34 protein-coding genes and 1 pseudogene are annotated in these 40,424 nt (G+C 63.7%); 23 read left to right on the top strand and 12 right to left on the bottom strand.

The features are described from left to right. Positions 1 to 175: 175 nt before the first annotated feature. On the bottom strand, positions 176 to 922 hold the full coding sequence (locus MFF34_RS27460; protein ID WP_238217714.1) for an enoyl-CoA hydratase: 747 nt from the start codon (positions 920 to 922) through the stop codon (positions 176 to 178). A 130-nt stretch (positions 923 to 1,052) separates the two neighbouring features. Between MFF34_RS27460 and MFF34_RS27465 the strand changes: the two genes are divergently transcribed. From MFF34_RS27465 to MFF34_RS27535, 15 genes are all read left to right on the top strand, one after another. After that, positions 1,053 to 1,697: a TetR family transcriptional regulator C-terminal domain-containing protein gene (locus MFF34_RS27465; RefSeq protein ID WP_027593676.1), complete on the top strand. Its 645-nt coding sequence runs from the start codon at positions 1,053 to 1,055 to the stop codon at positions 1,695 to 1,697. A gap of 74 nt (positions 1,698 to 1,771) precedes the next feature. After that, positions 1,772 to 2,488 (top strand): response regulator, encoded by a 717-nt coding sequence (locus tag MFF34_RS27470; protein WP_186704223.1) that lies wholly within the window; start codon positions 1,772 to 1,774, stop codon positions 2,486 to 2,488. 5 nt (positions 2,489 to 2,493) lie between these two features. Next, positions 2,494 to 3,267, top strand: coding sequence for an ABC transporter substrate-binding protein (locus MFF34_RS27475; RefSeq protein WP_238217763.1), 774 nt, complete (start codon positions 2,494 to 2,496; stop codon positions 3,265 to 3,267). Next, positions 3,264 to 5,516, top strand: coding sequence for an ATP-binding protein (locus tag MFF34_RS27480; RefSeq protein ID WP_238217717.1), 2,253 nt, complete (start codon positions 3,264 to 3,266; stop codon positions 5,514 to 5,516). Before MFF34_RS27475 ends, MFF34_RS27480 begins: the two co-directional genes overlap by 4 nt. A 196-nt stretch (positions 5,517 to 5,712) precedes the next feature. Further along, the gene (locus MFF34_RS27485) at positions 5,713 to 7,122 is read left to right on the top strand and encodes an amino acid permease (protein WP_027593672.1); all 1,410 of its coding nucleotides are present in this window, start codon (positions 5,713 to 5,715) and stop codon (positions 7,120 to 7,122) included. A gap of 229 nt (positions 7,123 to 7,351) precedes the next feature. Continuing rightward, positions 7,352 to 8,146 (top strand): enoyl-CoA hydratase/isomerase family protein, encoded by a 795-nt coding sequence (locus MFF34_RS27490; RefSeq protein WP_238217719.1) that lies wholly within the window; start codon positions 7,352 to 7,354, stop codon positions 8,144 to 8,146. A 27-nt stretch (positions 8,147 to 8,173) separates the two neighbouring features. Next, positions 8,174 to 9,334: an acyl-CoA dehydrogenase family protein gene (locus tag MFF34_RS27495; RefSeq protein WP_238217721.1), complete on the top strand. Its 1,161-nt coding sequence runs from the start codon at positions 8,174 to 8,176 to the stop codon at positions 9,332 to 9,334. 18 nt (positions 9,335 to 9,352) lie between these two features. Further along, positions 9,353 to 11,470, top strand: a complete 2,118-nt coding sequence (locus MFF34_RS27500) for an acetate--CoA ligase family protein (protein ID WP_238217723.1) — start codon at positions 9,353 to 9,355, stop codon at positions 11,468 to 11,470. Continuing rightward, entirely contained in the window at positions 11,463 to 13,070 is a 1,608-nt protein-coding gene (locus MFF34_RS27505; protein ID WP_238217725.1) for a 5-guanidino-2-oxopentanoate decarboxylase, read from the top strand. The genes MFF34_RS27500 and MFF34_RS27505 overlap by 8 nt, the downstream gene beginning before the upstream one ends. A gap of 34 nt (positions 13,071 to 13,104) precedes the next feature. Continuing rightward, on the top strand, positions 13,105 to 14,334 hold the full coding sequence (gene alr, locus MFF34_RS27510) for an alanine racemase (RefSeq protein ID WP_238217727.1): 1,230 nt from the start codon (positions 13,105 to 13,107) through the stop codon (positions 14,332 to 14,334). Positions 14,335 to 14,356: 22 nt separating this feature from the next. Continuing rightward, on the top strand, positions 14,357 to 15,544 hold the full coding sequence (locus tag MFF34_RS27515) for a pyridoxal phosphate-dependent aminotransferase (RefSeq protein ID WP_238217729.1): 1,188 nt from the start codon (positions 14,357 to 14,359) through the stop codon (positions 15,542 to 15,544). Further along, entirely contained in the window at positions 15,541 to 16,242 is a 702-nt protein-coding gene (locus tag MFF34_RS27520; RefSeq protein WP_238217731.1) for an NAD(P)H-dependent oxidoreductase, read from the top strand. The genes MFF34_RS27515 and MFF34_RS27520 overlap by 4 nt, the downstream gene beginning before the upstream one ends. A 324-nt stretch (positions 16,243 to 16,566) precedes the next feature. Beyond that, positions 16,567 to 17,670, top strand: a complete 1,104-nt coding sequence (locus tag MFF34_RS27525) for a polyamine ABC transporter substrate-binding protein (protein WP_238217733.1) — start codon at positions 16,567 to 16,569, stop codon at positions 17,668 to 17,670. A gap of 34 nt (positions 17,671 to 17,704) precedes the next feature. Then, positions 17,705 to 19,117 carry an aminotransferase gene (locus MFF34_RS27530; RefSeq protein WP_238217735.1) on the top strand — a complete coding sequence of 471 codons (1,413 nt, stop codon included), beginning with the start codon at positions 17,705 to 17,707 and terminating at the stop codon, positions 19,115 to 19,117. Further along, positions 19,114 to 20,016, top strand: coding sequence for a helix-turn-helix transcriptional regulator (locus MFF34_RS27535; RefSeq protein ID WP_238217737.1), 903 nt, complete (start codon positions 19,114 to 19,116; stop codon positions 20,014 to 20,016). Before MFF34_RS27530 ends, MFF34_RS27535 begins: the two co-directional genes overlap by 4 nt. Positions 20,017 to 20,031: 15 nt before the next feature. On the opposite strand, the gene MFF34_RS27540 is transcribed toward MFF34_RS27535, so the two are convergent. Continuing rightward, complete coding sequence (locus tag MFF34_RS27540; protein WP_238217739.1) at positions 20,032 to 21,123, bottom strand: tartrate dehydrogenase; 1,092 nt, start codon at positions 21,121 to 21,123, stop codon at positions 20,032 to 20,034. Positions 21,124 to 21,220: 97 nt separating this feature from the next. Here MFF34_RS27540 and MFF34_RS27545 point away from each other — a divergent pair, with 97 nt between their 5' ends. Then, positions 21,221 to 22,132 (top strand): LysR substrate-binding domain-containing protein, encoded by a 912-nt coding sequence (locus MFF34_RS27545; protein ID WP_238217741.1) that lies wholly within the window; start codon positions 21,221 to 21,223, stop codon positions 22,130 to 22,132. A 96-nt stretch (positions 22,133 to 22,228) separates the two neighbouring features. Here the strand turns inward: MFF34_RS27545 and MFF34_RS27550 are convergent, their stop codons facing one another. Further along, the gene (locus tag MFF34_RS27550; RefSeq protein WP_238217743.1) at positions 22,229 to 22,711 is read right to left on the bottom strand and encodes an Lrp/AsnC family transcriptional regulator; all 483 of its coding nucleotides are present in this window, start codon (positions 22,709 to 22,711) and stop codon (positions 22,229 to 22,231) included. Between the two features lie 123 nt (positions 22,712 to 22,834). Between MFF34_RS27550 and MFF34_RS27555 the strand changes: the two genes are divergently transcribed. Together MFF34_RS27555 and MFF34_RS27560 are read left to right on the top strand one after the other, a co-directional pair. Further along, the gene (locus tag MFF34_RS27555; RefSeq protein WP_027593658.1) at positions 22,835 to 23,869 is read left to right on the top strand and encodes a histone deacetylase family protein; all 1,035 of its coding nucleotides are present in this window, start codon (positions 22,835 to 22,837) and stop codon (positions 23,867 to 23,869) included. Between the two features lie 70 nt (positions 23,870 to 23,939). After that, a complete protein-coding gene (locus MFF34_RS27560) occupies positions 23,940 to 25,337 on the top strand; it encodes an amino acid permease (RefSeq protein WP_238217745.1) in 1,398 nt (465 codons plus the stop codon). On the opposite strand, the gene MFF34_RS27565 is transcribed toward MFF34_RS27560, so the two are convergent. Further along, positions 25,334 to 26,665, bottom strand: a complete 1,332-nt coding sequence (locus tag MFF34_RS27565; protein ID WP_238217747.1) for a D-serine ammonia-lyase — start codon at positions 26,663 to 26,665, stop codon at positions 25,334 to 25,336. The two genes, MFF34_RS27560 and MFF34_RS27565, sit on opposite strands and share 4 nt — an antisense overlap. Positions 26,666 to 26,877: 212 nt before the next feature. Between MFF34_RS27565 and eutH the strand changes: the two genes are divergently transcribed. Further along, a complete protein-coding gene (eutH, locus tag MFF34_RS27570) occupies positions 26,878 to 28,110 on the top strand; it encodes an ethanolamine utilization protein EutH (protein ID WP_238217749.1) in 1,233 nt (410 codons plus the stop codon). Between the two features lie 114 nt (positions 28,111 to 28,224). Then, the gene (locus MFF34_RS27575; protein WP_238217751.1) at positions 28,225 to 29,025 is read left to right on the top strand and encodes a helix-turn-helix transcriptional regulator; all 801 of its coding nucleotides are present in this window, start codon (positions 28,225 to 28,227) and stop codon (positions 29,023 to 29,025) included. 60 nt (positions 29,026 to 29,085) lie between these two features. Here the strand turns inward: MFF34_RS27575 and MFF34_RS27580 are convergent, their stop codons facing one another. The 3 genes from MFF34_RS27580 to MFF34_RS27590 all read right to left on the bottom strand — a co-directional run bounded on the left by MFF34_RS27580 (position 29,086) and on the right by MFF34_RS27590 (position 32,171). Further along, positions 29,086 to 30,357 (bottom strand): D-arabinono-1,4-lactone oxidase, encoded by a 1,272-nt coding sequence (locus MFF34_RS27580; RefSeq protein WP_238217753.1) that lies wholly within the window; start codon positions 30,355 to 30,357, stop codon positions 29,086 to 29,088. A 28-nt stretch (positions 30,358 to 30,385) separates the two neighbouring features. Beyond that, complete coding sequence (locus tag MFF34_RS27585) at positions 30,386 to 31,153, bottom strand: SDR family NAD(P)-dependent oxidoreductase (RefSeq protein ID WP_186683188.1); 768 nt, start codon at positions 31,151 to 31,153, stop codon at positions 30,386 to 30,388. Positions 31,154 to 31,298: 145 nt separating this feature from the next. Continuing rightward, a complete protein-coding gene (locus MFF34_RS27590) occupies positions 31,299 to 32,171 on the bottom strand; it encodes a LysR family transcriptional regulator (protein ID WP_238217755.1) in 873 nt (290 codons plus the stop codon). 135 nt (positions 32,172 to 32,306) lie between these two features. On the opposite strand from MFF34_RS27590, the gene MFF34_RS27595 reads away from it, so the two are divergent. The 3 genes from MFF34_RS27595 to catA are packed head-to-tail and all read left to right on the top strand — an operon-like array spanning position 32,307 to position 34,730. After that, the gene (locus tag MFF34_RS27595) at positions 32,307 to 33,428 is read left to right on the top strand and encodes a muconate cycloisomerase family protein (protein WP_027593654.1); all 1,122 of its coding nucleotides are present in this window, start codon (positions 32,307 to 32,309) and stop codon (positions 33,426 to 33,428) included. Positions 33,429 to 33,460: 32 nt separating this feature from the next. Beyond that, on the top strand, positions 33,461 to 33,751 hold the full coding sequence (gene catC / locus MFF34_RS27600) for a muconolactone Delta-isomerase (protein ID WP_099453740.1): 291 nt from the start codon (positions 33,461 to 33,463) through the stop codon (positions 33,749 to 33,751). 43 nt (positions 33,752 to 33,794) lie between these two features. Continuing rightward, a complete protein-coding gene (catA, locus tag MFF34_RS27605) occupies positions 33,795 to 34,730 on the top strand; it encodes a catechol 1,2-dioxygenase (RefSeq protein ID WP_099453741.1) in 936 nt (311 codons plus the stop codon). A gap of 386 nt (positions 34,731 to 35,116) precedes the next feature. On the opposite strand, the gene MFF34_RS27610 is transcribed toward catA, so the two are convergent. From MFF34_RS27610 to MFF34_RS27630, 5 genes and pseudogenes are all read right to left on the bottom strand, one after another. Then, positions 35,117 to 36,475: an MFS transporter gene (locus MFF34_RS27610; protein ID WP_238217757.1), complete on the bottom strand. Its 1,359-nt coding sequence runs from the start codon at positions 36,473 to 36,475 to the stop codon at positions 35,117 to 35,119. Positions 36,476 to 36,569: 94 nt separating this feature from the next. Next, positions 36,570 to 37,877 (bottom strand): MFS transporter, encoded by a 1,308-nt coding sequence (locus MFF34_RS27615; protein WP_027593650.1) that lies wholly within the window; start codon positions 37,875 to 37,877, stop codon positions 36,570 to 36,572. Between the two features lie 22 nt (positions 37,878 to 37,899). Further along, positions 37,900 to 39,144: an OprD family outer membrane porin gene (locus MFF34_RS27620; protein WP_238217759.1), complete on the bottom strand. Its 1,245-nt coding sequence runs from the start codon at positions 39,142 to 39,144 to the stop codon at positions 37,900 to 37,902. Positions 39,145 to 39,258: 114 nt separating this feature from the next. Then, a complete protein-coding gene (locus MFF34_RS27625) occupies positions 39,259 to 40,218 on the bottom strand; it encodes a PDR/VanB family oxidoreductase (protein WP_238217761.1) in 960 nt (319 codons plus the stop codon). 10 nt (positions 40,219 to 40,228) lie between these two features. Next, positions 40,229 to 40,424 (bottom strand): annotated as a pseudogene (locus MFF34_RS27630) (hypothetical protein); the annotation flags it as partial.

Genomic DNA, 40,424 nt, shown 5'->3' on the forward strand with positions numbered 1-40,424 from the left:
ACATTTGTTTCGGGCCAGTCATGTCTGTGAAGGCGGCGCGCGACCGCCTTGTGTGTTCGACACGATAGCGCGCCATGCACCTGTAGAAGCAGCCTTGTGCTGCGAAGCGCCGCGCGGGCGGCGCTCGATCTCGACAGCGCCGCAAACCTCAACCCGATCACCTCAAACCATCATCTCAATCCTTGATCAACCCCCGTAACGCCGCCTTGGCCTCAGGCGTACGCAGGCATTCGATAAACAACTGGCTCTCCCGCTCCACAGTGGCCTCCAGCTCCGCGCGCCCTCCATCCTTGAGCAGGCGCTTGCTAATACGCAGCGCCTCTTGCGGGTAACTTTGCAGCCGCCGCGCCAGTTGCCGGGCGGCCGCCATGCACTGTTGGCCATCTTCATGCAGCTCACTGGCCAAGCCCCAGGCTACCGCCTGCTCACCCTCAAGCAACGCGTTGCCCATCAGCAAGCGGGCGGCGCGGGCGTGCCCGAGCATGCGCGGCAGCAGCAGGCTGGAGCCGAACTCCGGGCATACCCCCAACGGCGCAAACGGCATGCGCAGCTTGGCCGTGCGGCTGACCAGCACCTGGTCGCAATGCAGCAGCAGGGTGGCGCCGATGCCGATCGCCGCGCCACTGACGGCAGCGATCAGGGGTTTATCCAGGCCCATCACAATGCGCATCAGGCGGAACACCGGGCTGTCCCTGTCGCTGGGCGGGTTGTCGAGGAAATCGCGCAGGTCATTGCCGGCGCTGAAGCAGTGGGGGCCGCCCGTGATCAGCACCGCATCAACGTGCGGGTCTTCGCCCGCCGCCAGCAGCAGGTCGCCAAACTGGCGGTACATGGCGATGTTCAGGGCATTGAGCTTGTCGGGGCGGTTGAAGGTCAGGGTCAGCAGGCCCTGGTCCAGGTCGCGTGTGATCAGGTCGTTCATGGCAGCCGCTTTTGTTGTTGTGGTCAGGCCCGGCAACAGGGTGCACACCGGGCATTGGCCAGTAGGGTTTATCATGGCGCTCGGCTTGCTGTACAGTCGTTCAGCCCAGTCTACTGCCCGAGAATCGCCGATGAGCCAGGAAGCCCGCTACCACCGCATGCTGCCGGAATTGCGCAAAGCCAACCTGGTCGAGGCGACCTTGGTGTGCCTTAAGCGACATGGTTTTCAGGGGGCTTCGATCCGCAAGATTTCCGCCGAGGCGGGGGTTTCGGTGGGGTTGATCAGCCACCATTACGCGGGCAAGGACGAACTGGTGGCCGAAGCTTACATGGCGGTCACCGGGCGGGTCATGGGCCTGCTGCGCGAAGCCATGGCCCAGGCCGCGCCCACGGCCCGCGAACGGCTGTCGGCGTTCTTCCGTGCCTCGTTTTGCGCCGAACTGCTCGACCCGCAACTGCTCGATGCCTGGCTGGCGTTCTGGGGCGCGGTGAAGACCGCCGATGCGATCAACCAGGTGCACGACCATTCCTACGGTGAGTACCGCAACGAGTTGAGCCGGCTGCTCGCCACGCTGGCGGTGGAAGAGGGCTGGCAGGGCTTTGACGCCGACCTGGCGGCGATCAGCCTGAGCGCGTTGCTCGATGGCTTGTGGCTGGAGTCGGGCCTCAACCCGGGCACCTTTACGCCGGCCCAGGGCGTGCAGATCTGCGAGGCCTGGGTGGATGGTTTGCAGGCCGGTGGTCGGCAACGCTTCAGCCTGCCCAAGGGCTGTTGATCGCCTGTTCAGTAACGAGTAGGCTGCTGTCGCGAGTGTGTAGAACAAACCAATAAAAAAAGAGACTTCACGCAATGACGCCTCGGGTATTGATCGTCGATGACGATCCGCTTATTCGTGACTTGCTACAGGCCTATCTGTCCCAGGAAGGCTATGACGTGCACTGCGCCGACACCGCAGAAAAGGCCGAGGCATTGCTCGGCAGCCAGGACGTCGACTTGGTGCTGCTGGACATTCGCCTGCCCGGCAAGGACGGCCTGACCCTGACCCGCGAGCTGCGGGTGCGCTCGGAAGTCGGCATCATCCTCATCACCGGGCGCAATGACGACATCGACCGCATCGTCGGCCTGGAGTGCGGCGCCGACGACTACATCATGAAACCGCTCAACCCCCGCGAGCTGGTGTCCCGCGCCAAGAACCTGATTCGCCGCGTACGCCATGCCCGCGAGGTGCACCCGGCGCCCGCCTGCGCGCACTCGCTCAAGCAATTTGCCGACTGGGCACTGGACACTGACCGTCGACGCCTGATCGACCCGCGTGGCGGGCAAACGCTGCTGACCCATGGCGAGTTCCAACTGCTCAGCGTCTTCCTGCGCAACAGCGGCCACACCCTGAGCCGCGACCAGTTGATGGACCAGATCCGCAACCGTGAGTGGGTACCCAACGACCGCTCCATCGACGTGCTGGTCGGCCGCCTGCGCCGCAAGCTGCATGACGACCCGGCCGAGCCGCAGCTGATCATCACCATTCATGGCACCGGCTACCTGTTCACCGCCAGCGTGGCCGCGTGAGCACCCTGCGCCGCCTGCTGGCGCTGGCGTTGCTGGTACCAGGCTTGCCAGCAGCGGCGGCTGATCCGGTGCGCTACTGCGACTACCCCGTGTACCCGCCGATTTCCTGGAGCGATGGCCACCAGGTGCGCGGCCTGGCGCCGACGGTGGTGCGGGAGCTGTTTGCGCGCATGGGCCGAGAGGTGCAAACCGTGGTGCTGGGCAATTGGAAGCGCTGCCTGATGGACGCTGCCGCCGGGCGGGTGGACGTGGTGCTCGCCTACGACAGCGACCAACGTGACCAAGGCATGCGTTTTTCGTCGGTACCGGTGATACGTGAAGAGGTGGCGGTGTTTTTCAATCGCCGCCGGCCCGTGCAGTTTCAGCACCTGGAAGACTTGGCCGGGTACCGTGGCGGCTTGCTCTACGGTGAAAGCTACGGCGCCGACTTCGACCGTTTTGTCGCGCGCCACCAGAACATCGAGCGGGTGTCGTCCAGCCAGCAGAACTTCGGCAAGCTGATCCGTGGGCGCATCGACTTCGTGATCCAGGAGCGGCGTACCGGCGAGCTGTTCATCGAGCACCTGCCCGGCGCCGAAGACATCGGCGCCTTGCCGGCCGCGCTGAGCGTGGACTACCTGCGCGTGGCGGTATCGCGCCAGTCCTCCCTGAGCCAGCACATGGACGAGATCGACCACCAGTTGCGGCGCATGCACGAAGCTGGCGAGATCGACCGCTGGCTGGAGCAGAGCGAAGTGACCTACCGCGACATGATCAACCTGCCGGCGGATGCCCGATGATCCGCCTGCGCACCGACGGCCTGTTGCGCCGCCTGCTGCTGTTTATCCTGCTGTTCAGCCTGTGCTTCACGGTGCTGGCCAGTTCCGTGCAGCTGTATTTCGAGTACCGCCGCGAGATGCGCGACATCGAGGCGCGCATGGCGTTGATCCGCGCGGGTTACCTGGCCAGCTTGGAGCGCAGCTTGTGGGACCTCGACGAAGCGCAACTGGATGTTCAATTGCGTGGCCTGGTGGACTTTTCAGATGTGGCGCGGGTACGCCTGCTCAGCGATGACTTCACCCTGTTGCGCGGTGAAGCCGAGCCTAAGGGGCCACTGCGCATCGAGCGTTTTCCGCTGGATTACCAGCCACCGTCGGGGCCGGCACGGCACCTTGGCGAGCTGGAGGTGAGCATCGACCTGGGCGCGGTGCACCGGCGGCTGTATGCCACGGGCCTGGCCAGCCTGTTGTGGATGGGGGTGTTTCTGTGTGGCCTGGCGGTCGCGTTGTCTGGCTTGTTCTACCGCTTGGTGACGCGCCATTTGCAAGTCATGGCCGAGTTTGCCCGGCGTATCGGGGCCGGGCACTGGCAGGAGCCGCTGCGGCTGGATCGCCGCCGTTCGGCGCATGCCGATGAAATCGACACCGTGGCACATGCACTGGACGACATGCGCCGGGCCATCCTCAGCGACATCGAGCGCCGCGAGCTCGACCGCGTGGCCCTGCAGGACAAGCGTGACGAGCTGCAGGCCATGGTCGAGCGGCGTACCGCGAGCCTAGCCCGGGCCAAGGATGAGGCCGAAGCTGCCAACCTGGCCAAGTCACGCTTCTTGGCGACCATGAGCCATGAGCTGCGCACGCCGCTCAATGGCATCCTCGGCATGGCCGAACTGCTCCGTGGCGCCAGGCTCGATGCGCTCGACCGGCAACGCCTACAGGCTTTGTACAAGGCGGGCGAAGGGCTGTTGGCCATTCTTAACGAGGTGCTTTGCTTTGCCCGTCTCGAAGAGGGCGAGAGCCAGGCCGAAATGCTCGGTTTCTCACTGCGCCAGTTGTGCACGGAGGTGCTGGCATTGCTCGAACCGATGGCCTTGGAACGCGGCGACACCCTGCACGTGAAGGTCGATGAGCAACTGGCGGCGCATCAGCATGGCGCCGAGCAGTACCTGCGCCAGGTACTGAGCAACCTGCTGGCCAACGCCATCAAGTTCACCGCGCACGGCCAGGTCGAACTCAGGGTGCAGGTGCTGGCCAGCGATCAGAACGGGCAGCGCCTGCGCGTGTCGGTCAGTGACAATGGCATTGGCATCGAACCGGCCATGCAGGCGAAGATTTTTGACCGCTTCGTGCAGGCCAGCGAAGCGGTGGCCCGGCGCTATGGTGGCACTGGCCTGGGCCTGGCGATCTGCAAGCACCTGGTGGAAAAACTTGGCGGCCGCATCGGCCTGAACAGCGTGCCGGGGCAGGGCAGTTGCTTCTGGTTCGAGCTCGACATGGCGCGTGGGCAGCCTGCCGTTGCCCATGAGCCGGCCTGCTCGGCGTGGGCCAGCCTGAGTATCCTGGTGGTCGAGGACGTGGCGTTGAACCGTGAGGTGGCGGGTGGTTTGCTGGTGCGCGATGGCCACCAGGTGTGCTTTGCCGAGGATGCCGAGCAAGCCCTGCAAGCCTGTGCCCAGCAGCGCTTCGACCTGATCCTGCTGGATGTGCACCTGCCCGGTTTGAGCGGGATCGAGTTGTGCCGGCGCATCCGCGCCACCCCAGGGCCAAACCGTGGCAGCCGGATCCTGGCGCTGACTGCCGGGGTGCAACCGGCGCAAGTCCCCGATTACCTGGAGGCAGGCATGCAGGGGGTGCTGGCCAAACCGCTGCGCCTGGAGCACCTGCGCCAGGCCCTGGCCGAGGTTGCGCCTGCCCCGGTGGCTGCACCTGGCTCGGGCATGGACTGGTCACTGCTGCAAACCCACCGCAGCTTGCTGGGCGAGCAGAAGTTGCAGGCGCTGCTGGCAGTGCTGCGCCAATCGATCGAGCAGCACGCCACGGCGCTGGCCGAAGCCTTGCAGGCACGCGACTGCGCTGCAGTGTCGCACCTGGCGCACCGCCTGGCGGGCAGTTGCGATTCCCTCGGCTTTGCTGGCCTGGCTGGCGTGTTGCGCCGCCTCGAAGACGCCGCCCAAGGCCAAGATGAACAGGCGCTGCTGGCGCTCAGCGAGCCACTAGCGGCACAGCTGGAACAGGCCCGCGCCACCCTGAAACAGTTGATCCAGAGCTGACGTACAAAAAACTTACGACTTTTTACATCTTTGATCGGTTCGTACAACGGCACCTTACATCCGTTTCCAATAATCGATGGCAACCGTGTTGCACGCGGTCCATGAGGCTTATTGGAGATAACAATAATGACATGCCGTAGCGCTCAGCCCCTCCTTGAACGATCGTTTTGCACCCCCTGCTACAGCGGGGTGAACCATGACTGACACCCATGAAGGCAAAATCCAACTGACCCGCGCGCTGAAAAGCCGGCACATCTTCATGCTGTCGCTGGGCGGCGTGATCGGCACCGGCCTGTTCATGGGCTCGGGCGTCACCATCAACCAGGGCGGGCCGGTGGGGGCGATCCTGGCCTACCTGGTGGCGGGGCTGTTGATGTACCTGGTGATGGTCTGCCTGGGCGAGCTGTCGGTGCAGATGCCGGTTTCTGGTTCGTTCCAGGCCCATGCCACCAAGTTCATCGGCCCAGCCACGGGCTTCATGATTGGCTGGGTGTACTGGATGAGTTGGGCCACCACGGTGGGCCTGGAGTTCACCGCTGCGGGCATGCTGATGACCCGCTGGTTCCCCGAGGTGCCAATCTGGTATTGGTCGGCGTTGTTCGTGGTTGTGCTGTTCGGCCTCAATGCCCTGGCTACACGGGCCTTTGGCGAAGCGGAGTACTGGTTCTCGGGGATCAAGGTGGCGACCATCCTCGGCTTTATCGTGGTCGGCCTGCTGGTGATCTTCGGCGCCATCCCGCTGAACAACGGGGCGCCGGCACCGATGCTGAACAACCTGGTGGGCGAGTCGCTGTTCCCCCATGGCCTGTCGGCGGTGTTCGCGGTGATGATGACCGTGGTGTATGCCTTCCAGGGCTGTGAAATCATGGGCGTGGCGGCCGGTGAGACCGAGCACCCGGAAAAGAGCATCCCCCGGGCCGTGCGCAACGTGGTGTTCCGCGTGCTGATCTTTTATGTGCTGGCGATTGCCGTGCTGTCGGCCATCGTGCCGTTCGAGCAGGCCGGGTTGATGGAAAGCCCGTTCGTGCAGGTGTTCGACATGGTCGGCATTCCCTATGCGGCCGACCTGATGAACTTCGTCATCCTCACCGCCATCCTGTCGGTGGGTAACTCCGGGCTGTATGCCTCCACGCGCATCCTCTGGGCCATGTCCAAGAGCGGCATGGCACCCAAGAGCCTGTCGCCGCTGAGCAAGCGCGGCGTGCCACTGCGTGCTCTGAGCATCACCCTGTGCTTTGCCCTGGTGTCGCTGATGACCAGCTTCGTGGCTGCCGACACCTTGTTCATGGTGTTGATGGCCGTGAGCGGCATGTCCGGCACTGTGACCTGGATCGTCATCGCCCTGGCGCAGTACCGGTTCCGCAAGGCGTACCTGCGTGATGGCGGGCAACTGCAGGACCTCAAGTACAAGGCGCCGCTGTACCCCTTGGTGCCGCTGCTGTGCATCACCCTGTGCTGTTCGCTGTTCGTGTTTCTGGCCATCGATGAGACCCAGCGGCCGTCGTTGTACTGGGGCTTTGGTTTCATTGCCCTGTGCTATGCGGCGTATTACGGGGTGAACCGCCGGCGGCAAGGGGCCTTTGCGCCGAGCGCGCCTGGCGTTTGACGCCGCTTGTTGGGGGCAGCTTTCTGCTGCGAAGAGGCCGGTGCAGGCATCGACATTGTTTTGAGCCTGCACTGGCCTCTTCGCAGCACAAGGCTGCTTCTACAAGGGAAGCGCCAGGGTTGTGATCCGAGTTGTGCAAAGTTGTAACAACCCATCCCGCCTTGTTGAACACTCGTTTAGTATCACCTTCATCACGTCCTCCACCCCAATAACAACAGCGAGGCCTCCCATGACCACCCCGTCATCGTCAGTGTTGAGCAAGGTCGAAGCCGGCGTTGCCTGGCTCACCCTCAACCGCCCCGAGCAGCGCAACGCACTGGACATTCCCACCCTCAAGCAACTGCATGCCCTGCTCGACACCTGCAACAGCGACCCCGCCGTCCGTGTGGTGGTGCTGACCGGCAGCGGGCGCAGCTTCTGTGCCGGCGCCGACCTGGCGGAATGGGCCGAGGCTGAGGCCCGTGGGGCACTGGAAAGCTACGGCTGGACCGAGACCGCCCACGCCCTGATGCTGCGCCTGCACAGCCTCGACAAACCGACCCTGGCCGCCATCAACGGCACCGCCGTCGGCGGCGGCATGGACCTGAGCCTGTGCTGTGACCTGCGCATCGCTGCTGCCTCGGCACGCTTCAAAGCCGGATACACCAGCATGGCCTACAGCCCCGATGCCGGCGCCAGCTGGCACTTGCCACGGCTGATTGGCAGCGAGCAGGCCAAACGCCTGTTGTTCCTCGACGAACTGTGGGGCGCCGAACGGGCCTTGGCGGCAGGGCTGGTGAGCGAGGTCTGCGCCGACGAGCAATTGCCTGCGGTGGCCGCTGAACTGGCGGGCCGCCTGGCCAACGGCCCGACCTTCGCCTACGCGCAGGCCAAGCGGCTGATCCGCGAAGGCGCCCAGCGCACCCTGGCCGAGCAACTCGAAGCCGAGCGCCAGGCCGGTTTGCTATGCGGGCGCAGCCAGGACGGCGCCGAGGCGCTCAAGGCCTCGGTAGAACGGCGCCCAGCACACTTCGTCGGCCAATAACCCGTTACCTCTTCAGGACCTTCGCAGATGAATTTCCAACTGACCCAAGAACAAGAAATGTTGGTGGATGCGGTACGCAGCTTCGTGGCCAAGGAACTGCTGCCCCATGAAGAAGCGGTAGACCGTGCCGACGCGGTATCGCCGGAACTGGCTGCGCAGATCCGCGGCAAGGCCATCGCCGCCGGGTTCTATGCCTTCAACATGCCTGAAGAAGTCGGCGGCGGTGGCCTCGATTACCTGTCCCAAGCGCTGATCGAGCGCGAGTTGTCCAAGGTTTCCTGGGCGCTGCACGTGTTTGTCGCACGTCCGTCGAAGATCCTCATGGCCTGCAAGGACCAGCAGATCACCGACTACCTGCTGCCGTGCGTGCAGGGCGAAAAGACCGATTGCTTCGCCCTTACCGAGCCTGGCGCGGGTTCTGACGCCAACGCCATCAAGACCCGCGCCGTGCGCCAGGGCGATGACTTCGTGATCAACGGCAGCAAACACTTCATCAGCCACGCCGGGCATGCCGACTTCGCCATCGTCTTCGCGGTGACCGACACCTACGAGCACAACGGGCGCAAACGCAATGCGGTCACCGCCTTGCTGGTCGACCGGGACACCCCCGGCATGATCATCCGCCGCGGGCCCAAGTGCGTGAGTAACCGCGGCTACCACACCTACGAGCTGTTCTTCGACGACTGCCGGGTGCCAGCCAGCAACGTGCTGGGCGAAGTCGGCAAAGGCTGGGAGGTGGCCAACGCCTGGCTTACCGCTGGCCGGGTGATGGTCGCCGCCAACTGCGTCGGCCAGGCCCAGCGAGCACTGGACGCATCGCTGCAGTGGGCCGCTGACCGCAAGCAATTTGGCCAGCCCATCGGCAGCTACCAGGGTGTGTCGTTCAAGCTGGCGGACATGGCCACGCAGATCCGCGCCGCCGAACTGCTCACCCTGCACACCGCCTGGAAGATGGACCAGGGCAGCATGACCGATGGCGAGGCGGGCATGGCCAAGCTGTTTGCCAGCGAAGTGCTGGGCAAGGTCGCTGACGAAGCCGTGCAGATTTTTGGCGGCATGGGCCTGATGGATGAGGGGCCGGTCGAGCGCATCTGGCGCAACGCCCGCATCGAGCGGATCTGGGAGGGCACGTCGGAAATCCAGCGGCACATCATTTCCCGTGAGCTGCTGCGCCCGTTGCTGCGCTGATCGACCTGGAGACTCAGCATGTCGCATTCCAATCGTGACAACCTCAAGCGCCTGCTGGCCCCACGGCACCTGGCCTTCGTGGGCGGGCGTAGCATGGCCCGTGCCCTCAAGCGCTGTGCCGAAGGTGGCTTTGCCGGCCCGCTGTGGCTGGTCAACCCGCAACACGCGAGCCTGGAGGGCATCCCCTGCGTGGCGCGGGTGGCAGACCTACCATGCGCCCCAGACGCGGTGTTCATCGCCACCCACCGTGAACTGACCCTGCAGTGTGTCGCGGAACTGGCCGCCATCGGTGCCGGTGGCGCCATCTGCTACGCCTCAGGCTTCGCCGAAAGCGGTGAACAAGGCCGCCTGTTGCAGCAGCGCCTGCTTGAGGCCGCCGGCAGCATGGCCTTGCTTGGTCCCAACTGTTATGGCCTGCTCGACTACTTGCACGGCGCGGCCCTGTGGCCGGTGGCCCATGGCGGCAAGCAGGTGGAGCAGGGCGTGGCGATCCTGACCCAGAGCGGCAATTTTGCCTACAACCTGTCCATGAGCGACCGCTCGCTGCCGGTGGCCTACATGGCATCGGTCGGCAACCAGGCGCAGTTGGGCGTGGCCGAGTTGATGGACGTGCTGCTCGACGACCCACGGGTGACTGCTATCGGCTTGCACCTTGAGGGCCTGAAAAACGTGCCGGGCTTTGCCCGTGCCGCCTACAAGGCACTGCAACAGGGCACCCCGATCATTGCCCTGAAAACCGGCGTGTCGCAGATCGGCGCTGAACTGGCGCTCAGCCACACCAGTTCGCTGTCAGGCTCCGATGCCCTGTACGACAGCCTGTTCCAGCGCCTGGGTGTGATCCGCGTGAGTGGCCCGGTGAGCTTCGTCGAGACCCTCAAGGCTGCCGCCTGTGGCCGTTTGCCGGCCGGCGACCGGCTGATCGCCCTGGCCTGTTCGGGCGGCGATGCGGGCTTGATTGCCGACTACGCCGAGCGCAACCAGTTGCGCTTGCCCGCGCTGGCGCCAGGGCAGGTGCGGGCACTGGCCCAGGTACTTCCGGCCTACGCCAACCTGGTCAATCCGCTGGACTTCACAACAGCGATCTGGGGCGATGAAGTGGCCCTGCAACAGATGCTCGACAGCACCCTGGGCGCTGACACCGATGCCGCCATGCTGGTGCTCGACTACCCCGCAGCGTTCACCGGTGAGCGCAAGGAATGCGACCTGTTGCTGGCGCTTTACTGCGACGCCCTGGCGCGCCACGGCAAGATCGGCTTCGTCACCTCGGCGTTCCCCGAGCTGTTGCCAGCCTCGGCCCGTGAGCGCCTGCATGCCCATGGCATCGCCGCGCTGCAAGGCGTAGAAGATGGCCTGGCAGCGTGGGGGCGGATCGTGGCCTATCAGCGCAACCGCCAGCGGCTGCTGGAACAGGGCGAGGCGGCGCAGGTGCCGCTGTGCCCACGGCCCCTCGCAGGTGAAAGCCGCCTGCTGGACGAATGGCAGTCCAAGCAGGCCCTGAGTGCGTTTGGCCTGCCGGTGCCAGGCGGGGTGCTGAGTACCCCGGAGCACGCGCTAAACGATGCCACCCGCGTTGGCTACCCGCTGGTGCTCAAGGCGGTCAGTGCGCAGTTGCCGCACAAGACCGAAGCCGGTGCGGTGGCGTTGAACCTGCGTGATGGCGCAGCGCTGCAGGCCGCCCTGGCGCAGATGCGCCAGCGCATCGACGCCTATGCGCCGGGGGTGGCGTTCGACCAGGTCTTGCTCGAACCCATGGCGCCGCCGCCCTTGGCCGAGTTGATCGTCGGCATCAAGCGTGAAAACGACTTTGCCCTGGCCTTGGTGATCGGGGCGGGCGGTGTGCTGGTGGAGCTGCTCAAAGACAGCGTCAGCCTGTTGCTGCCCACCACCGACAGCGCCATTCGCGCAGCACTGCTTGGCCTGCGCAGCGCCAGCCTGCTGCAGGGTTTTCGGGGTCGCCCGGCTGCCGACCTGGATGCCCTGGTGGCGGCGATCCGCGCGGTGGCCGACTACGCCTGCGAAAACGCCGGGCAGCTGCTGGAACTGGATGTGAACCCATTGATGGTCGGTGCCCACGGCACCACCGCGGTCGATGCGCTGATCCGCCTCGGCCAGCCCCAAGGAGATCAGCATGAATGAGCACTCGATGACCGCCGGCCAGGCGCTGGTACGGCTGCTGGCCAACTATGGGGTGGATACCGTGTTCGGCATCCCAGGGGTGCATACCCTGGAGCTGTACCGCGGCTTGCCCGGCAGTGGCATCCGCCATGTGCTGACGCGGCATGAGCAGGGCGCGGGCTTCATGGCCGATGGTTACGCCCGGGTCAGCGGCAGGCCGGGCGTGTGTTTTGTCATCACCGGCCCAGGCGTGACCAATGCCGCCACTGCCATCGGCCAGGCCTATGCCGACTCGATCCCGTTGCTGGTGATATCCAGCGTCAACCACACCGCCAGCCTGGGCAAAGGTTGGGGCTGCCTGCACGAAACCCAGGACCAGCGCGCCATGACCGCGCCGATCACGGCGTTCTCCGCCCTGGCACTGAGCGCTGAAGACCTGCCCGAGCTGATTGCCCGTGCCTGGGCGGTGTTCGACAGCGAACGCCCGCGCCCGGTGCACATCTCGGTCCCGCTGGACGTGCTGGCCGCGCCGGTTGCCCGCGACTGGAGCGACGCGGTGGTACGTCGCCCTGGGCGCGGCCAGCCCGACCGGGGCACGCTGGAGCAGGCCGCGCTGAAACTGGCCGCAGCGAAACGGCCAATGATCATCGCCGGCGGTGGCGCACTGCAGGCCGCTGCGCAACTCGAACAGTTGAGCACTCGCTTGGCAGCGCCGCTGTTCACCAGCGTCGCCGGCAAGGGCCTGCTGCCGCCTGGGGCGCCATTGAATGCGGGTTCTAGCCTGTGCGTCACGCCGGGCTGGCAGATGATCAGCGAAGCCGATGTGGTGTTGGCGGTGGGTACCGAAATGGCCGATACCGACTTCTGGCGCGAGCGCCTGCCGCTCACGGGTGAGTTGCTGCGAGTCGACATCGACCCACGCAAGTTCAACGATTTTTACCCGTGCGCGGTGGCCTTGCACGGCGATGCTCGACAGACCCTCGACGGTTTGCTGGCGCACCTGTCCGAGGTCGAGCGCGACCCTTGCCAGGCCATCGAAGCGGTGGCCGGCCTGCGCCAGGCCATTCGCACCGGGCACGCACCGTTGCAGGCCATCCACCAGGCCATTCTCGACCGCATCGACGCGGTGCTGCCAGACGACGCCTTCATCAGCAGCGACATGACCCAACTGGCCTACACCGGCAACTACGCCTTTGCCAGCCGGGCGCCGCGCAGCTGGTTGCACCCCACCGGTTACGGCACCCTCGGCTATGGCTTGCCGGCGGGTATCGGCGGCATGCTCGCCACTGACCATCGCCCCGGACTGGTGCTGGTGGGCGACGGCGGTTTCCTCTATACCGCCCAGGAACTGGCCACCGCGGTCGAGGAACTGGACCGGCCGTTGGTGGTATTGCTGTGGAACAATGACGCCCTTGGCCAGATCCGCGACGATATGCTCGGCCTGGATATCGAACCGGTCGGCGTACTGCCACGCAACCCTGATTTCATCGGCCTGGCCCGTGCGTTTGGCTGCGCGGTGCGTCAGCCACGTGACCTGGATGCCTTGCAGGCTGACCTGGCCGAGGGCTTCGCCACGCCAGGCGTGACCTTTATCGAACTCAAACATACCTGCGTCTGCTGACCGCAGCGCATCGTCCATAACAAGAGAAACCACCATGCAATTTCGCCGTACGCTCCTCGCTGCCTCCCTGGCCCTGCTGATCACTGGCCAAGCCCCGCTGTATGCCGCGCCGCCGCTGTCGATGGACAACGGCAGCAACGCGCTGACCGTGCAAAACAGCAACGCCTGGGTCGAGATCAGTGCCGGTGCCTTGCAACACAACATTCGCACCCTGCAAGCGGAGCTGGGTGGCAAGTCCAAGCTGTGCGCCGTGCTCAAGGCAGACGCCTACGGCCACGGTATTGGCCTGGTGATGCCGTCGGTGATCGCCCTTGGCGTACCTTGCGTGGCGGTCGCCAGCAACGAGGAAGCCCGTGTGGTGCGGGCCAGCGGCTTCACCGGGCAATTGGTGCGGGTACGCCTGGCCAGCCTGAGCGAGCTGGAAGATGCCCTGCAATACGACATGGAAGAGCTGGTCGGCAGCGCCGAGTTCGCCCGCCAGGCCGATGCCATCGCCGAGCGCCATGGCAAGACCTTGCGCATTCACCTGGCGCTCAACTCCAGCGGCATGAGCCGTAACGGCGTGGAAATGGCCAGCTGGAGCGGGCGAGGTGAGGCACTGCAGATCACCGACCAGAAGCACCTCAAGCTGGTGGCGTTGATGACCCACTTCGCCGTTGAAGACAAGGATGACGTGCGCAAGGGCTTGGCAGCGTTCAACGAGCAGGCCGACTGGTTGATCAAACATGCCAAGCTCGACCGCCGCCAACTGACCCTGCACGCCGCCAACTCCTTCGCCACCCTGGAGGTGCCGGAAGCACGCCTGGACATGGTGCGCACCGGCGGTGCGCTGTTCGGCGACACCGTGCCCGAGCGTACCGAGTACAAGCGTGCCATGCAGTTCAAGTCGCGAGTGGCGGCGGTGCACAGCTACCCGGCTGGCAACACTGTCGGCTATGACCGCACCTTCACCCTGGCGCGCGACTCGCGCCTGGCCAATATCACCGTCGGCTATTCCGATGGCTACCGCCGGGTGTTCACCAACAAGGGCCATGTGCTGATCAACGGCCACCGCGTGCCGGTGGTGGGCAAGGTATCGATGAACACCTTGATGGTCGATGTCACCGACTTCCCAGACGTCAAGAACGGCAACGAAGTGGTGCTGTTCGGCAAACAGGCCGGTAGCGAGATTACCCAGGGCGAGATGGAGGAAATCAACGGCGCATTACTGGCCGACCTCTACACCGTGTGGGGCAGCTCGAACCCCAAGATTCTCGTCGATTGACCGCATTTGAAGGGAGACTGCCATGCGCTATGCCAAGCTGACCCAACGCATCGCCGGTGACGGTGCTGCCGCCTGGGACATCCACTACCGCGCCCTGGCGATGCAGGCCGAGGGCAAGGACGTTTTGCTGCTGTCGGTGGGCGACCCGGACTTCGACACCCCGGCCCCCATCGTTGAAGCGGCCATCGACAGCCTGCGTGCCGGCCACACCCATTACGCCGATGTACGCGGCAAACTCGCGCTGCGCCAGGCCATTGCCGATCGTCACCGGCAGCGCAGCGGCCAGCCCGTCAGTGCTGACCAGGTCACGGTACTGGCGGGTGCCCAGTGCGCTTTGTTCTGCGTAGCCCAGTGCGTGCTCGACCCGGGTGATGAAGTGATCGTCGCAGAGCCGATGTACGTCACTTACGAGGCGGTGTTCGGTGCCTGTGGTGCCACGGTGGTGCCGGTGCCGGTCAAGCCGGAGAACGGTTTTCGGGTGTGTCCGCAGGACGTGGCCGCGCGCATCACCCCACGCACCCGCGCCCTGGCCCTGAACAGTCCGCACAACCCTTCGGGCGCGAGCTTGCCACGCTCGACCTGGGAGGCGTTGGCCGAGCTGTGCATCGCCCACGACCTGTGGCTGATCTCCGACGAGGTGTACAGCGAACTGCTGTACGAAGGCGAGCATGTCAGCCCGGGCAGCCTGCCCGGCATGGCCGAGCGCACCGCGACCCTCAACAGCCTGTCTAAATCCCATGCCATGACCGGTTGGCGGGTGGGCTGGGTGGTGGGCTCGCCTGAGCTGGCCACGCACCTGGAGAACCTGGCGCTGTGCATGCTCTATGGCTCGCCGGACTTTATCCAGGACGCCGCCGTGGTGGCCTTGAATCAGCCCTTGCCCGCCCTTGAGGCGATGCGCGACGCCTATCGCCAGCGCCGGGACCTGGTGTGCGAACAGCTGGCCGGTTGCCCGGGCGTCAAGGCGCTCAAACCCGACGGTGGCATGTTCGTGATGGTCGATATCCGCGAAACCGGCCTCAGTGCCCAGGCCTTCGCTGATCGCCTGCTGGACCGCGAAGGTGTGTCGGTACTGGCGGGTGAAGCCTTTGGCCCGAGCGCCGCCGGGCATATTCGCCTGGGGTTGGTGGTAGGCGCCGAAGCCTTGGCCGAGGCGTGCCAGCGCATTGCCCGGTGTGCGGGTGAACTGATGCAAGGAGAACTGTCGTGAATGTCCTGATCGTCCATGCTCACCCCGAGCCGCAATCCTTCACCGCCGCCCTGCGTGACCAGGCGGTGGCTACCTTTCGCGCCCAGGGCCACGCGGTCAAGGTCAGTGACCTGTATGCCATGGGCTGGAACCCGGTGGCCAGTGCGGACGATTTCGCCACGCGGGAGAACCCCGAGTACCTGGTGTATGCGCTGGAGCAGCGCATGGGGGTGAAGAGCGGCGCCATTGCCGCAGATATCCAGCAAGAGCTGGACAAGCTGTTATGGACCGATTTGCTGGTGCTGAACTTCCCAGTCTTCTGGTTCTCGGCGCCGGCCATGCTCAAGGGCTGGATCGACCGGGTGCTGGTGTCGGGTGTCTGTTATGGCGGCAAGCGTTTCTACGACCAGGGTGGGCTGGCCGGCAAGAAGGCACTGGTGACGGTGACCCTTGGCGGGCGTGAGCACATGTTTGGCGAAGGGGCCATCCATGGGCCGCTTGAGGACATGCTGCGGCCGATTCTGCGGGGGACGCTGGCGTATGTTGGTTTCGACGTGCTGCCGCCGTTCGTGGCCTGGCATGTGCCGTATATCAGCGACGAAGCGCGGCAGGGTTTTCTGCAGCAGTACCAGCAGCGCCTGGAGCAGTTGGCGGATGATCAGCCGCTGGTGTTCCCGCGGTTGGCGCAGTTCGATGAGGCGTTGTACCCGTTAAGTTGATGGGGCTGTTGAAAAACGGGGCCGCTTTGCGGCCCTTTCGCGACGCAAGGCCGCTCCCACAGAGGCAGCGCTGTACCTGTGGCGCAACTGTCTTGTTCAAATCAGCCCTTGAGGCAGCTCATGTACCAGTGGGAGCGGCCTTGCGTCGCGAAAGGGCTGCGAAGCAGCCCAAGCAATGGCCAGATGATACCGAACCTGCAGGGTGACGCTGGCCCTCCTGTCCAAAAACGACCACCCACACATTCGGGGTATGTTGCCCTCAAGCAAATCCCCCGATAGTAAACCCATCGGCTCGATCCGGAGCAGTCACACGATGGAGTTGCTATGCGCAAGGCACTGAAGGTGATCGGCAGCCTGTTGCTGGCGTCGGCCGCGACGCAGGCACTGGCGGTAGAGGGGGGCAGCGGTAACACGTTGAGGCTGTACAACTGGACCGACTACATCGGCGAAACCACCTTGGCCGACTTCGAGAAGGCCACCGGCATCAAGGTCATCTACGACACCTTCGATGGCTACGAAACCGTCCAGACCAAATTGCTCACCGGCCGCTCCGGCTACGACCTGGTAATGCTCAACGCCTCCCTGGTACCCCCGTTGATTCAGGCCGGCGTGTTCCAGCCGCTGGACAAGCAGCAACTGCCCAGCTGGCACAACCTGGATGAGCAGGTGGTGAGCAACCTGCAAGGTTACGACCCCGGCCTCAAGTACTCGGCACCCTATACCTGGGGCAGCTCCGGGATCACTTACAACGTCGACAAGATCACCGCGCGCATGCCCGATGCCCCGATCGGCTCGCTGGCCATGCTGTTCGACCCCAAGATCGTTTCGCGCTTCGCCGACTGCGGTGTCACCCTGATGGACGCGCCGACCGAGGTGATCCCGCTGGCCCTGCAGTACCTGGGCAAAGACCCCCGCAGTGCAGCGCCCGCCGACCTCAAGGCTGCCGAGCAGCTGCTGATGGGCATTCGCCCGTACATTCGCAAGTTCGACTCGGTCAACTACCTCACCAGCCTGCCCAATGGCGATGTCTGCCTGGCCCTGACCTGGTCAGGTGACTACGCCACCGCCCAGGCCCGTGCCATAGAAGCGAAAAAGGCCATCAAGCTGGCGTTCTTCATCCCCAAGGAAGGCTCGCTGATCTGGTTCGACAACCTCTACATCCCCAAGGACGCGCCGCACGCGGCCAATGCTCACCGCTTCATCGAGTTTTTGCTGCAGCCGCAGACCATGGCCAAGGTCACCGACTTCATCCACTACGCCAACAGCAATGCGGCTGCCACGGCGCTGGTGCACGCCGACATCCGCCAGGACCCGGCGATCTACCCCGATGCCCAGACCCGCGAACGCCTGTTCGCCCAGAAGACCCAGAGCCCCAAGGACATGCGCGCCATCACCCGGGTCTGGAGCACGGTCAAGACCGGTTTCTGAACACTGCCAACCGATTCCCGCCAAGGAGCTGCCCATGGCCACACCCAGCAAAGCATTCGCCATTGCCCACGACCCACTGGTGGACGCCGACAAGGCCCACTACATGCACGGCTACCATGTGTTCGACGAGCACCGCGAGCAAGGTGCGCTGAACATCGTCGCAGGTGAGGGCGCCTATATTCGCGATACCCACGGCAACCGTTTTCTCGATGCAGTCGGCGGCATGTGGTGCACCAACATCGGCCTGGGCCGTGAAGAGATGGCCCTGGCCATTGCCGACCAGGTGCGCAAGCTGGCCTACTCCAACCCGTTCTCCGACATGGCCAATGACGTCGCCATCGCGCTGTGCCAGAAGCTGGCGCAACTGGCGCCAGGTGACCTCGACCACGTGTTTCTCACCACCGGTGGCTCTACCGCCGTCGATACCGCCTACCGGCTGATTCAGTACTACCAGAACTGCCGGGGCAAGCCGGACAAGAAGCACGTGATCGCGCGCTACAACGCCTATCACGGCTCCACCACCCTGACCATGGCGATCGGCAACAAGGCTGCCGACCGCGTGCCAGAGTTCGACTACGCCCATGACTTGATCCACCATGTCTCCAACCCCAACCCGTACCGTGCCCCGGACGACATGGACGAGGCCGAGTTTCTCGACTTCCTGGTGGCCGAGTTCGAGGACAAGATCCTCTCCCTGGGCGCCGACAATGTGGCGGCGTTCTTCGCCGAGCCGATCATGGGGTCGGGCGGGGTGATCATCCCGCCCAAGGGCTACTTCGAGCGCATGTGGCAGGTGTGCCAGACCTACGACATCCTGTTCGTCGCCGACGAGGTGGTGACCTCGTTCGGGCGCCTGGGCACCTTTTTTGCCAGCGAGGAGCTGTTCGGCGTCACGCCAGACATCATCACCACCGCCAAAGGCCTGACCTCGGCCTACCTGCCGCTGGGTGCGTGCATCTTCTCCGAGCGGATCTGGCAGGTGATCGCCGAGCCGGGCAAGGGCCGCTGCTTCACCCATGGGTTCACCTACAGCGGGCACCCGGTGTGCTGCACGGCGGCATTGAAGAACATCGAAATCATCGAACGCGAGCAGCTGCTGGCGCACGTCAAGGACGTGGGCAGCTACCTGGAGCAACGGCTGCAAACCCTGCGCGATCTGCCTTTGGTGGGGGATGTGCGTTGCCTGAAACTGATGGCCTGTGTCGAGTTCGTTGCCGATAAAGCCAGCAAGGCGCTGTTCCCTGATGTGGTCAACATCGGTGAGCGCATCCACAGCAAAGCCCAGGCCAAGGGGCTGCTGGTACGGCCGATCATGCACCTGAACGTGATGTCGCCGCCGTTGATCATCACGCATGCGCAAGTCGACGAGATCGTCGAAACCCTGCGCCAGTGCATCATCGAAACGGCGCGCGAACTCACCGCGCAAGGGCTGTACCAAGGGCGATGAGCCTGGCGCAAAGGGCTGTGCGTGGGCGTGCCTGGCAGGCTAGACTGCCGGGCATGACCCAGGCCACTTCCGACACTCCGCTCACCCTCTCGCTGGGGGCGCTGCAGCACTGGCATGCAGCGCTGCAGCGTGCGCTCGCCCACAGTGAATCAGCCGATGCCCTGAGCTACGTGGCGGCTGCGATCAGCCAACTGGTGCAGGTCGAGTCGATGATGATCAGCCTCGAATGCCATGGGCGTGCACCGCGCCTGCTGTACAAGCAGGGCATCCCCGAGGTGCATCGTGATGCGGTGCTAGAGCGTTACTTCAGCGCGGGCTACCTGCTCGACCCCTTTTGCCTGGCCGTGCAGAGTGGCTTGGCCGAAGGGTTCTATCACTTGCAGGAAATCGCCCCGGACAACTTCTTCGACAGCGACTACTACAAGGCCTACTACCTGGGCACTGGCTGCAGTGAAGACAGTTACTACATCGTCGACCTCAGCGAGGGCCGCAAGCTTTCGTTCAGCTTGTTTCAGGGGTGCAGTGGCACGCGTTTGAGCAGCGGGCAGATCGACCTGTTGCGGGCGGTCGAGCCAATGGTGCGCGAGCTGCTGGTGCGTTATGCCCGCTACAACCTTGAACCTGCCACGGCCTCGGCTGAACGGGGCAGCGTACAGGCAGCGTTCGAGAGTTTTGGCTGCCAGGTGCTTACGGATCGTGAACGTGAAGTGGCGCACATGATCTTGCGCGGGCACTCGGTGAAGTCCACGGCGGTGGAGTTGGGGATCTCGCCGGAGACCGTGCGCATGCACCGCAAGAATTTGTACCTGAAGCTTGAGATCAATTCACAGTCGGAGCTGTTTGCGCGGTTCATCGACTGGTTGCGCCAGGGTGCCGTCGAGCACACCCTGGCGTTGTAGGCGCGGCCCTGGGCGTCAGGCCTCGATCAGGGCAGTGATGGCCCGGCCGACCTCCTGGGTGGACTTGTGCCCGCCCATGTCGCGGGTAGTGTTGCCTGCGGCGATGACCTGCTCGATGGCCTTGAGGATGTCATCGTGAGCGGCACGGTAGCGCGGGTCGGCACCGTCGTTGCCGAGGAATTCGAGCATCAGCGCACCGGACCAGATCATCGCGATCGGGTTGGCGATGTTTTTGCCGAAGATGTCCGGCGCCGAGCCGTGTACCGGTTCGAACAGGGACGGGAACTTGCGTTCGGGGTTGAGGTTGGCCGAAGGGGCGATGCCGATGGTGCCTGCGCAGGCCGGGCCGAGGTCGGAAAGGATGTCGCCGAACAGGTTAGAGGCCACGACCACGTCGAAGCGGTCCGGTTGCAGCACGAAGCGGGCGCAGAGGATATCAATGTGCTGCTTGTCCCAGCTGATTTCCGGATAATTGGCAGCCATGGCTGCGGTGCGTTCGTCCCAGTACGGCATGCTCACGGCCATGCCGTTGGACTTGGTGGCCGAGGTGACGTGCTTGCGCGCGCGGGTTTGTGCCACGTCGAAGGCGTATTTGAGGATGCGGTCGACCCCACGGCGGGTGAACACCGATTCTTGCAGCACAATCTCGTTTTCGGTGCCTTCGAACATGCGCCCGCCCAAGGACGAGTACTCGCCTTCGGTGTTCTCGCGGATCACCACGAAGTCGATGTCGCCGGGTGCGCGGCCGACCAGCGGGCACGGCACGCCCGGGAACAGGCGCACCGGGCGAATGTTCACGTACTGGTCGAAGTCGCGGCGGAACTTGAGCAGCGAGCCCCACAGCGAGATGTGGTCCGGGACCTTGTCGGGCCAGCCGACTGCGCCGAAGTACAGGGCGTCGAAGCCTTTGAGCTGCTCGAACCAGTCGTCAGGCATCATCTTGCCGTGGGCCAGGTAGTAATCGCAGCTGGCCCACTCGAAGAACTCGAAGCTGATGGCCAGGCCGTGCTTGCGAGCGGCAGCCTCGACCACGCGAATGCCTTCGGGGAGCACTTCGGTGCCGATGCCGTCACCGGGGATGGCTGCGATTCTGAATGTCTTGGTCATGGGGCGCACTCGTTGGCTAGGGAACAGGTGCGAGCCATGCTATAAGGCCTTCAATCGGAGATAATCCAGCCTTTCATGGATTCTTGGAACACGAAACGTGAATAATCTGCCCAGCCTCGACGACCTCAATATCTTTCTGCAGGTGGCCAAGCGCGCCAGCTTTGCCGCCGTGGCCGACGAGCTGGGCATGTCGGCGGCGTACATCAGCAAACGCATTCGCGTGCTCGAGCAAAACCTGGAGGTGCGTTTGCTGCACCGCACCACGCGGCGGGTGACGATCAGTGAAGAGGGCGAGCGGGTGTACCAGTGGGCGCTGCAGATTTTCGATGCGGTGCAGCGCATGGGCGATGACATCAGTGCCCAGCACCGCGAACCGGCAGGGCAACTGCGCATCGCCAGCAGCTTGGGCCTGGGGCGCAGGTTCGTGGCCCCGGCCTTGTCGGAGCTGGCCGAGCGCTACCCGCGTCTGGATATTCGGCTGGATGTGCATGACCGCCTGGTGGACCTGATCGAGGAGGGGGTCGACCTGGACATCCGCGTGGGCAATACCATTGCACCCAACCTGATCGCCAAGCTGCTGGCCAAGAACCGTCGGGTGCTCTGTGCTTCACCTGCGTATCTGGCGCGGCAAGGCACACCGAAAGTGCTGGCCGACCTTGGCAGCCATGACTGCCTGGTGATCAAGGAGCGCGACCACCCGTTTGGTATCTGGCAGCTCGAAGGCCCTGAGGGTCAAGAAAGCGTGCGGGTGACAGGGGGCTTGTCCAGCAACCATGGCGAAGTGGCCCACCAGTGGTGCCTGGATGGGCGCGGAATATTGTTGCGGTCCTGGTGGGATGTGCACGACAGCCTGCTGGATGGGCGCCTGGTGCAGGTTTTGAGTGACTATCACCAGCCGGCGGATATCTGGGCCGTGTATACCTCGCCGCTGGCAAGTTCGGCCAAGGTGAGGGTGGCAGTGGATTTCTTCCGGCAGTATTTTGCCGAGCGGTATAGGTTGCCAGGGTAGCCGAGCTTTCGTGTTGTGGCGCCTATGCGATCGAGCGCCGCACGGGCGGCGCCCAATCTCATAAATGCCCCAAAAACCAAGTCAGGCACTCAACGCCTACCTCACCGGTATCCGGCTAACCGCCTTGATTTCCCGCAGAGCCAGGCTCGACTGGATCGACGCTATGCCAGGTTGCCGCCGCAATACGTCTTCGACGAAACGGCCATAGCTTTCCAGGTCGGTCGCCAGCACCGTCAGCACATAATCAGCCTCACCCGTAACCTTGTGGCAGGACAATACCTGCGGCAATTTCAGAATCACCTGCTCGAAGTCGTCAGGTGCTTCGGCCGAATGGTTGCCGAAGCGCACCTGGGCGAAGGCCATGACGTCATAACCCAGTTTCTTGCGGTCCAGGTTGGCTTGGTAGTCCTTGATCAGGCCCAGCTCCTCCAGGCGTTTGCGCCTGCGCCAGCAGGGCGTCACGGTCATCGACAGGCGCTCGCCCAAGGCGGCGCTGGACAAGGTGCCGTCCCCCTGCAGCAGGCGCAGCAGTTCGCGGTCTACTTCGTCCAGGTCTTCGTAAGCAAAGGCTTTGCTCATTATGTGGCTACCGGGTGAATGTTTCGCTCAAGCATCCGGTTTGGCTGAGCATAAAGCAAAGCATTTTCAGCGGTCTGTCGCGAAAATTGGTTATCCGATACCACCTTGAAAAAGGACATTCGCGTGCTGACAGTCTTTAGCAACAAACACCGCTTGCACCATGGTTCCGAGCTCAAGGACGGGGCCATCACGCCTTCATTCGAGAACCCTCAGCGTGCCGATACCGTGCTGGCGCGTGTGCAGTCCACAGGCCTTGGCGATGTCATCGCCGAGCAATCGTTTGACCGTGCCTGCTATGTCGCGGCGCACAGCGAGCGCTATGTGAGCTTTCTGGAAAATGCCTGGGCAGAATGGACCGCCACCGGCAAGACCCATGATGCGCTGCCGCTGGTATGGCCGGTGCGCGACCTGGCCATCGACCGGGAGCCGGGCTTCATCGATGGCAAACTGGGCTTCTACGCCATGGACGCCGGCGCGCCGATTACCGGCGGCACCTGGGAAGCCGTGCGCAGCAGTGCCAACGTGGCACTGACCGGCATGCAGCGTGTAATCGATGGCGCGCCCAGTGCCTTCGCCCTGTGCCGCCCCCCTGGGCACCATGCGGCCCGCGAATACATGGGCGGCTATTGCTACCTCAACAATGCCGCCATTGCTGCCGAACGCTGCCTGAGCCAGGGTGCACGGCGCGTGGCCGTGCTGGACGTGGATTTCCACCACGGCAACGGCACGCAGAACATTTTCTATGACCGCCCCGATGTCTTTTTCGCCTCGATCCACGGTGACCCGCATGTGTCCTACCCGTACTTCTCCGGCTATGCCCACGAACAGGGCGCGGGGGCCGGGGAGGGCTTCAATGCCAACTACCCGCTGGGCAAAGGCACCCTCTGGGCGCAGTACCGGCTGGCGTTGCAGGACGCGCTCAAGCGCGTTGTCGCGCACCAGCCGGACTTTCTTGTCGTGTCGCTTGGCGTCGATACCTTCGAGGACGACCCGATCAGCCACTTCAAGCTCACCAGCGAAGACTTCCTGCGCTTGGGCGCCGAGATCGCACGCGTAGGCATCCCGACGCTGTTCGTGATGGAGGGCGGCTACATGGTCGATGAAATCGGCATCAATGCCGTGAACACGTTGCAAGGGTTCGAAGGCGCGGTTCGATAGCACACCGTGGCAAGGCCCTGCGCGGGCCTTGTTCGAAAGCCCTGATACCCACAATAAAAAGAGGTCGCTCATGCAAGACATGTCCGCAAGCCTTGATCAAAGCAAACCTACAGACTCAGCCCAAGACGGGCACCTCAAACGCACGCTGGAAAACCGCCATATCCAGCTGATCTCCATTGGTGGCGCCATCGGCACCGGCTTGTTCATGGGCTCGGGCAAGGTCATCGCGCTGTCCGGTACCTCCATTCTGCTGGTCTACGCCATCCTCGGTTTTTTCGTGTTCTTCGTCATGCGTGCCATGGGCGAGCTGCTGCTTTCTGACCTGCGTTTCAAATCGTTCGCCGACATCGTCGCCCACTACCTGGGCCCGCGCGCCGGCTTCGTGCTGAGCTGGTCCTACTGGCTGAGCTGGAGCGTGGCGGTGGTCGGCGACGTGGTGGTCGTGGCGGGGTTCTTCCAGTATTGGTATGCGGATGTGCCCGCCTGGATACCGGCGTTCTTCACCCTGTTCGTGCTGCTTGGGCTGAACATGCTGGCGGTGCGGATCTTCGGCGAAGTGGAGTTCTGGTTCGGGATAATCAAGATCGTGGCCATCGTCACGCTGATCATCACTGCAGCGGTGATGATCGCCACCGCCTATGTATCACCCAACGGCGTGGTGGCTTCGCTGTCCAACGTGGTGGCGCCCGGCGCGGTGCTGCCCCATGGCATCAGTGGGTTTTTCGCAGGCTTCCAGATTGCCGTGTTTTCCTTCGCTGGCACCGAGCTGATCGGAACCACCGCCGCCGAGGCAAAGAACCCGCACCGTTCGCTGCCCAAGGCCATCAACACCATTCCTTTACGCATCCTGCTGTTCTACATCCTGGCGCTGGTGTGCATCATTAGCGTGGTCTCGTGGGCAGAAGTGCCGGCCAACCGCAGCCCCTTCGTCGAGCTGTTCCTGTTGGCCGGCTTTCCCGCCGCTGCCGGCATGCTCAACTTCGTGGTGCTGACGTCGGCCGCATCCTCTGCCAACAGCGGCGTCTATTCCGGCTGCCGAATGCTGTTTGGCCTGGCCGAGCGGCGTAATGCACCCGCCATCTTTGCCAGGCTTTCGGCCCTCAGCGTGCCGGTGCACAGCTTGCTGTTTTCGGCGATGTGCATGCTGGCCGGGCTGGCCCTGTTGTTCATCATCCCCGAGGTGATGACGGTGTTCACGCTGATTTCGACCATCTCAGCGATCCTGGTGATTTTCACCTGGTCGATGATCCTCGCCGCGTACATCGCCTACCGCAAGCACAACCCGGCCGCGCACCAGGCGTCGAAGTTCAAGCTGCCGGGTGGCGTGCCGATGGCCGTCACCTCGCTGGGCTTTCTCGGCTTCGTGCTGGTGCTTCTGGCCCTTGAGCCGGATACGCGGATGGCCCTGTGCGTGATGCCGTTGTGGTTTGTCTTTCTGCTTGTAACTTATCGTCGGCGCAAGGCCTAACGCCCCTTGGCCAGGTAGGCGGCATATTCGTCATCCGGCACCATGCTGCCACCGGTGCCCCACACCAAGTGGGTGGCGTTGGCCATGTGCTGCGCCGTCAGCCCCATGCGCGCCAGGTACTGCGTTGCTTGCAGTACCTGCACCATGCCAGGCATGCCGGCCAGCGCCGAGGGCTCGAGGCGTACCTGCTCCAGGTCATGGGCCAGCACCAGCAATTGGTACAGCCGCTCGTCCGTGACCGTGTAGTAGCCATCGAGCAGGCGCTGCATGGCCTTGCCGACAAAGCCGGAAGGGCGGCCTACCGCCAGGCCATCGGCTGCGGTGACGTTGTCGATGCCGAAGTCCTGCACGCTGGTTTCGTCATGCAGCCCGGTGTACACGCCAAGGAACATGCAGGGCGAATGGGTGGGTTCGGCGAAGACGCAGTGCACGTGATCACCAAACAGCAGCTTCAAGCCGAACGCCACCCCGCCAGGCCCGCCACCCACGCCGCAGGGCAGGTAGACGAACAGCGGGTGCTCGGCATCGACCTTGATGCCGGCGGCCTTGAACTGGCCCTGCAAGCGTTCGGCAGCCACGGCATAACCGAGGAACAGGTGAGGCGAGTTTTCATCATCGACGAAGTAGCAAGTAGGGTCCGCTGCTGCTTGCTGGCGGCCTTGTTCCACCGCCACGCTGTAGTCGGAGGGGTACTCGATCACGCTCACGCCGTTGGCGCGCAGTTTGTCCTTTTTCCACTGCCGCGCATCCGACGACATGTGCACCGTGGCCTGGAAACCCAGCCGCGCGCTCATGATGCCGATCGACAGCCCGAGGTTGCCGGTCGAGCCAACCGCTACCTTGTACTGGCTGAAAAACTGCCGGGCGTCATCCCTGGCCAATACCCGGTAATCGCTGTCCAGGGTGATCAGCCCGGCCGCCAGCGCCAGGTCTTCGGCATGCTTGAGCACTTCGTGGATGCCGCCGCGGGCCTTGATTGAGCCGGAAATCGGCAGCTCGCTGTCGGCCTTGAGCCAGAGCGCACCGCCTTGGGCAAGGCCAGCCTCTTGCAGCAGGGTGTGCTGCAGGGCAGGCAGCGGGCGGATCGGCGACTCGATGATACCGCCAGACGCGGCGGTGTCGGGGAACACCTCGGCCAGGTACGGTGCAAACCGCTGCAGCCGGGCACTGGCTGCGCTGACGTCGGTGGCAGTGAGGCCGACGTCGCCCAGGGCTTGTGTGGTGGGCACGATGCCTGGGTTGAACCAGCAGGTTTCGCGCAGCGTGACCAGGTCCTCGACCCGCGGGTGAGAGGCGTACCAAGCGTCTAGCGATTTGCCGTGAATCATGCGTTGTTCCTGTGTTGATGACCCGTGTGGAGCAGCAGAGCTGCCCCACATTCTGTGAACTGCCTATACCTCTCGGTATATGGACAGCCAACTGCCTGCCGAATAGCTTAACCCTCGACGGGGCACACCTTGCATACGCGATAAAAACAATTACGCCCCCCGCGACATTCAGTCCTGCCAACCCAACAACTCTTACAAGAATGAGGCGGCAAATGGAAAGCATCGGCACCTATGTCATCTACGTCATCATGGTGTGCGCGGTACTGGGTGCCGTGGCATCCATCTACAACCCGGAAGGCGAATTGGGCCAGGAATTCATTGCCGGCCTGCACAGCATTGGCCCCATCTTCATCCCCGTGGCCGGCATCATGGCGGCGATCCCTTATATTTCCGCAGGCATCAGCCAGTTGATCGCGCCGCTGTTCCTGGCGTTAGGCGCCGACCCGGGGATTGCCGGGCCCATCTTCATCGCCTCCGACATGGGCGGCTACCAGTTGGCCAAGGCCCTGGCGCAAAGCCCCGAGGGCTGGATCCTCGGCTTGATCACTGGCTTCCAGTCTGGTTCGACGATCATCTTCGTGATCCCGGTTGGGCTGGCGATGCTGCGCAAGGTCGACCACAAGTACATGGCCTTAGGCATCATGGCTGGCTTGTTGACCATTCCGGTCAGCATCATGGTGATTGCCATGACCATTCAAATGCTCGGCCTGGAGGTCCGCCCGGACATCGCCACCACTGACGTGGCCACTCAGGCACTGCACTTCACCTGGCCGATGCTGGTGCGTAACCTGATGCCGTTGATTCTGTTCTGCATCGCGCTGGCGGCGGCGCTGCGCTACTTCCCGACGCTGATGGTCTACCTGTTCCTCAAACTTGGGCAGTTCATGTACATCACGGTGGTGTTGGTGCTGGTGGCCTCCATCGTCCAGTACTTCACCGGCTTCTTCAGCAGCGTATTCGGTGGCTGGGGCTTCGCCCCTATCATCGCCGATGCCGACGACCAGTTCCGCGCACTGGAAATTGCGGGATACGTCGGCCTGATGCTGTGTGGGGCATTCCCGATGGTGCACCTGCTCAAGCGCTTTCTGGCCAAGCCCATCGAGCGGGTCGCCTCGCGGTTCGGCATGTCGGGTGTTGGCGCAGCCGGTGTACTGGCCGCATCGGCCAACATCCTGGCGATGTTCAGGCTGGTCAGCGAAATGCCGCCCAAGGACAAGGTTTTGGTCATCGCTTTTTCGGTGTGCGCCGCCTTCACGTTCGGCGACCACATGGCGTTCTCTGCCAACTTCCAGCCCTCGTTGATCCTGCCGCTGATCATCGGCAAACTCAGTGGTGGCCTGGTCGCCATGTTGCTGGCCAGTTGGCTCGCCGTACCCAAGGCGCTTGAGATGGGGCGCCAGGATGAGGCCGCCAGCGCCTTCAAGGTGGCGGCTGAAGCGTCCTGATCGAAAAGCGTCGTCGACATGATCCGGAGCGCCCAGGGCGCCCCGGATTTTGTGCTTTTTGCGGCGCAGGGCGGTAAGTTCTGGGTGCTTCAGTGCACAAGAGCAGGGGGAACGATGACATTGGAAGAAGCGAACAGGCTGGCGGCTGTTATCGACGCGATAGGCACGGAACACTTGGGGCCCGCCATCGATGCGCTGCTGCGAGAGAAACTGGCCTTTGAGATGAGCTGTGGCTACCTGTTCCAGTTCAACCAGAAGGCCGTACTGGTGCATAACGGCTACAACGACTCGGTGTCGGAGCGCACCTTGAATGCCTACGTGCGCGGCGGCTACCTGCTCGACCCGTTTTATGTCGCCTGCGTCAACGAACACCCGCCCGGGCTGTGGCGCATGAGTGAGCTGGCACCCGACAGCTTCTTCTCTTCGGGCTTTTCCATCTCCAAGGACATCCACCCGTGCGTGTCGTCCGACTACGGCACCTCGGTGGAGGAGGTGGGGTTCATCATCGCACTGCGCCCCCAGGTGGCTGTCGTCTACTCGCTGATGCGCAACCTCAGCAGTGGCAGCTTCGGCGAAGACGACATGCAGATGCTGGCCGCCATGGCGCCTGTGCTGGCCTCGGTACTCGGGCAGCATTGTCGGCTGAAGTACGCGGATTGCCTGCGCGATGCGCCAGCCGAGAGCGTGGTGCTGGAAGATGCGTTCGTCGAGATCCTGCAGGGCCAGTTGACCGAAACCCAGCGCTACATCGCCAAGTTGCTGTTGCAGGGGCACAGCAACGCGTCGATTGCCAGGCAACTGAATATTTCCGATGGCACGGTGAAAGTGCACAAGCACAACATCTACCAGCGGCTTGAAATTTCTACCAACGCCGAGCTGTTTCGCCTGTTCATCGACTACCTGGCCAAGGCCTGACGGCCTTGAAAGCACAACGCCCGAGGTGCTCCCCCGGGCGTTGTGCCAAGCCGTTGCGGCCTACTTGAACAGCGGGCTCAGGTGCTCGCTGAGGTACACCCCCTGAGGGTCGAGTTGGCGGCGCAGGGTGCGGAAATCCTCGGCACGGGGGTAGATCGCGCTGACGTCGTCGCCGGTCAGAAAGTGCAGCTTGCCCCAGTGAGGCCGGGCGCCGTATGAACGCAGAATCTGGTCGACCGCACGCAGGTAGTCCCAGTAGTCGGTGCCTGGCTGGCCGGACACCGAAATGGTGACACTGTCCTGCTCGAAGAACGGGCTCATCCAGGCGCCGTCGCCTGCGGTGAAACGGTATTCGATGGGGTAGATCGCCTCGGGGAAGTCCTCAAGCATCAGCTTGCGCACCGCCCGCAAGGCGTCCTTGCTGTGCCTGATGGGCACGGCGTATTCCAGTTCATGGAAGTTGGGCAGGTACTCGATGGGGTAGACGTCCGAGCTGTAGGCCACTTTCTCGAACGGGCTTTCCCAGGCCGGGCGGTCGGTGATGTCCATGACCTTTACTTCGCAGACGTCGGTGGTGCGCCCGCTGGTGGAGGTGGCGGCGGTGTCGGGCAGGCAGTAGCAGTGCCGGCTCTGCTCGTAGGGGCACCAGAAGAAGCTGAAGTGGCGGTGTGTACGGGCCAGATCGTCGTGCTTGTCCATCACGCTTTCGAAGTCTTCACGCCAGATGCGTTCGTGCAGGTTGAAGCTGTCGGTCACCTGCAAGGTCAGCTCCGAGACGATCCCGAGCACCCCCAGCGACACCCGGCCAGCCTGCAGCAGGTCGGGGGTGCTTTCGTCCACCACGATGATCTCACCGTTGGGCTGAACCAGCTTCATGCCAACGATCGAGGAGGCCAGGTTACCCAGGGTCAGGCCGGTGCCATGGGTGCCTGTGGTCAGGGCGCCGGCAATCGACTGGCTGTCGATGTCACCCTGGTTGACCATGGACAAGCCTGCAGCGCGCAGCGCCTTGCCGAAGGCGTTGATGGTCGTTCCGGCCGCCGCAGTGACGCGTTTTTTTTCGTGGTCGATGTGGCTCACACCGCTCATGTTGCCCAGCGTCAGGTGCAAGCCATTGGTCAGCGCCACCGGGGTGAACGAATGCCCGGAACCTGCCACGCGCACGTTCATGCCATTGGCGCTGGCTTGGCTCACCAAGGTGCACAGTTCGTCTTCACTGGAGGGTGCGCCACGCGCCGCGCGGATACACGACTGGTTGCCCGCCCAATTGCGCCAGTGCGCCTGATCGAGCCCGAACTCGTTGATGTGCATGTTGTTCGATGAGGTGGTCACGTTGCTCTCCTGCCCATTATTGTTGTGATCAGATGGCGGTGTAGCCGTTGTCGGCAAACAGGTGGGCGCCGTTGACGAAACTGGCATCGTCGCTGGCCAGGAACAACGCCGCAGTGGCCACTTCCGAGGGCTGGCACAAGCGCCCTTGGGCAGCGGCGATGGCGTGTTCGCTGACATCCACGCCGTGTTTGCGCAGCATGTCGATTTCGCGCAGGCCATGGGCGGTGGCGATGAAGCCCGGGCAGATCGCGTTGGCGCGGATGCCGCGGTCGCGGAACTCCACGGCGATGGCCCGGGCGAACATGTGCGTGGCGCCCTTGCTGGTGCAATACAGCACCTCCATCGGCGTGCCCACCACGGCCGAGATCGACGACGTACAGACGATGCTGCCGCCGCCTGCCGAGAGCATGCCCGGCAGGACCGCCTTGGTGACCAGGAACATGCTTTTCACGTTCACGGCCATGATCCGGTCCCATTCTTCTTCGCTGGTTTCCAGGAAGGGCACGGCAGCCAGGATACCAGCGTGGTTCATGAGCACGGTGATGGGCCCAAACGCCTGTTCCACGGCAGCTACGGCAGACTTGACCTGTTGCGCGTCGGAGACATCGGCGGGGGCGAACAGCACGTCATGGCCGGCATCGCGCAACTGCTGTGCCACCTCAGCGCCTTTGCTGCCAGGCAAGTCGACGATACCGACCCGCGCCCCCTCTGCCGCGAACAGCTCCGATGCGGCCAGCCCGCACCCACCCGCGCCGCCTGTAATCAGCGCGACCTTGCCCTTGAGACGTCCCGTCATGTTCGACTCCGCGCCGCGCCGTTTGCCGGCGCAGCATTGGTTTTTATTGAATGTGTGTGATGCCTCGGCGGTTCGCGATCGCGTGTCGGAGCATGAAACAGTTCAACGGGAACATCCATATACCGATGGGTATACGGGGGGCAGGTCAGGTCGTCTGTTGTGCAATCAACGCCAGGCACCGCTGCACGATCGGGCTCACATCGCCCTTGCGGCGGCTGAGGATGATCGGGCTGACGGCGCTGGTGTCCAGCAAGCTGACATACTCGATATCCGTGCGGTGCTGCTGTTGCACCGACGCCGGTACCAGGGTCACGCCGAGCCCGACGGCCACCAGGCCGATGGCCGTTTGCAGTTCGTTGGCCCACTGGCTGATTTTCAGGGTCATGCCGTGGTGGGCGAACAGGGCCAGCACATGGTCGGCATAGCTGGGCCTGGGGTTGGCCGGGTACAGAATGAACGGCTCCTTGGCCAGTTGCGCGAGGGTCAGTGGGGTGCCTGCCAACGGGTGGCCCTTGGGCAATACCGCGACCAGGGGGTCTTCGCACAGCACCTGCTGGAGGATGGCCGGGTCATCGATACGAATACGGCCGAAGGCGATGTCGACGCGGCCGCTCTTGAGTGCCTCGACCTGCTGCAGCGTGGTCATCTCGCTCAACCCCAGTTCCAGCTCGCTGTCCTGGCGCAGTTCGCGGATCAGCGCTGGCAGCACGGTGTACAAGGTCGAGGGCGCAAAACCGATGCCCAGCCATTGTCGTTGCCTGTGGCCGATGCGGCGGGTGTTGTCGCTGATGTTTTCCAGTTGCTGGAGCAGGGTGCAGGTCTGTTCATAGAAGAACCGCCCGGCTTCGGTCAGGCGCAGCGGGCGCTCACGCAGCACCAGCAGCGTGCCGAGCTGCTCCTCGAGCTGGCTGATCTGCCGGCTTAGCGGCGGCTGGGCGATATGCAGCAGCTCGGCAGCACGGGTGAAGTTCAGCGTTTCGGCCAGCACTTTGAAGTAGCGAAGGTGGCGCAGTTCCATCAGACCTCCAGGGTATGGTGGGAGATTCATTTGATATTGGACGGGTATCAGGGTCTCGCGCAATGCTTGATCAATCAAGTAAGTGCAACTATCGGGTCTGCCATCTGCGGTCCGATCTGACGGGACCTGGCAACAATGACAAACACCCTGATTGAACGCATAGATGCAATTATCGTCGACCTGCCGACCATTCGCCCGCACAAGCTGGCCATGCACACCATGCAACAGCAAACCCTGGTGGTATTGCGCGTGCGATGCAGCGACGGCGTCGAAGGTATCGGCGAGGCTACCACCATTGGTGGCCTGGCCTACGGCTATGAGAGCCCCGAGGGCATCAAGGCCAATATCGACGCACACCTGGCACCGGCGCTGATCGGCCTGCCAGCTGACAACATCAACGCCGCCATGCTCAAGCTGGACAAGCTGGCCAAGGGCAACACCTTTGCCAAGTCGGGGCTCGAAAGCGCCTTGCTCGATGCCCAGGGCAAGCGCCTGGGCCTGCCGGTCAGCGAACTGCTGGGCGGCCGAGTACGCGATAGCCTGGAAGTGGCCTGGACCCTGGCCAGCGGCGATACCGCCCGTGATATCGCCGAAGCCCAGCACATGCTGGAGATCCGTCGCCACCGTGTGTTCAAGCTGAAGATCGGCGCCAACCCGGTGGAGCAGGACCTCAAGCACGTGGTGGCGATCAAGCGCGAGCTGGGTGACAGCGCCAGTGTGCGGGTCGACGTCAACCAGTACTGGGACGAGTCCCAGGCCCTGCGCGCCTGCCAGGTGCTCGGCGACAACGGTATCGACCTCATCGAACAGCCCATTTCGCGGATCAACCGCGGCGGCCAGGTGCGTCTCAACCAGCGCAGCCCAGCGCCGATCATGGCCGACGAATCGATCGAAAGCGTCGAGGACGCCTTCAGCCTGGCCGCCGACGGTGCCGCCAGCATCTTTGCCCTGAAAATCGCCAAGAACGGCGGCCCACGTGCAGTGCTGCGCACAGCGCAGATCGCCGAAGCAGCCGGTATCGCCCTGTACGGCGGGACCATGCTTGAAGGCTCGATCGGCACCCTGGCTTCGGCCCACGCGTTCCTCACCTTGCGCCAGCTGACCTGGGGCACCGAGCTGTTCGGGCCGTTGCTGCTGACCGAAGAGATCGTCAACGAGCCGCCGCAGTACCACGACTTCCAGCTGCACATTCCACGCACGCCAGGCCTTGGCCTGACCCTGGACGAGCAGCGCCTGGCGCGCTTTGCCCGCCGCTGAACTGTACATTCAACGCCTTAAGGAGAACCCGCATGCTGTTCCACGTGAAGATGACCGTGAAACTGCCGGTCGACATGGACCCGGCCAAGGCCGCCAAGCTCAAGGCCGATGAAAAGGAACTGGCCCAGCGCCTGCAACACGAAGGTACCTGGCGCCACCTGTGGCGCATTGCCGGGCACTACGCCAACTACAGCGTGTTCGATGTGGCAAGCGTCGAGGCCCTGCACGACACCCTGATGCAACTGCCGCTGTTCCCGTACATGGAGATCGAGGTGGACGGCTTGTGCCGCCACCCTTCGTCGATCCACAGTGACGACCGCTGATTCGTCCCTGACTACCTGACAAGAACAAGATGAGGTAAGCAAAATGACCGTGAAAATTTCCCACACTGCCGAGATCCAGTCGTTTTTTGAAGAAGTCGCAGGCCTTGGGCACGCCGAGGGTAACCCGCGTTTCAAGCAGATCATCCTGCGCGTGCTGCAGGACACTGCCCGCCTGATCGAAGACCTGGAAGTGAGCGAGGACGAGTTCTGGCATGCCGTCGACTACCTTAACCGCCTGGGCGGCCGTAACGAGGCGGGCCTGCTGGCAGCGGGCCTGGGGATCGAGCACTTCATCGACCTGCTGCAAGACGCCAAGGATGCCGAAGCGGGCCTGACCGGCGGTACCCCGCGCACCATCGAGGGCCCGCTGTACGTTGCAGGCGCGCCGCTTAGCCAAGGCGAAGCACGCATGGACGATGGCACCGACCCCGGCGTAGTGATGTTCCTTCAGGGCCAGGTATTCGGCGCCGACGGCAAGCCGCTGGCAGGCGCTACTGTCGACCTCTGGCACGCCAACACCCAGGGCACCTATTCGTACTTCGACTCGACCCAGTCCGAGTACAACCTGCGCCGACGCATCATCACTGACGCAGAGGGCCGCTACCGCGCCCGCTCCATCGTGCCGTCCGGTTATGGTTGCGACCCGCAGGGGCCAACTCAGGAGTGCCTGGACTTGCTCGGCCGCCACGGTCAGCGCCCGGCGCACGTGCACTTCTTCATCTCCGCGCCGGGGCATCGCCACCTGACCACGCAGATCAACTTCGCCGGTGACCAATACCTGTGGGATGACTTTGCCTATGCCACCCGTGATGGGCTGATCGGTGACCTGCGCTTTGTCGAGGATGCGGCGGCGGCGCATGATCGGGGCGTGCAAGGGGAGCGTTTCGCCGAGTTGGCCTTCGACTTCACATTGCAGGCTGCGCAGGCGCCTGAGGCCGAAACCCGCAGCCATCGCCCGCGTGCGTTGCAAGACGGCTAAAGCTCGACCCTTGTAGGAGCAGCCTTGCGCTGCGAAGAGGCCGGTGACAGCAGCGCAGATCTACTGTGTTTTCACCGGCCTCTTCGCAGCGCAAGGCTGCTCCTACACACGCCAGCCTCCACAGTTTTCACCGTTTATGCCTGGGCCTTTCCGTGCGGGGAGGGTCCGGGCTTTTTTGCGTTTACACGGAATATTGGGGGAGTGGGCTGCTATGTGCTTGTTGGCAGACAGGGTGAAGGCGGCCAGGTGCTTGCCTTGGGCTTGGAGGTGGGGCGGATATCGAGCGCCGCCCGCGCGGCNNGCGGCGCTCGATCTGATAGGCGCTGAAAATGCCAAGCCTGGCACCCAGTGCCTCCGACTACAATCGGGTCATACTGGCCAACACTTCAGGCCGCGACGGGGTGCTCACGCTGCATGCTGTGGCGGAAGCACTTGCAGCCTTTGGCCAGCAACACGATGGCCAGCAACGACGCGACGAAGCTGACAATCGACATCGAAGAACCGACCGCAGCCGGTACGCCGAAGTAGCGGTCGGTGATCAGCGCCACCAGCGTGGTGCCCAAGCCCAGGCCCAGTAGGTTACTGATCAGCAGGAACACCGCCGATACCTGCGCACGCACCTGGTTCGGCGAGAGGATCTGCATGGCCGCAGTGGACGCCGGCATGGGGAACGAGGCGAAGAACATGGCCGGTACCAGCAGGGTCACCGACAGCCACAGCTGGTCCACCTGCGAATACAGCACGGCCGGCACGATCATGCCCAGCGCACCGATTACCCCGGTACGCATGGCCGCATCGCTGCGGCCGCGCTTGGCCAGGTGGTCGGTCAGCCAACCGCCGAACACCACACCCGTGGTGTTGGCCAGCAGCAGGATGGTGCCGAGCATGAAGCCTGCTTGCTCGGGGCTCATGCCGAACTTGCGGATGTACAGCGCCGGTGTCCAGCTCATCATGCAGAACAGCGCCATGGCGTAGAACGAGAAGCCCAGGTAGTGGCAGCTGAACGTGGCCCGGTGACGGCCGATGAAGCGCAGGCCGTCGGTGAGCTTCACCTTGCGCACATTACCGTCGGCGTCCAGCTGCGCGCCCTTGCGCTCGGGGTTGCGCACGGTCAGCCAGATCAGCAGGCCCACGAGCACCCCAGGCAGGCCGACGATGAAGAACGCCAGTTGCCAGGCCTTCATGGCGCCAAGGAAGGCCACCTCGATGGTCTGCGCGTCCTTGAGCAAGGTGATCACGTAGCCGCCGACCAGAAAGGCAATGCCGCCACCGACGAACGAGCCGATGGAGTAGATGCCCACGGCGCGCCCGAGCTTTTCCTTGGGAAACAGGTCGCTGAACATCGAGTAGGCCGAAGGCGACAGGGCCGCTTCGCCGACGCCCACGCCGATACGGGCAAGGAACATCTGCGTGAAGTTCTTGCTCAGGCCGCAAGCGGCGGTGGCGAAGCTCCAGAAAATCACCCCGACCGCGATGATGCGTGGCCGCGAGAAGCGGTCGGCCAGGTAGGCGATGGGCATGCCCATGAAGGCGTAGAACAGCGAAAACGCCAGGCCGTGCAGCAGGCTGAACTGGGTGTCGCTTATCTGCAGGTCGGCTTTTATCGGCTCGATCATCAGGGCCAGAATCTGCCGGTCAACGAACGAGAAGATGTAAGCCACCATGCACAGGATGACCACATACCATTCGTACACGTAACGTTTTTGGGTGTGCTTGAGGTGTTGCGCTTCGGTCAGGGTATTCATGCTTGCAAGTTCCTGAGGGGACAGCCCTGATTGGGACAGCCTGATGGCCCCTTCGCAGCCCAAGGCCGCTCCTGCGAAGGGGCTGAACACGCGGTCAGTTATTGTCTGCAGAGGCTTGTGGCTTGATGGAAATCACCGCCAGGGTGGTGATCGCGCCCATCACCACGAGCATCACCGACACTGGCCAGGCATCCTTGTAAATGCTGAACAGTGCCGTCGCCGCCAGTGGCGCCAGGCCGCCGGAGAAGATCGAGGCAATCTCGTGCCCCATGGCCAGCCCCGAATAGCGCACCTTGGCCGGGAACAGCTCACCCATCAGCGCCGGCTGGGTGCCGATCATCGCGCCGTGACAGAAGGCCATGCCCAGCAACGCCGCCAGGTACACCCACACCGGTGAGTGGGTATCGAGCATCCAGAAGAACGGGAACGCCAGCACCATCAAACCGACCGAGCCGATGGCATACACCACCCGCCGGCCAATGATGTCCGACAGCCAACCCCAGAACACGATGGTGCCGGCTTCGACGATCATCGCCACCATCACGCTGGCCAGCACCAGTTGCGTATCCAGGCCGGTGAACTTGGCGTAGGCGATGGTGAAGGCGAGGAACAGGTAGGCGCTGCCGTTTTCGGCAATGCGGATACCCATGGCCTGCAGCACGGCCTTGGGGTGGTTGCGCAGCACTTCCATGGCCGGCATGTGCTCGGGCTTGTCCTGCTGGGCCTGTTCCTCGACGAAGGCTTTGCTCTCTGGCAGGCGACGGCGGATGTACACCCCCACGCCAAAGATCAGGATGCTGGCCAAAAATGGCACCCGCCAGCCCCAGCTCATCATGTCTTCGACGGGCAGCATCTGCACCAGGTAGAACGCGGCGGCAGACAGTACGAACCCGCCGGAAACACCCAGCTGGCTCCAGGCCGCATAGAAGCCGACGCGGTCCTTGGGTGCGTTCTCGCTCAGCAGCAGCACGCCGCCGCCCCATTCACCGCCCGAGGCAACGCCTTGCAGCACGCGCAGGATCACCAGGCAGGCGGGGGCCAGGTAACCGACCTGTTCGAAGGTTGGCAGCAGGCCCATGGCGAAGGTTGCCGCACCCATGATCGCCAGGGTCATCACCAAGGCTTTCTTGCGCCCGGCCTTGTCGCCGATATGGCCAAAGATCAGGCCACCCAGCGGGCGCGCCAGAAAGCCCACGGCGAAGCCGGCAAACGAGGCCATGGTGCCAAGTACCGGGTCGGTGCCGGCGGGGAAGAACAGCGGGGCGAAAATCAGTGCTGCGGCCGTGCCGTAGAGGAAGAAGTCATACCATTCCAGGGCATTGCCCAGGACCGAGGCGATGACAATGCGGCGCATGGTGCGCGGGTCGGTATCGCGGGTGATGCTGGTGTTCAGGTTACTCATGAGCCATCTCCATGCGGGCCGGTCACCAGAACTTCCAGGTGTAGGAAGTGATCAGGCGATACTCGTTGTAGTCGTTGCCGTACTGCTGTTGGGTACGCATGTTCTTCAGGTCGAAGGCCAGGTCTTTGAGCGGGCCGCTCTGGATCACGTAGCTGAGCATGATGTCGCGCTCGCTTTCCTGGTCCCTTGCAAGGCCCGGGCCGCGGTCGATGTCGGTGCCTTTGATGTAGCGGGTGAACAGCTTCAGCCCGGGCAGGCCCATGGCGGCGAAGTTGTAGCCATAACGCACCGACCAGCTGCGTTCATCCGGGCGAATGAACGGCAGGCCCGCCCAGTTCGGCAGCCACAGCTGCGGCACGTAGCCGTTCAACGTCGGGAACACGGTATCGCCGGTCATGCGCTGGTAGCTCAGGCCCAGCATGTGCCCGCTTTTTTCCAGGGTGACCAGGCCGAAGTAGGCGCGGTTGTCCACGGCGCCGCTGCGTGCGGCGCCGTCTTCACGGTTGTTGAAGTACCCCACGTCGGTTTTCAACTGGTAGCCGTCGGCGAACTTCAGGGCGTGCTTGATGCCGCCGTAGTCCTGCTTGTAGATGTCGTTGAGCACACCATGGAAGTAACTGGCTTGCAGGTCTGGGGTCAGGGCGTAGGTGGCGCCGGCGAAGTCCAGCCCATCACTGTCAAGGTCGTCGCGGGTGCCGTAGCGGTAGAGGCGCTCGTGGTTGGACGACTCGCGGGTGACGATGGACCAGAAGCGCCCGCCAACCAGGGTCAGCTTGTCGATGTCGCGTGATTCGATCACCGCGCCCTGGTAAATCGTGTCGAGCTGCCGGCTGGGGTCGTTGGAGGCGACGGGGTAGAAAGGTTTCTGATCGCCGATCAGTACCTTGGTGTCGGCGTACTTGAGCTTCAGGGTCGCACCGCCGCGGCTGTAGTCGTCGGCGGCCTGCTGGCGGTGCTTGCTGAAGGGCAGCGAGCCATCGTTGCCGGTGGAGTCCAGGCGCACGGCGTATTGGCCGTTGAGGTCGAGACCGACCGCCACGGGGGTATCGGTGTAACCGGATTCGAACTGCAGGTCGAAGCCCTGCGACCAGTTGCCGACCTTGGACACCGGCGCGCTGGGGTTGGTGAAGTTACGGTTCAGGTAGAGGTTTCTGAAATTGAGCGAGAGGTGGCTGTCATCCACCACATCGGCCAAGCACGTCAGGGGTAATACGGCGCCCACACACAAGCAAAACGGTTTCGCACGCAACGGCCATTTGAGTTCCATGGGGTAATCCTGGAAGTGTGATCAGTACAAGTCCTGGGCAGTCGAGCAACTGGGCAGAAGGGCTGCAGGTCTTGCGCCCGCTTGTCTGTCACGTATTGTTTTTGTTTTTGTTTTTCAGATATCCAGCACCAGGCGCTTGCCGCGCGCCCGGGAACAGCACAGTACGATCTGCTCGTTGGTGTGTTTCTCCTCTTCGGTCAGGTAGTGGTCACGGTGGTCGGGTTCGCCTTCGAGCACGTCGCACAGGCAGGTGCCGCACACACCTTGCTCGCAGGACACCTCGACCTTGATCCCGATACTGCGCAGGGCGGCGGTCAGGGGCTGGCCTTCCTGCACCTGCACGGTCTTGCCGCTGCGTGCGGCGACCACCTCGAAACTGCCGCCCGAGGTGTCGACCTCGGCCTGGAAGTACTCGTGGTGGATGTGTGGGTCGTCGTAGCCTTGCTGGCGCGCCCCCGCGATCACCCAATCCATGAAGCCCGCTGGGCCGCAGGTGTACAGGTGCACGCCAGGCATGGCGGGGCCAAGCACCTGGGCCAGGTCCAGGTGCTGCTCAGGGCCTTCATCACTGAAGTGAGTGAACACGCTGGCCGCGAACGGTGCGCCGAGCAGTTCGTCGACGAACGCGCAGCGGCTGCGTGAGCGGCCGCGGTAATGCAGCTCGAACGGTTTACCTTGGGCATGCAGGGCATGGGCCATGGCGATCATCGGGGTGATGCCGATGCCACCGCCCAGCAAGATCGAGCGCGTGGCGTCGCTGGCCAGTGGGAACAGGTTGCGCGGCGCGCTGATGCGCATTGGCGTGCCGGGCTGCAGCTGCTCGTGCACCGCCACCGAGCCGCCACGAGACTGGCTGTCCTTGAGCACGCCCAGGCGGTAGACATTGGCATGCGCGGGGTCGCCGCACAGCGAATACTGCCGCACCAGGCCGGGCGCCAGGTGCAGGTCGACGTGGGCGCCTGCCGCAAAGCGCGGCAGGGCCTGGCCGTCGACCGCGGCCAGCTCCAGTACGACCACGTCGCCTCCTTGCACTTCGCGGGCTTGCACGATCACATCGAGCAGTTGTTCGCTCATGGTCGTGGCCCTAGAGGATGTAGCCGATACCGGCGAGGGTATCGTCACTGTTGATCAGGCTGATCACCTTGCGGTGGATCTTGAAGCTGCCTTGCGCCCGCACCAGGGTGTAGGTCAGGTCGGCGCTGTAGTGCTTGAGGCTCTCTTTGCGGAACTCGCGCACGTTCTGCGCGCAGCGCACGGTGACGTTGACGCCGTCGTCGCCC

Origin of the sequence: Pseudomonas sp. PAGU 2196 (assembly GCF_022179005.1) — a bacterium.
GTDB classification, from domain to species: domain Bacteria; phylum Pseudomonadota; class Gammaproteobacteria; order Pseudomonadales; family Pseudomonadaceae; genus Aquipseudomonas; species Aquipseudomonas kermanshahensis.

Coding starts and splice junctions, on each gene's coding strand:
- MFF34_RS27460 (WP_238217714.1), bottom strand. CDS start 922: ATGAACGACCTGATCACACGCGACCTGGACCAGGGCCTGCTGACCCTG.
- MFF34_RS27465 (WP_027593676.1), top strand. CDS start 1,053: ATGAGCCAGGAAGCCCGCTACCACCGCATGCTGCCGGAATTGCGCAAA.
- MFF34_RS27470 (WP_186704223.1), top strand. CDS start 1,772: ATGACGCCTCGGGTATTGATCGTCGATGACGATCCGCTTATTCGTGAC.
- MFF34_RS27480 (WP_238217717.1), top strand. CDS start 3,264: ATGATCCGCCTGCGCACCGACGGCCTGTTGCGCCGCCTGCTGCTGTTT.
- MFF34_RS27485 (WP_027593672.1), top strand. CDS start 5,713: ATGACTGACACCCATGAAGGCAAAATCCAACTGACCCGCGCGCTGAAA.
- MFF34_RS27490 (WP_238217719.1), top strand. CDS start 7,352: ATGACCACCCCGTCATCGTCAGTGTTGAGCAAGGTCGAAGCCGGCGTT.
- MFF34_RS27495 (WP_238217721.1), top strand. CDS start 8,174: ATGAATTTCCAACTGACCCAAGAACAAGAAATGTTGGTGGATGCGGTA.
- MFF34_RS27500 (WP_238217723.1), top strand. CDS start 9,353: ATGTCGCATTCCAATCGTGACAACCTCAAGCGCCTGCTGGCCCCACGG.
- MFF34_RS27505 (WP_238217725.1), top strand. CDS start 11,463: ATGAATGAGCACTCGATGACCGCCGGCCAGGCGCTGGTACGGCTGCTG.
- alr (WP_238217727.1), top strand. CDS start 13,105: ATGCAATTTCGCCGTACGCTCCTCGCTGCCTCCCTGGCCCTGCTGATC.
- MFF34_RS27515 (WP_238217729.1), top strand. CDS start 14,357: ATGCGCTATGCCAAGCTGACCCAACGCATCGCCGGTGACGGTGCTGCC.
- MFF34_RS27525 (WP_238217733.1), top strand. CDS start 16,567: ATGCGCAAGGCACTGAAGGTGATCGGCAGCCTGTTGCTGGCGTCGGCC.
- MFF34_RS27530 (WP_238217735.1), top strand. CDS start 17,705: ATGGCCACACCCAGCAAAGCATTCGCCATTGCCCACGACCCACTGGTG.
- MFF34_RS27535 (WP_238217737.1), top strand. CDS start 19,114: ATGAGCCTGGCGCAAAGGGCTGTGCGTGGGCGTGCCTGGCAGGCTAGA.
- MFF34_RS27540 (WP_238217739.1), bottom strand. CDS start 21,123: ATGACCAAGACATTCAGAATCGCAGCCATCCCCGGTGACGGCATCGGC.
- MFF34_RS27550 (WP_238217743.1), bottom strand. CDS start 22,711: ATGAGCAAAGCCTTTGCTTACGAAGACCTGGACGAAGTAGACCGCGAA.
- MFF34_RS27560 (WP_238217745.1), top strand. CDS start 23,940: ATGCAAGACATGTCCGCAAGCCTTGATCAAAGCAAACCTACAGACTCA.
- MFF34_RS27565 (WP_238217747.1), bottom strand. CDS start 26,665: ATGATTCACGGCAAATCGCTAGACGCTTGGTACGCCTCTCACCCGCGG.
- eutH (WP_238217749.1), top strand. CDS start 26,878: ATGGAAAGCATCGGCACCTATGTCATCTACGTCATCATGGTGTGCGCG.
- MFF34_RS27575 (WP_238217751.1), top strand. CDS start 28,225: ATGACATTGGAAGAAGCGAACAGGCTGGCGGCTGTTATCGACGCGATA.
- MFF34_RS27585 (WP_186683188.1), bottom strand. CDS start 31,153: ATGACGGGACGTCTCAAGGGCAAGGTCGCGCTGATTACAGGCGGCGCG.
- MFF34_RS27590 (WP_238217755.1), bottom strand. CDS start 32,171: ATGGAACTGCGCCACCTTCGCTACTTCAAAGTGCTGGCCGAAACGCTG.
- MFF34_RS27595 (WP_027593654.1), top strand. CDS start 32,307: ATGACAAACACCCTGATTGAACGCATAGATGCAATTATCGTCGACCTG.
- catC (WP_099453740.1), top strand. CDS start 33,461: ATGCTGTTCCACGTGAAGATGACCGTGAAACTGCCGGTCGACATGGAC.
- catA (WP_099453741.1), top strand. CDS start 33,795: ATGACCGTGAAAATTTCCCACACTGCCGAGATCCAGTCGTTTTTTGAA.
- MFF34_RS27610 (WP_238217757.1), bottom strand. CDS start 36,475: ATGAATACCCTGACCGAAGCGCAACACCTCAAGCACACCCAAAAACGT.
- MFF34_RS27615 (WP_027593650.1), bottom strand. CDS start 37,877: ATGAGTAACCTGAACACCAGCATCACCCGCGATACCGACCCGCGCACC.
- MFF34_RS27620 (WP_238217759.1), bottom strand. CDS start 39,144: ATGGAACTCAAATGGCCGTTGCGTGCGAAACCGTTTTGCTTGTGTGTG.
- MFF34_RS27625 (WP_238217761.1), bottom strand. CDS start 40,218: ATGAGCGAACAACTGCTCGATGTGATCGTGCAAGCCCGCGAAGTGCAA.